The following is a 56,797-nucleotide window of genomic DNA, read 5'->3' on the forward strand; positions in this document are numbered from 1 at the left end:
ATTCTCTTCTGATCTACGCCAATGGCGAAGAATATGAATTCATCAGAGAAGCTCTCGACAGGCTGGATCAGCCCGTGCCTCAGGTCTTGATCGAAGCGACCCTTGCAGAGGTCACCCTCACCAACGATTTCCGCTTTGGCGTTAATTTCCGCGCTTTTGGCGGAAATGACAGCGTCACGAACAGCGGCACATCGAGTGGTACGCCAGCAGCAATCTTCCCAGGCTATTCGGTGTCCTTGATCGGTTCGTCTGCTCAGGCTGTTCTCAATACCCTGCAGTCGCGCACAAACGTCCGGGTTTTGTCTGCTCCCAAGCTCATGGTCCTCAACAACCAGACGGCAACCCTGCAGGTCGGCGACCAGGTACCAATCGTAACGCAGCAGGCCCAGAGCGTCGCTTCTCCGGGCGCGCCAATCGTCAACACGATCGAATTGCGCGATACCGGGGTCATCCTGAAAGTTACGCCACGCGTCAACGACAGCGGCACTATTACCCTCGATATCGCGCAGGAGGTGAGCGACGTTGCTGCGACCACGACGTCGGGTATTAACTCGCCCACGATCCAACAGCGCCGGATCGCTAGCACAGTATCCACGCGAACGGGGCAGATGGTTGCTCTTGGCGGTCTTATCAGGGATCGCACCACCGCCAGCAAATCGGGCTTGCCCTTCTTTAGCCAATTGCCCGTTGTTGGCGGTCTGTTCGGCACCCAAAGGGATGAGGGATCAAGAACAGAGCTGATCATTCTTCTTACCCCCACCCTCATCCGTTCTCCTGATGAAGTTCGCAGCATTGTCGACACATTGATCAATGGCCTGGATGAAGTTCAGCCACTGATCGCTCAGGGGCAAAGTGGACAGGCCAGTGACGCTGCAGCGCCCAATTAAGACAGGAGAGCAGGGCTATATTCTGATCACTGCGATATGGCTGCTGCTGTTGGCGGGATCAATCGCCGCCCTGCTCGTGCTTCGGAGCCTTACGACTGCAGCCGATGCCGCGGATCGACAAGAGCGAGTCGAAAACCAGTTGATACTTGAGGCTGGATTTGAAACGGTATTTGCGGACCGCCTCGTCAATGGCATCTCCAGTCCTTGGTGGCTTTTGCCGGCCGAAGGTAGGGTGACACTCGACGGCGCCTCAGCTCATGTTCGACTGACCAGCGAAAGTGGGCGGATCGATATTAACGAAGCAGAACCGGCTTTGATCGCGGCCGCGCTCCAGGGGCTTGGTGTTAGTTCCGCATCACGCGATCGCTTCCTTACCCGCCTTCAATCCCTGCGAGCCCAAAAGCAATTAATCAGCTCGTTCGCCCATCTGCGCCAGATTGAAGCAGAAGCAATCGACCAGTCGATATGCCTGGAGGAGCATTTCACCTTCACGTCGGGACTCGTCGCACCGCGACGCGATCACATGTCTGCGGGATTGAGCCGAGCGCTCGGATATAGCTTAAGTAGCAGTCAAGCTCCTGCCGAAGCGGGTGCGGCTCTACGCGTTCAGGTCCGGTCACCTGTGGGACAAACTTTGATCGCAGTGGCTCGGTTTTCTTCTGATCAACAAAACCCGCTAGCAATGAGCAGTTGGTCGACTGATCACCAATGCATCAACAGATAAATAAAACTTAGTTCATTATCGAGGTTCAATTGAGCGTGTGCTTTATCGAGACGCGAAAGTTCGCTTCTCAGATGATCGAATCAGTCTGTGGCGATAAGTGGCTTGGGATAAGATTGTTAACTGCTATAGCCGTTTAAATTACCTGGAGGTGAGGCGATTTATGGATAAGGATCAGATGACTGAACTCGACAATGCGAAAGAAACGCTGATCACGCTGACCGCGGACATCGTCTCGGCGCACGTCAGCAACAACAGCGTTTCGGTCAACGATCTTCCGCAGCTGATCCAGAATGTTCATGCCGCTCTTGCAGGCCTTGGCAGTGCCGCCGCCGAGCCGGAAGTCAAGCAGGCCCCGGCCGTATCCGTGCGCGCTTCGGTGAAGCCCGATTATATCGTCTGCCTGGAAGACGGAAAGAAGCTAAAGATGCTGAAGCGTCACCTGATGACGCATTACAACATGACTTCGGACGAATATCGCCAGAAGTGGGGTCTTCCGGCCGATTACCCGATGGTTGCACCGAATTATGCCGAGCAGCGCCGTTCGCTCGCGAAGAAGATCGGCCTCGGCACATCGCGCCGGACCAAGAAGTAAAAATTGCGTGCTGTCGGAAGCCAGACTGTGATGCTGGGCTCAGCGATCGAAGCGAAGCGGCGTTCATCATTGTTAGAAAGTCGATAATCCGACAATCGGCTGAGCATCATCGTTGACCCAATGTTGCCGCTCGATCGTGCAGGGCTAGGGTCCGTACTCAATTAGAGAGCGGTGGTGACGGGATGGCATTTGTTGTCTGGCAAGGAGAGAGGAGGGAGCGATGCTCATGCATCGTGACCGACGAAGCGACGCTGCCAGGCGGCAAAGGACGGCCCGCCGCTGTGCGGTCGTGTGGAGATCGCTTTTGGGTGCGTCGATCGCCTTGATCGGGCCGTTCAGGCCCGCCCTTCGGCTCTCTCCTGGGTGCTGTCAGTTTAATGCTAACTTGTCTCTGATTTTGGGCGCGGGGGCAAGATTGTGAAGTCGATATCGTACAAGCGGCATCGCTTTCCGCCGGAGGTAATTACCTACGCGGTGTGGGCGTACTTCAGATTCACGATGAGCCTTCGCGATGTCGAGGATCTTCTCGCGGAACGTGGCATCGACGTCAGCTATGAAACCATCCGTTGCTGGTGTCTGAAATTCGGTCCGCAGATCGCAAAAAACCTGAAGAAGCAGCGCCCCGCCGCCGCACGCATCTGGCATCTCGATGAGATGGTGGTCTCAATAAACGGTAAGCGGATGTATCTGTGGCGAGCGGTCGATGCAGAGGGCGAGGTGCTCGACATGCTGATGCAAAGTCGAAGGAACGCCGGCGCCGCGACGAGGCTGATGAGGAAGCTGCTGAAAAACCAGCCGATGCCGCCTCAGGAAATCATTACTGACGGCCTTAAATCCTATGGTGCTGCCCTGCGAAAGTTAGGGATGGACCACCTGCACCGAGCGGGGAGGCTTCGAGAAAACAACCGAGCTGAGAACTCGCATCTGCCGATCCGACGAAGAGAGCGAAAGATGCAGCGCTTCAAATCCGCAGCCTCAGCCCAGAGATTCCTCTCCACCCACGCAGCCTTTTACAACACCTTCTACACCCAACGACACCTCACCTCCCGACGCACGCTGCGGACCCTCCGCGGCGAGGCTCAGGCTGCCTGGGCACGGGCAACAATTGCGGCTTGAGATGATCTGTTCAGGCCTAAATGCGTCTTGAAGAGATTAACCTGACAGCCCCGTGGTGGCTGCTCGAGCTCTTGCCAAAACATGTTCGGTGGCGGGAGTGGCCTAGGCGATCTTTTCTAGGGCGGTACCTGCCCGCCGGCGAGCCGCGCGTCATTCCGAACGATGCAGAAATCCACGGATCGGTGTGGGAACGGCGAAAGCTCTGTTCAGGCTACTCGCCGCCGAATTTGCCAGCCTCAACTGCGCGGTAGTCTAAGGAAGATTGGCAAACACCGCTACTTGAGGCCAAGATAGTTGCGAGGCACAGTCGGCACGACGAGAATAATACTATCAGTGCAGAATCTCTCCGCTTCAAATTTTCCGATTAAATTCAGTAATATCGCCTGATGATAAGGATATGTTGCTGGACACCTACTCAGTAACTGAGGCAGATCGTTTACAATCTCATATCCAAGACTGGTGGTGCGGCGTTATATAGATATTATAGGATTCAAGTCTCAGGGGGGCAATGATGACTATGTCACGTTTTCATTTGAGTTTGTTCAATTTTCTATCCTTTTATGCTGTATATTCTGCCGAGGCGCAGACGTTGCCTCCCCCCATTGAGAATCCGGTTCTCGACAATCATGGCGTAGAGCTGAAGAGCGGGCGCTATGGCGGGCTCAGCGTGTCTCTTATTTCCATAGGAAGCGATCAATCCTCCCTGTCTCGGGTTTATGCTCCTCAAAATGGCCGAGAGATGCTCACGCAGGCGATCACAAATCATCATTATTCTATTGACAATCACAGCAACGCTCCGAATGCACGTGATGACTATGAAGTAGTAACAATTCGACATCCAAAGGGCAGCAGCAGTTTTCGTCGCAAGCCAGGCACGTTAAGTTGGTCACCGGATTATGCTACCGGGGAGATTTTTGTTTCAGGTCAAAACCACTGGGATAATTGGGTCTTTACAGACAAGTATGGCACGAAAGTTCAAGACAATAGGATTACATATCCAGATGGCCGGGAAATTTTGGGGGCCGGAACATCCTCGAGAGGAAACCTTCCGGTAGTTGGTGATATTTTTGATGTTCGAAACAATTTTGGATTTCGGTTGCGCACGACCAATCAACGTCCAGAGTTTGTGATACAGGCCATTAATATGGCTTCGGACTATTGTGATACCGATCTTACAAAGCAATGTCAGGGGCTGCAAAGCGCACGGTCGGCTTTGGTGCAGAGGCCTTCGCGCTCGCAAGTTGTGCTGACAAATGCAGCTGGAGATTCGACCCAAGTAACGCTTGAGCCAATTGAAGCGTTCGACTCCGAGCCCACTTGTTTGAGGACAAATCCCAATGACCCGTGTCAATGGCACGGTATTAAATGGACTCATTATTATCTGAGCCAAGTGATTTTTTCGGGCTCAACAAGCCCCGATATAGCTATGTCGTATATGATCGCTGGCCTTGAGTCGGGGAGCGCGACCCACAATGAAATATTAGTAGACCATTTAAATGTGAATGGCATATCCGTTGACTACAATAGCGACCTTTGGCCAGCGGGGAATTGGGGTGGGCCGAACGGCTATTTTATCAGCGTATCCTCAATGGCAGGTGGCCAGCGACAACTTAGTGGCTATTCACGCAGTGTCACTGTCCCCGCCTGGCCGCCGTCGAATCTGAACCTCGAAAGTGTGAGGAACGGTTTGTCGCAAACAACGTCTTTTTTATACAATGCGATGGGAGATGTTTCAAAGGCTACCTATCCTGAAGGGAACGCCATTGAGTATAAATTTGGTGATCGATATAATGTAACTGAGGTTATACGACATCCGAAGCCTGGATCTGGTGGAGCAGCGATGACAACACGGTATGAATACATGCCATCGTGTAGTACCGCGACACAGAATTATTGCAATTTGCCTACTTCGGTCATTGACCCGAGGGGTAATCGCACAGACTATACGTATAATTCGCGTGGTCAGATCCTCACTTCGACAGGCGCCGCGCCGACGCCGGGTTCTACCCGACAGGTCACTACATATACATATACAATGCGTACGGCGTTCATTCTCGACAGCAATGGGGCTGCTGTCGCGGCTGGATCTCCGATCTCGATGCTTACGCGCAAATCGGAATGTCTTATAACCGAAAACTGTGCCGGGACGGCTGACGAAGTCGTGACAGAATATGACTACGGTCCGACCTCCGGGCCCAATAATCTGCTTCTCCGGGGTGTGACTGTGACGGCGGCGAATTCCGCTGGCCAAATGGAGGTTAATCGGACCTGTTACGGCTACAATTATTTCGGTGAGAAAATATCCGAGACGCGTCCCAAGGCTGGCTTGACGGTTTGTCCATGAGGGGGGCGGCGATGAAGAGCACAACGATATGCAGGCTGCTTTCGGCTATGGCTGCTGTAGTTCTGATTTCGGGACCAGCTTATGCTCAAAGCGCCGCGTCGTCTCACACGACCGGATACCGCTATGACGATCTTAGTCGCGTAACAGGCGTAATCAGCCCGGATCCGGATGGATCCGGTCCGCTTCGTTTTGCAGCGGTGCGTAGCAGCTATGATGGCCGCGGAAATCTCATCAAGGCCGAAAAAGGCGAGCTGGCTGGCTGGCAACCCGATAGCGTGAAGCCCAAAGACTGGAGCGGCTTCACTGTCATTCAAACGCAGGAGATCGTTTATGACGCGATGGGCCGGAAGGTACGCAAGACGCTGAGCTCCGGTGGTCCGCCGCACACGCTCACCCAATACAGCTACAATCTATTGGGCCGTTTGGAGTGCACTGCCATCCGGATGAACCCAGCCGTGTTTGGTTCGCTTCCAGCTTCGGCTTGTGCGCTGGGTCCGGAGGGGGGCGACGGTCCCGACCGGATTACCAGAAACGTCTACGATGCGGCGGGCCAACTCATTCAGGTTCGCAAGGCGGTGGGAACGCCGCTGGAGCAGGCTTATGCGACGTACAGCTATACGCCGAACGGCAAGCAGGAATATGTCATTGACGCCAATGGCAACAAGGCCAGGCTGACCTATGATGGCCATGACCGGCAGGTGGGCTGGTATTTCCCGTCGAAAGTCGCGCCGACCGCCTTTAACGGCGCCACGCAGGCAACGGCGCTCGCGACGTCGGGCGCGGTGTCGACAAGCGATTATGAACAATATGGCTATGACGCGAACGGTAATCGCACGTCGTTAAGGAAGCGAGACGGGCAGACGCTCACCTATACCTATGACGCGCTCAACCGGATGACGGTGAAGACGCCGAGCGCGGGCCAATCGACGCATTACGGTTATGACCATCGCGGCCTGCAGCTCCATGCTCGGTTCGGCTCGGCGAGCGGGCCCGGCGTCACCAATGTCTATGACGGCTTTGGGCGGCTGACGTTGAGCAGCAGCAATGTTGGCGGAGCGGTACGGACGCTCTCCCATCAATATGACGCGAACGGTAACCGGACGCGGGTGACGCATCCGGACGGCGCCTATTTCACCTATGAGTATGACGGTCTCGACCGGTTGGAGCGGGTGCGCGAAGGTGCAAGCGGCACGACGCTGGCGCATAACGTTTATGATCAAGCCGGCCGCCGTGCACAGATGATCCGCAGCGGCAACGAGACAACCACCTACGGCTATGACGGCGCCTCGCGCCTTTCATCACTGACCCACAATCTCGTCGCAACGACGCAGGATGTAGCCTACGGCTATACCTACAATCCGGCGAGCCAGATCGTCACGCAGACGCGGTCGAATGCGGCTTATGCCTTTGTTGATAATCACAATGTGAACCGCGCCTATGCGGCCAACGGCCTCAACCAATATTCCACCGCGGGACCGGCGAGCTTCACCTACGATCCTAATGGCAACATGACGTCGGACGGATCGGTGGTGTTTGGTTACGATATCGAGAACCGGCTCGTGTCGGCATCGGGTGCGAAGACCGCCTCCCTGAGTTACGATCCGCTGGGCCGCCTGTTCCAGACTTCAGGTGGCAGCGCCGGCGTCACCCAGTTCCTCTACGATGGCGATGCTCTGGTCGCCGAATATGACGGCTCGGGCAATGTGCTGCGCCGCTATGTCCATGGCGCGGGGGTGGACGAGCCGCTCATCTGGTATGAAGGCGCCGCGGCAAGCCCCTCGACGCTGCGCTACCTCCACGCCGATCACCAGGGGTCGATCGTCGCGGTGAGCGGCTATAATGGCACCCCGATCGCGACCAATGCTTACGACCCCTACGGCATTCCGGGATCAACCAATCAGGGCCGCTTCCAGTACACAGGCCAGATCATGATCCCGGAGATCGGCTTCTACCACTATAAGGCCCGCATCTACTCCCCCACCATGGGCCGCTTCCTGCAAACCGACCCCATCGGTTACGAAGACCAGATCAATCTCTACGCCTATGTCGCAAATGATCCGGTTAATAACATCGATCCAAGTGGTAAGCAGTGCACTAACCCGCACAATGAGGAATGTTCCAAAACAGCTACTGTGGCGACGGCAGCCACAGCTGTCGCCGCGAGGGAAGGTCTCAAATCTGAGAGCGCACGTACCCAGTATAAAAGCTCAGTAGCGAACCTTGCTTCGAATGACAGCGTTGGTCGGTCTAGTGCCAAGGCAAAAGCCAGAGCTGCCACCCCACCTATTACCAGAGGGATAGTAGAAGGAGTGCGGCCTGGATTGGGGCCGAAGCCGGGATCAGGTGAGACTGCTAACCGAACTAATACACGGGCAGACAAATTAGCTGGTCATTTGGGTAACGCTGGCCGCGTATCTGCAGTAGCTGGAGTGGCTGTTGGAGTGGCCCGCGTAGCGACTTCCGATAATCCGGGACGGGAAGCAGCCCGGGTCGGTGGAGGCATAGCTGGGGCCATCGCCGGAGCAGAAGGAGGCGCTGCTATCGGGGCGTTCGTAGGCCCTTGGGGGGCAGTAATAGGGGGTGTGGCTGGCGGAGTAATCGGTGGATTGGCTGGAGAAGAGGTGGTGGACCAATTAATAGACTGGTAGAAATTATATGAGAGTTATCAGAGCAAAAAATGTTAAAATAAATGGAAATATTATATTAATATCTACTCTATTTTGTAGATTTTATATTTCAAGACGGGAGATAGAAAGTGTTGAAGTTAAAGGGATATCCTCCCTATTCGATGAGATTGGAATTTTAATAAAAAGTAAAAAGATTTTCTTGGTGACAGAAAGAGCTTCTGGTTTCTTTGATCTAGCCGAATTTCTTCGCTTTGAGGATATATTTGGCTATTTTTGGTATAGGGATGCAGAGGATGGGAAAGCCTTATCCTGTGCTGTCAGACCAAATGCACCTTACGGTGATGAGTAGCGGAGCGGGTGGTACCGTCAGGTTAAGTTTTGATGGGCGTGTTTGTGGGGTGCTGTCAGAGGGTGCTGTCAGGTTAACTTCCGCAAGACGCATTTACGCCTGATCAGCTTGCCTTAGGGTGCTGTCAGAGCAAATGCACCTCTTGGTAACGGGGAGGGGCTAGGGGCGTTTTCATGCCCCGCCCTCGCAAGCCAGCCAGCCCGTTTCGCTACTTCAATTCGTCACCCGAGGTGATCCGCCTTGTCGTGATGATGTACGTGCGTTTTCCCTTATCGCTGCGGAATGTCGAGGATCGGTGCTGTCAGTTTAATGCTAACTTGTCTCTGATTTTGGGCGCGGGGCAAGTTCGTGAAGTCGATATCCTACAAGCGGCACCGCTTTCCGGTGGAGGTCATCACCTACGCTGTGTGGGCCTACTTCAGATTCACGATGAGCTTGCGCGATGTTGAAGATCTGCTCGCGGAGCGGGGCATCGACGTCAGCTATGAAACCATCCGCTGCTGGTGCCTGAAGTTCGGTCCGCAGATCGCGAAAAACCTGAAGAAGCAGCGTCCCGCCGCCGCCCGCATCTGGCATCTCGATGAGATGGTGGTCTCGATCAACGGCAAACGGATGTACCTGTGGCGAGCGGTCGATGCTGAGGGTGAGGTGCTCGACATGCTCATGCAGAGCAGGAGGAATGCCAGTGCCGCGATTAGGCTGATGAGGGAACTGCTGAAAAGCCAGCCGATGCCGCCTCAGGAGATCATTACTGACGGCCTTAAATCCTATGCCGCTGCCCTGCGGAAGCTAGGGATGGACCACCTGCATCGTGCGGGGCGACTTCGAGAAAACAACCGAGCTGAGAACTCGCATCTGCCGATCCGACGACGAGAACGAAAGATGCAGAGGTTCAAGTCACCCGCTTCAGCCCAGAAATTCCTTTCCACTCACGCAGCTGTTTACAACACCTTCTACACACAACGACACCTCACCTCCCGACGCACGCTGCGGATCCTCCGCGGCGAGGCTCAGGCTGCGTGGGCGACAGCCGCAATGGCCGCCTGAGGCGAGCTGATCAGGCGTAAATGCGTCTTGCGGAAGTTAACCTGACAGTGCCGCTGCGTGGGCAGCGGCAGCGATGGCGACCTGAAATTCGCTTGATCGGCCACAAATACGTCCGGCAGAAGTTAACCTGACAGCTCCGAACGGGCTTGCTGGCTTGCGTGGGCGAGGCATGGAAACGCCCTTAGCCGCTGCCCGTTACCAAGAGGTGCATTTGCTCTGACAGCACCCTCTGACAGCACCCCTTCCAGCAACGGCACTCAACGGCTAGCGGATGAACACGTAAAAGTCGCCACATCGCGAGTATCCAACTTTTCTACCCTCAATTTTTAGAAGAAGATAGTTCGGATCGTGATGCCCGCTATAGACTCTGCCCGCAATCGTTGCCTTGATGCTGCCAATGTTTTTCAAATAACGTATATCGTTTTTAGAGAGGGATAGGGTAACGCACTTGCCTGCTCCTAAAGCAAGCTCGCCCATCTCAACATTGTCGCTTTTTATCACCTTGACTTGCCCCGTTACGGTGCATGTTTCAGCCGCTTTGCACTCATCATAGGTCATCGCCGACTGGGTCGAAGGCGAGGAATGGACAAAGCTAGGCGTAGTAGCCGCACACGAAGCTAGCGCCGGGATAGCTATGAATAACGCAAGCATCCTCATTATCTACAGAACCTCTGCTGCGGAGTTTTGCTCCTATCCGATGAGTTACCAGATTCCCAATTTTGCATATTACCGACCAGCTCTCCTCGTTCAGAAGCTGACAGTGCCCCTCCAGAAAGGACTCTGGTTCTATATGTGCCGTTCCCGGCACGATCGATCGCATAGGCTCTGCTGGGGGTTATTACATATCCCGTGTTGCTTGTATTCCCGAAGTTGTTGTCTCCGGGACCAGGCACACCAGAGTGAGACGATGGGTGAGAATGAGCCGCGCTTGCTCCACTCGGAATGGGATCAGCTATGCCCACGGTGACCGAACCTCCACCTTGGCATTTAATATCACGCTGGCGAAGTTCACGACGCTCGAATGACGAGGTCGTAACAACGAAGAACTTTTCTTGTGAGCCACTGGTATTACGTTTCTCCCTTTGCCCAGTAACAACGATGTCGTCCTTCTTGTCCGTTTCGGGAGGATTGTCCTCAGGCTGACTGGGGTTATCCGCAGACTCGGGAGTTTCTATGCAGTTTGGCTCATTGACGGAACAGTTTCTAAGCCCGCTGGGATCGCGCCGGTTGACCGGATCGTTCCCTACGTAAGCGTAAAGATTGAGCTGATCGTCATATCCGATGGGATCAGTTTGCATGAACCGGCCGAGAGTCGGCGAGTAGATGCGGGCCTTGTAATAATACATGCCCAGCTCGGGGAGGACGATCTGGCCGGTATATTGGAACCGGCCGGTGTTGAGCGATCCCGGGATGCCGTAAGGGTCGTAGGTATTCACCCGGACCTGGCTTGAGGGGAACGTGCTTGCATAAGCCGTGATCGAACCTTGGTGATCGGCAAAGGCGTATCGCGCGCTTTGTACGTTGGCAGCGCCGCCCTCATACCAGCTCAGAAGCTCATCCACGCCCGGGCCATGGACGTAGCGGCGAATGAGCGTGGTTCCGCTATATTCTCCAATGAGAGCATCGCCGTCATAGAGGAACTGCGTCGTTCCTGCGCTGCCGCCCGAGGTTTGCGACAAACGGCCCAAGGGGTCGTAAGAGAGCGTGGCGGTTTTAGCGCCGGTAGCGGATATGAGCCTGTTCTCCACATCATAGGTGAAGGTCGAGGCTCCATCGGACGTTAAGTTTCCATTGGCATCATAGGTGAATGCCGCAGGCCCGGCACTGGTATATTGATTGAGGCCGTTCACCACATATGTGCGGTTGACGTTGTAATTCTCGGTAAAGGCGTAGAAATCGTTATCCCGCGTACGCATGGTAACCTGGCTTGCAGGATTGTAGGTGAACGTGCTCGTGACCGCGTAGGAGGCTACCGCAGGCGTGTTCGCCAGGGAAGAAAGTCGGGACGCTCCATCATAGCCATAGACGATGGATCCGGCCGTATCTTTGCTTTGCCCAGATCTGCGGCCTGCAGCATCATATGTAAAATAGGTCGGTAAGGCGCTGCCGGAGCTAACCCGTGTTACTCGATCGAGCCCGTCGTAGCGGTAGGTCGTGCTGGTGTTGATCCCCGGCAGGGCAACAGAAGTGCGGTTGCCGTTCGCATCATAGCCGTATGTAATCGTCCGCGTAATGCCGTTCGTCCGATCGTACGTGTAGCTGGGATTTCCGAAGCCGTTATAGACATTGGTAATCCCAAGGCCTGTAGCAACGAACAGGGCTGTGGTTTGCAAGCCGCGAGGGTGCTGTCAGTCTAATCGTAACTCGTCTCTGGCTGGCGCGGCTATAGCTTTGTGATCTAAATCTCAGGCCATGACATTTTGCCACTCGGCCAAGGCAGCCGAGCGGCGAGCTTTGTAAGTTTGACGGTCGACGAGATGGCGTTCCTGGCTGAAGTGATTGTGTACGTTGGCATGGACTGACGCGAACTTCTGCAGTGATTTCATCTTTCGAAATCGCAGCATCGCCCGCTCCCGTCGTCGAAATGGCAGGTGTGAGTTTTCCGCTCGGTTGTTGAGCCATCGTCCAATTTCGCGGCGTTCGAGATTGCCCAGTTCCGCCATTGCGGATGGGTATGAACGCAAGCCATCGGTGACGATCTTCTCCGGCTTGCCGTGGCGTCGCAGCGCCTTCTTCATGAAGCGCAAAGCTGCGGATTTGTCTCGTTTACGAGTGACGTAGCTCTCGAGCACCTCGCCTTCGTGATCGACAGCGCGCCAGAGATAAACCATCTCGCCGTTCAGCTTCACGTACATCTCATCGAGATGCCACTTCCAGTGCCGGAAGCCTCGCATCCGACTCACCCGCTGCCGGCGTATGTCGGCTGCAAAGAGCGGGCCGAACCTGTTCCACCAGTGCCGCACCGTCTCATGACAAATGTCGATCCCGCGCTCGAACAGCAGATCCTCGACATTCCGCAGCGACAGCGGAAATCGCACATACATCATGACCACAAGGCGGATCACCTCAGGCGATGAGTTGAAGTAGCGGAATGGGCTGGCTGGTTTGCGAGGGCGAGACATGGAAGCGCCCTTAGCCGCTACTTCTTACCGCGAGGTGCATTTGGTCTGACAGCACCATCGACAATTACGTTAGCACTGTTGATGCTCAGCGGGTCGAGGATGCCATATTGTTGAATGCTCTCCGCGAGCTTCTGACGCTTCCACCCAGGGTGGCTACGAATTAGCCTGGCCGCCGCGTGCAGCGTATCAACACGAACTTCTTCCCAGCGGCCAATGGCTGATGCGCGATTAGAGCTAGCAGGATTAGTAACCTTGGGCACTCGAGACTCCATCTTCATGGTCTCGAAGCCAATAGAAGCGACGAGACCGGTTTACGGTTCAGCCTCGTCTTCTTCGCCCATCAATAACCATCGTCTTGAACTTCGTCAAGCGATTGCACACGGAATATCCATCCGCTCCAATACTTTACTTTTCTTGGAATAGGTCAGGTTACTGATCCTTCACGTCAACTTCCCTGCAGCTCCACCCCACCTTCGCTGCTCAACCAGTTTGGTTTCCCTGTTATGCGAGCCAGGGAAAGGCACTCGAAAACACTAGAAATGCGTGGCCCGAAGCAGCTGGAGAACGCCTTGGATCCGACAAAAAAGGTGATTTCGCTGTGGAACACGGAATATCAGGGAAAATTTCGATATGACCGTTAAACCCGTACTAGGCTGGCGGGTGTCGGAGAATTTGCCCGGAAATCCAGATTGCGAAGCGGCTATGTGGTTCTCTGCGGTACCGCATGCGCCTAAATTTGGCGCAGAAACGCGGGGTTTTCTCGCCAAACAGCCAAAGCTTCTCTGATAATGTGGACTAAGTGGCGGAGCGGGAGGGATTCGAACCCTCGATACGGTTTTGCCGTATACTCACTTTCCAGGCGAGCGCCTTCGACCACTCGGCCACCGCTCCGCATGCTCTGGAAGGAAGCCCTCTAGTCGCCGGAAGGCGGAAGGGCAAGCTGGCGTGCGAGGGCATCGATCACTTTTGCAAGTGCGACGTCCTTTTCCGTCACGCCGCCGACGCTGTGGGTGGTGAGGCGGATGTCGACCCTGTTCCAGCTGTTCGACCAGTCTGGATGGTGATTGGCCTTTTCCGCTTCCGGCGCGATGCGGGTCATGAAGGCGAAAGCCTGCGCAAAATCAGCGCATCGGAATACCCGTCGGATGGCCTTGCCGGATGACTGTTCGGTCCACCCATCCAGATCGCACAACGCATGGGCGCGTTCGTCATCGGTTAGCAGCGGCATTGCGTCTCTCCTCGTCGAGCCTCTATGTCGTGTGCCGATGAGCGAGCGTCAAACTTTCGCGCCCGATGCGGCGGCAATCGAACAACTGGCGGACGCGGCGATCGCGCGGCTGCCCGAAGCGTTCCGGTCGCATCTTGCCGACGTCGTGCTGCGCATCGAGGATTTCGCCGACGATGACGTGCTGCGCGACATGGAGATCGAGGATCCCTTCGAGCTTACCGGTCTGTACAGCGGGCGGCCGATGGGCGAGCAATCCGCCTTCATTTCCGGCGACCTGCCGCCGATGATCCACCTCTTTCGCCGCCCCTTGCTCGACGAATGGGTGGAGACGGGCGTCAGCCTTGAAGCGCTCATCACCCACGTCATCGTTCACGAGGTCGGCCACCATTTCGGCCTGTCTGACGCCGACATGCACGCCATCGAGCATGAGGCGGAATGAGCGAAATCAAGCTCCCGATCCTCGCCATGTGGGAAGTCGCGTGCATACGCGGCGGGCGTCGATTGTTCGAGAATGTGAACCTGCGGCTCTATGAGGGCGATGCGACGGTGGTGCGCGGGCCCAATGGCGCTGGCAAGTCGAGCCTGCTTCGCCTCGCCGCCGGCTTGCTCATGCCCGCGCGCGGGCAGATCGACCGGCGAACCGGCGCGGCGCTCGCGGACGACAATCATGCGCTCGACCCTAAGGCTACGCTTCGATCCGCGCTCGATTTCTGGGCGCGCATGGACGGCGGCGATGCGAACGCTGCGATGAGCGCGATGGGCATCGATCATCTTGCCGCCGTGCCGGTCCGCATATTGTCGACGGGTCAGCGCAAGCGGGCCGCGCTCACACGCGTGATCGCCAGCGGAGCGCCTTTGTGGTTACTCGACGAACCGGCCAATGGCCTTGATGCCGAAGGAATTGAGCGCTTGGGTGCGGCAATGGCGGCGCATCGCGCGCGTGGCGGGGCCATTCTGGTGGCGACGCACCAGGATTTGCCCTTGCCCGGCGCCTTTCCGTGGACGATCGGGCAATGACGGCGCTGATCCTGCGCGAGCTGCGCCTGGCCTATGCGAGCGGAGGCGCCTGGCTGCCGCCCGTCTTCTTCCTGCTGGTCGCGACCTTATTCCCCTTTGCTGTCGGTCCGGACGGACCCCTCCTCGCGCGCGCCGGGGGTGGGGCGCTGTGGATGGCAGCGCTGATCGCGGCGTTGCTGCCCGTTGAGCGTTTGCTCGGACCGGACCGGGCGGCAGGCATATTCGATCAGTTCGCGATCCGTGGCCTTGGCGATGAAACGATCGCGCTCGCCAAGCTGATCGGCCATTGGCTGAGTTTTGGCCCTCCGCTCATGATCGCCGCCATACCGGCCGCCGCGCTCCTGAAGCTGCCCGGTGACGTGCTGTGGAGGATGGAATTGGGGTTGCTGCTCGGTACGCCCGCGCTTGCGGCCCTCACGCTTGCCGTCAGCGCCCTGACCCTCGGGCTGCGCGGCACCGGCGCGCTTGCCGGTTTGCTCACCCTTCCGCTTGCCATACCGGTGTTGATCTTCAGCGCAGGGTTCGTCACTGGCGAGGCGGGCGGCGCACTGAAGCTGCTCGCCGCCGTCGCCCTGTTCTACGTTGCGGCCGCCCCCTTCGTGACGGGAGCAGCAATGCGCGCGGCGCGCGATTAATCCCGCGACCAGCGGGCGAAGATGGCGGTGGGGAGGAGGAGGCCGCGGGCTTCTTCGCGAACGGCCATGTCGCCGCATTCTATCCTGCCGCCAAGGTCGCCGAGCGCTTGGTTGAGCAATTCCCCGATCGCCAGCGCCGACATGCGGACGGCATAGACGGTGAGGACGAGGAAGCGGCTGTTTTCGTCGAGCAGCTTGCGGCAATCGGCGATCAGGCCCGGAAGCCCCTCTTCCAGCCGCCAGATTTCGCCGTCGGGTCCACGGCCATATTTTGGCGGGTCGAGGATAATGCCGTCATAACGGCGGCCGCGCCGGACTTCGCGGGCGGTGAATTTGGCGGCATCGTCGACCATCCAGCGGATGGGCCGGTCTGCCATGCCGGAGCGATGGGCATTGTCCTTGCCTGCTTCCACCGACTTTTTCGACGCATCGACATGGGTAAGGCGCGCGCCGGTTGCCGACATCGCAAGGGTGCCGACGCCGGTATAGCCGAAGAGATTGAGCGCCTCGCTACCCTCGCCCAGCCGTTCGCGCATCCATGCCCATTGCGGGGCCATGTCCGGAAAAAAGGCAAGGTGGCGGAACGGCGTGCACTGGCTGGTGAAGCGCACATCTTCCCAGGCCATGTCCCAACCTTCTTTCGGCACCGCGCGTTCGAACTGCCAGCGCCCACCGCCTTCCTCATCCGAGCCGGGAACGAATTCGCCGTCCGCGTCCCAAGAGTCGAGTGCGGGCGCCCACATGGCCTGCGGCTCGGGCCGAATGAAGCTATACGGGCCATAGCGTTCAAGCTTGCGGCCGTGCCCTGAATCCATGAGGCCGTAATGGCTCCACGGTTCGCAAATCAGAGCGTCGAGTTTCACGCGGCCCTCACCGCGGGAAAGCCGATCGTGGCGCGGGCACGCGGGCCGGACAGCATCCGGGCGCCAGCCGCGCGCACCTGATCGACCGTGACGGCTTCGAGATCGGCGACGATTTCCGCCGGATCGACGAGACGGCCGTGAAGGGCGAGCATACGCGCGACGTAGCTCGCCTGCCCCCAACTTGATTCAAGCGACATAAGGAGTCCGGCTTTGGCCTGAGTGCGGACGCGGTTCACTTCACGCTCCGTCACCGTATCTGCCGCCTGACCCAGCACATCCTCGATCAGTTGCGCAGCGGCGGCGGACTGGTTGCGGGCGGTGGCGGCGTAGACCGAGAAGAGCCCCGCATCGCGCCAAGACTGCAGCATCGTGTAGACGCTGTACGCAAGCCCCCGCTCTTCGCGCAGCTGCTGGAACAAGCGGGACGACATGCCGCCGCCGACCACATCGGAGAAGAAACGCGCCGCATAATAGTCCGCGGCCAGTTGCGCGGGGCCGCCATAGCCCAAGGCGATATGGGCCTGATCGGACGCGGTGCGGCCCACGCGATCACCGCCGGTGAAAGTGGCAGGCTGGGGCTGCACCAGCGCGCCCGCCGGAAGGGCGCCGAAATAATGATGGGCAAGCTCCACGAAGCGGTCGTGATCGACCTTGCCCGCCGCGACGAGCGAGAGACTCCCCGCGCGATAATGACCCGTTCGCCAGCGATGGAGATCGTCCACAGTGATCGCCGCGATGCTGTCTTCCTCGCCGAGCACGGATCGACCGAGCGGCTGATCGGCAAAGGCGGCGGACTGGAGATCGTCGAAGATGATATCGTTCGGCGTGTCGCGCGCTTCACCCAGTTCCTGGAGCACGACATCCTTTTCGCGCGCCAATTCCACCTCCGCAAAATGCGGGCGCAGGATCATGTCGGAAATGAGCTCCAGGCCCAGCGGCACATGCTCGGCCATGACCGACGCGGTGAAGATCGTCGAATCGCGGTCGGTCATCGCGTTCAGATCACCGCCCACATCCTCAATCGCTTCGCTGATCTCGCGCGCGGAGCGATCGCCCGCGCCCTTGAACACCATATGCTCGAAGAGGTGGGCAAGGCCGTTCACCCGCTCGTCCTCGTGTCTGGAACCGGTATCGGCATAAAGGCCGACAGCGGCGGTTTCGACGCCGGGCATCGCACGGGTGGCGACGCGAAGGCCGTTGGGAAGGAGGGTGAGCTGCATCATCAGAGGCGCGGATTTAGGGCTTGTGGCGACAGGGGGCAACCTCAAGCCGCTCAGCGGCCAGTCGCGGGCGGCACTGGCGGCGCGGTAAGGCCCTTCTGCCGGTGGCGCAGGGCGAGCCCATAGATCACGCCCGCAATGCCGGCGAACAGGAACCACTGGATTGCGTAGGACAGATGGTTGTTCGGCATTTCACCCGGATCGGGCGCGGCGCTCGGCACGAGGCCAGGCGCGGCTTCGATGGACACAAGGCGGATGCGGTGGACACTGTCGGGTGCGATCACGCCGCTGACCCTGCCCCCCGTCCAATCGGGCGCGGCGGCGTCGCGGGACCAGCCCATGTCGACCTGCATGCCCGGACCTTCTGCGCCAGTGCGGCAGGCCGCGATGTGGCTCCACCCGGTTTGTGCGTTGGCATTGTGTCCGGCAACGGCGCGCCAGCCCGTCACCTCGGTGCAAAAGCCTTCCGCGCGGCGATAAAGGAGGTCGTCGTCGGCAGGCGGGACGCTGGGCCAGGCGACGGGCGGCAATCCCGATGCCGCCTCATAACGGGCAATGAGTCCTTCCTTCCAATCGGCACGCTGCAATTGCCAGATGCCGAGCCCGATCATCGTCGCAATCGCGGCACCGACGATGACGGTCGGGAGGAGAGGAAGACGCTTCATTCGTCCGCAATGCGTCCTTCCCGCGCCTTGTTCCGATATTCGAGCGCCAGAAGCAGCCCCTTGGCGAAGCGCAGCGAGAAGATCACCGCAATGATCGTGATCGGAAACCAGAGAATGACGTGAATCCAGAGCGGCAGACCGACGCCAAGCTCGATGCCAAGCGCCAGTGCGGTAATCAGCGCGCCGACGATCAGGGTGAGAAAGGCCGCCGGGCCGTCGCCGACGTTGAAGGCCGCGAAATCGAGCCCGCACGCCCGGCAAGCGGGTGCGAAAGCGGCGAGCCCCTGAAACATCGTCTTGGCCCCACAGCGCGGGCAAAGCCCTTTGGCTGCGGCGGCGTAAGGAGAGGTCTCGTCAGTCATCGATCCTCCCTGCGCCGGAGCATAGCCCGTTCGAGTCAGGCCGGAGCGAAAATGGTGGCTTCCGAGAACCGGAGCGCAGCCTACTTCAGTAGGTGAGCACCGGAAGCGGAGGAAGGCGCCATTTGCAGCCCGGCCTCACCCGAAACTCAGTGGTATTCGGCGCCCCAGCCGCCCCAGACGTAAATCGCCAGGAACAGGAAGAGCCATACGACGTCGACGAAATGCCAATACCAAGCGGCGGCTTCGAAGCCGAAATGCTGCTTCGGCGTGAAATCGCCCTGATAGGTGCGCATCAGGCAGACGATCAGGAAGATCGTGCCGACGAGCACGTGGAAGCCGTGGAAGCCGGTCGCCATGTAGAAGGCCGACGTATAGATATTGTCCGCAAAGCCGAACGGCGCGTGGGCATATTCATAGGCCTGAATGGCGCTGAAGATGATGCCGAGGCCGATGGTCAGCCACAGGCCTTTTTTAAGGCCGTCGCGGTCGCCGTGGATCAGCGCGTGGTGCGCCCAGGTGATCGTGGTGCCCGAGCAGAGCAGGATGAGCGTGTTCAAAAGCGGGAAGCCGAACGGATCGATCAGTTCCATCCCTTCGGGCGGCCAGACGCCGCCGATCGCTTCGGCCGTCGACGGGAACAGGGCCGCGTCGAAATAAGCCCAGAACCAGGCGACGAAGAACATCACTTCCGATGCGATGAACAGGATCATGCCGTAGCGCAGGTGCAGCTGGACGACCGGCGTATGATGGCCCTGATGCGATTCGCGGATCACCTCCACCCACCAGCTTGCCATGCCGAAGATGACGGCGATCAGTCCGGCAAAGAAGGTGTAGGCGCCGAACTGATGATCGTGCATCCACATGACCGCCCCACCGAACAAGATGAACGAGGATAGCGAGCAGAAGAGCGGCCAGATGCTCGGCGGCAGAATGTGGAAATCGTGATTCTTGGCTCCAGCCATGTGACGTTCCTCTAAATCCTGTTGCGGCCGGGCTGAAGCCGGACGCGTTTGGGGCTTCTCTAGCTTTGCGGTTTCGTGTCGTCCACGGGGTAAAATGTATAGCTCAACGTGATTTCGCTGATTTTCGACGCGTCGGGATCGTCCATGATCTTCGGATCGACGAAATAGACGACCGGCATCCGCATTTCCTGCCCGGGCTGCAGCGTCTGTTCGGTGAAGCAGAAACACTGGACCTTGCTGAAATATTGCCCGGCCTGAAGCGGCGTCACGTTGAACGTGGCCGTCCCCGTTACCGGCTTGTCGGACAGATTCTTCGCCACGAAGAACGCCATTTTGCGCGCGCCGATCGCGGCCTTGTCGGTCGCCTTTTCGGCATGGAATTGCCAAGGAAGGGCGGACGAGGTGTTGCTGTCGAAGCGGATTGACAGCACTCTGCCCAAGGCCTGCTTAGGCACCTCGCTTTCGGACACCTTCATCGTCGTGCCGCCAAAGCCGGTCACTTGGCAGAAGACCCGGTAGAGCGGCACGGCGGCGAAAGCGAGGCCCACCATCATGATAACCGCGAGAGCGGCCATCGCGGCGGTGCGGCCGTTCTTCTGGGCGAGCGTCGTCATCAGGCCAGCGCCATTTTCGCGATGCTGATCCCGTAAAGGAGAAGGACGAACGCGCCGAGCGCGAGCGCCATGACGAGCGCGCGGCTTTTCTGCCGCTTGCGGATTTCAGGATCGATCGGATCGTTAGGGGTCATATCATCCACCTGTCGAGAACCAGTGCGCCGAATATGGCGAAGAGATAGATTACGGAAAACGCGAACAGCTTCTTTTCGGGCCTCATCGCCGCCGCTTCGGTCGCGTCGTTGCGATAAACGCGAATGGCGAGGAAGAGGAAGACGAGGCTGAGCGCGACCGCGGCGATGCCATAGATCGGCCCGGAGAGGCCAAGTGGCCAGGGCAGGACCGCCGCAATGCCCATCGGGATCGTGTAGAGCAGGATCTGATTGCGCGTCGTCTTCGGTCCCGCGACCACGGGCAGCATCGGCACGCCGGCGGCCGCATAATCCGTCCGCACAAAGAGCGAGAGCGCCCAGAAATGCGGTGGCGTCCACAGGAAGATGAGCAGGAAAAGGAGGACGGGCAGCACGGCAACGTTTCCGGTTGCCGCTGCCCAGCCGATCAAGGGCGGGAACGAGCCCGCGCCGCCGCCAATCACGATATTCTGCGGCGTGCGGCGCTTCAGCCAAACCGTGTAAATGATCACATAATAAAGGATCGACGCGGCGAGGATCGCGGCGGCGAGCCAGTTGAGCGCGAGGCCCATCAACAGCACGGAAAAAGCGCCAAGTCCGACGCCGAAGTGAAGCGCGGATTGTTTGTCCATGCGCCCCGCCGGCAAAGGCCGCGCGGCGGTGCGCTTCATCAGCGCGTCGAGATCGGCTTCATACCATTGATTGAGGGCAGCCGCCGCGCCCGCGCCGAGCGCGATACACAATATGGCGGTGAAGCCGAGCACCGGATGAATGGTCACCGGCGCCGCGAGCAAGCCGCACAGCCCGGTGAACACGACGAGCGTCATGACGCGCGGCTTGGTCAATGCCACGAAATCGCGCCAGTCGGCAGGGAGGGCTTCGGCTTTAATCGTCACGCTCGCCATATACATCCAAGGGCCTGATCGGCGAAGGGCACCCACCGGCCCCGTGCCGGTGAATGCCCCCTTTTTCGCCGTATCGGCTGTTTCGTTCGCTCTACCTTAGTCGATCTTCGGCAGGGTTTCGAACTGGTGGTAGGGCGGCGGGCTCGACAGCGTCCATTCAAGCGTCGTCGCGCCTTCGCCCCACGGATTGCCGTCCGCCTTTTTGCCCGCGATCAGCGACCAGATGACGTTGACGAAGAAGATCGCCATGCCGATCGCCATGATCATGTAGCCTTGGGTCGCCAGCGCGTTCCACTTTTCAAAGGCGTCCGGATAGTCCGGATAGCGGCGCGGCATGCCGTCGAGGCCGAGGAAGTGCATCGGGAAGAACAGAATGTTCACGCCCGCGAAAAACACCCAGAAATGCAGCTGGCCGAGCACTTCATTATACATGCGACCCGACATTTTCGGGAACCAGTAATAGAAGCCCGCGAACAGGCCAAACACGGCGCCGAGCGAGAGCACATAGTGGAAGTGCGCGACCACATAATAAGTGTCGTGCATGTAGTTATCGACACCGCCGTTCGCGAGCACGACGCCCGTAACGCCGCCGACGGTGAACATGAAGATGAAGCCCAGCGCCCAGACCATCGGTGTCTTGAAGGTGAGCGAGCCACCCCACATTGTCGCGATCCAGGAGAAGATCTTGATGCCGGTCGGCACCGCGATCACCATGGTTGCGGCGGTGAAGTACATCTTCGTGTTCACGTCCATGCCGATCGTGAACATGTGGTGCGCCCACACGATGAAACCGACGACGCCGATCGCGACCATGGCATAAGCCATGCCGAGATAGCCGAAGACCGGCTTGCGGCTGAACGTCGCGATGATCTGGCTGACGATGCCGAAGCCCGGCAGGATCATGATGTACACTTCGGGGTGGCCGAAGAACCAGAAGAGGTGCTGGTAAAGGATCGGATCGCCGCCCTTCGACGCGTCGAAGAAGGCCGTACCGAAATTGCGGTCGGTGAGCAGCATCGTGATCGCGCCGGCGAGAACCGGGAGTGCGAGCAGCAGCAGGAAAGCGGTGACCAGCACCGACCATACGAACAGCGGCATCTTGTGCAGGGTCATGCCCGGCGCGCGCATGTTGAAGATGGTGGTGATGAAGTTGATCGCGCCAAGGATCGACGAAGCGCCCGCAATGTGCAGGGCGAAGATCGCCATGTCCACGGCCGGCCCGGGCGACCCGGAGGTCGAGAGCGGCGCATAGACGGTCCAGCCGGTGCCTGCGCCAAGGCCGGTGCCGCCGGGCACGAAGGCCGACCCCAAAAGCAAAAGGAAGGCGGGGATGATCAGCCAGAAGGATACGTTGTTCATGCGCGGGAAGGCCATGTCCGGCGCGCCGATCATGATCGGAACGAACCAGTTGCCAAACCCGCCGATCATCGCGGGCATCACCATGAAGAAGACCATGATGAGGCCGTGGGCGCTGATAAGAGCGTTCCACAGGTGCAGGCCTTCGTCGAAGGTCGCTTCCTTGCCCGCAACGAGCGAGGCCCATCCTTGAAGATACTGGATGCCGGGTTCGGCGAGCTCGGCGCGCATCAGACCCGAAATACCGCCGCCGATGATCCCCGCGACGATCGCGAAGATCAGGTAGAGCGTGCCGATATCCTTGTGGTTGGTCGACATGAACCAGCGGGCGAAAAAGCCCGGCTTGTGGTCCGCATCGTGATGCGCGTCATGGCCACGATCGGCCTGAAACATGCTGGCGTTGGCGGTGGTATCGGTCATGTCTTAGTTTCCGCGCTTGGATTCGGCTTCACCCTGCCGCGAGACGGGCGGGGTGGTGGTGGCTTCGACGACATTGGTCGGCGCCGGAGTCGTGGCATCCGCGTCGCCTGCGCCAACGGTCGGCACGGCGGCAGCGGGATTGGCGATCGGGCTGTTCTGCGTCGCATCCGGCGATGATGGCGCCGAAGCACCCGGCATCGTGCCGCCCTTCGACGCGACCCAGGCCGCGAACTGCTCAGGCTTAACGACTTCGACGACGATCGGCATGTAGGCGTGACGCGCGCCGCACAGTTCGGAACACTGGCCGTAATAGACGCCCGGACGATCAACCTTGAACCAGGTTTCGTTGAGGCGACCCGGAACGGCGTCGATCTTGTTCCAGAAAGCGGGCATCGCAAAGGAGTGGATGACGTCCGCCGAGGTGACGATCAGCTTCACGGTCGCGCCCGCGGGCACCACCATGCGCTCGTCGACCGCGAGCAGGCGGGGTTCGCCGCGCTTCGCCGCTTCTTCGTCCGAGAGCATGTTCGACACGAGTTCGAACTCGCCATTGTCCGGATAGGAATAGGTCCAATACCATTGGTTGCCGGTCACCTTGACCGTGAGGTCGGCGGCGGGCGGCGAATATTGGCGGGCCAGCAGCTTGATCGACGGCACCGCGATGACGACGAGGATGAGAACCGGAACGAGCGTCCAGATCACTTCGATCATCGTATTGTGCGTCGTGCGCGACGGCACCGGATTGGCGCTGCGGCGGAAGCGGATGATGACGTAGATCATCAACGCCAGAACGAAGAGACAGATGACGACGATCACCGGCATCAGAATCACATTGTGAAACCAGGACGCTTCTTCGCCGATCGGGGTGAACTGATCCTGGAGGCCCATGCGGCCGTCCGGCTGACCCACTCCCGGCTCCGGCGCGGTTGGCGTCGGCGCGGCAGCAGCCTGCGTGGTCGCGGCGACGGTTGCGTCGGACGGCGCCTTGCCACCGCTGGCAAGCGGCGGCTGGGACGCATCGGCGGGCTGCGCGGGAAGCGCCGTGGCCGCGGCCGGCGCGGCTTCGTTGGTCTGCGCCATGGCAGCGGACGGCGCGAGGCCGAACGCGGCGGCAATGGCGATCACTTTCAGCAAAGTCTTCATCTGAACCCCTTGGAACCGCTTCTCATCGAGACGCGGGCGACTTCGGCCTAATGGCATTGCGGGCGCCTTATAGCAGCGATGCCGCGCGCCTCAAGCGGGCAGGAACTTTTTCCCTTATGCTTGATGGTGAAGCGGCGACCGCCTATCTGGCTGACAGCAGATAAGGGAGCGGGCAATAACGATGAGCGAAGACGAAATTCTGGCGGAATTCCGCGCCGCCGACGCCCTGCTCGAAGGCCATTTCATCCTTTCGTCCGGCCTCCATAGTTCCCGCTATCTGCAATGCGCCCGCGTCCTGATGGACCCCGCACGCGGCGCCCGCCTCGCATCCGCTTTGTCGAGACTGATCCCGCTCGAGATTCGCAGCCGGATCGAGGCCGTCGTGTCGCCCGCAATGGGTGGCATCATCGCGGGACATGAACTGGCGCGCGCGCTTGGCCTTGAGGCGATGTTCGTCGAACGCCCCTCCGGTACATTCGAATTGCGCCGCGGCTTCCGCCTAGCGCCGGGCCAGAAGGTGCTGCTCGTGGAAGATGTGGTCACAACCGGCCTTTCTTCCCGCGAGGCGATCAAGGCCATTGCGGAAGCGGGCGGCGAAGTAATTGCCGCGGCCTCGCTCGTCGACCGCTCGAACGGCACCGCCGATCTCGGCGTCCCCTTTTTCCCGCTCCTCCGGCTCGACGTGCCCCCATATGAAGCAGACGCGCTTCCGCCCGAACTCGCCGCCATTCCCGCCGAAAAACCGGGCAGCCGCAAGGCGTGAGTGGCTTCCTGCGCCTTGGCGTCAATATCGATCACGTTGCGACAATCCGCAACGCGCGCGGCGGCGAGCATCCCGATCCGGTGCGCGCGGCCTTCGATGCGGCGGCGGCGGGGGCGGACGGCATCACGGCACACCTGCGCGAAGACCGGCGCCATATCACTGACGATGATATTGCGCGGCTGAAGGATCAGCTCGCCATACCGCTCAACCTTGAAATGGCGGCCACGGAAGAAATGCTGGCGATTGCCATTCGCCACTTGCCTCACGCCGCCTGCATCGTACCCGAAAAAAGGGAAGAGCGGACGACCGAGGGCGGCCTCGACGCTGCCGGGCAGTTCGACGTTCTTGCCCCCTTCGTCGCGCGACTCACGGAGGCGGGCATCCGCGTCAGCCTGTTCATCGAGCCCGATGCCAAGCAGATCGACGCCGCGATTCGCCTCAAGGCGCCAGTGGTCGAATTCCACACGGGCCGCTACGCCCATCTGAGCGGCGAATCCCAAGCGGTCGAACTCCGCCGCCTCGCCGATGCCGCCGCCCTTGCCTGGAAGAATGGGATCGAACCCCATGCGGGCCATGGCCTTACCTACGACAATGTCGTGCCGGTGGCCGCCATCCCGCAGCTCGCCGAGCTTAATATCGGGCACTTCCTGATCGGCGAGGCGATCTTCACCGGCCTTCATTCCAGTATCCGCCAGATGCGCGCCCTGATGGATGAGGCACGGGGTTGAGTTCTCTATCCACAATCCGTTCGTGTCGAGCGAAGTCGAGACACGCTCATCGGTGCGGACGCTTCTCGACTACGCTCGAAGCGAACGGGAGAGCGCGGAGGTGATCATCGGCATCGGCTCCGACCTCTGCAATATCGAACGGATCCAGCATTCGCTCGATCGGTTCGGCGACAGGTTCACCAACCGCGTCTTCACCGATGTCGAGCGCGCCAAGGCCGAACGCCGCCCGTTCACGCGCGCCGGCACTTATGCCAAGCGCTTCGCGGCCAAGGAGGCCTTTTCAAAGGCTGTCGGCACCGGCTTTAAGAGCGGCGTGTTCATGAAGGATATAGGCGTGGTCAATAAGGCTTCGGGGGCGCCGACGCTCAAGTTGACGGGCGGCGCGCGGGAAAGGCTTGACGCCATGACCCCCGAAGGCCACGCGGCGGAAGTGCATTTGACGATGACCGACGATCATCCCTTCGCCCAGGCGTTCGTGATTATCGAGGCGGTCCCATTGGGTTTGAGGAGCGAAGGGTGAACGAGACGAGCCAGCCCGCCGAAGCGACGGACGGCAAGGCAGCGAAGAAAACGAGCTGGTGGGATGAGGCGAAGGGCATCTTCTGGCTCGCGCTCGCCGTGCTCGGCTTTCACAGCTTCGTCGCCAAGCCTTTCTACATTCCCTCCGAATCGATGATGCCCCTCCTCCTGAAGGGTGACCGGCTGGTGGTCAGCAAATACCCCTATGGCTGGTCCTGGGTGTCGCCGTCCTTCCACGTTTTTCCGGAGACAAAAGGCCGCATCTTCGGATCGTTGCCCGAACGCGGCGACGTGGTGATCGTAACGCCGCCGGGCGCCAAGGCCGATTATATCAAACGCGTTATCGGTCTTCCCGGCGACACACTGGAAATGATCCAGGGCCAACTCTTCATCAACGGCGAGCCGGTGAAGCGGGAGAAGCGCCCCGACACGATGATCCCGGTCGACGAAAATGTCCCTTGCCTGCCCGATCGCTTCGCCGACGCGCGCGCGCCGGGGCCGAACGGCCAGCTTTACTGCCGCCTGCCGGTGGTGCGCGAAACGCTGCCGGGCGGCGCGACTTTCGACACGATCGACCGCGGCTATACCGAGGCCGACGATTTCGCGGCGCTGACCGTGCCCGAAAACCATCTCTTCCTGATGGGCGACAATCGCGACAACAGCTCCGACAGCCGTTTCTCGACGAAGATGGGCGGCCTTGGCGGGCCAGTGCCGTGGGAGAATATCGGCGGACGCGCGGAATTCGTGACCTTCTCGCTGGATGGCACGTCGCAAATCTGGAACCCGATCAGCTGGTTCACCGCCTTGCGGGGCGGCCGCGCCGGAGATAGCCTGCATCCCGATCGGCCATAAGGGGGAATGGAATGAGCGAAGCGCAGGGCATGCATGTCGAGAAACCCGGCCCTGCCGAACTTCGCGATCCGCTGATCCGCGACGAGCTGAAGAAAGCCGGGGTCTGGTTCAGCGTCGCGCTCGCCATCGCGCTCGTCATCTTCCTTGCCCAGCCCTTGCTGCTCATCGTCGCGGGCCTGGTCTTCGCCTCGATGCTCGACGGCGGCGCGCGCCTGCTCGGCCGGGTACTCCCGATCGGGCGCGGCTGGCGGCTGCTCATCATCGTTCTGGCATCCCTCGCCTTCCTCTTCGGCACCTTTGCGGTCGCGGGCATCCAGATCGCGCAGCAGGCTGAAACTTTCCGCACCGTGGTCGAGGCGCAATTGCAGCGCGGGCTCGATTGGCTCAGCTCCTTCGGCCTGTTCGAGGGCGGCATCCAGGTCGCGGATTTCAGCCAGCAGATCATGGGCTCGCTGGGACGGCTGACGACCGCCGTGTCGAGTGCATTGGGCGCGATCACCAGCCTGTTCATGATCTTCATCATCGGCATCTTCGTCGCGGTCGAGCCGCGCATCTACGAGCGCGGCATCGGCTGGATGCTCCCCATGCGCCGCCGCGAGCAATTTTATCGCACCACCGGCCACATGGCTTTCACGCTCCGCCGTCTGATGGCCGGGCGCCTGCTCGGCATGGCGGTGGAAGGCGTCGGCACCTGGCTGCTACTGCTGGTGGGCGGGGTGCCGATGGCCGCCATCCTCGGCATTATCACCGGCATCCTCGCCTTCCTGCCCAATATCGGCGCGATCATTTCCGGCGTGCTGATCGTGCTCGTCGGTTTCTCGGTCAGCTTCGAAGCTGGCCTGTGGGCGATCGGCGTCTATGTCGTGGTGCAGGTTGTCGATGGCTATCTGATCGTACCCTACGTGGCGCGCAAGACGGTGGACCTCGCCCCCGCCCTCGTTCTCGGCGCGCAGCTCCTGTTCGGCGCGTTGCTGGGCATCATGGGCCTGGCGCTCGCCGACCCGATCGTCGCGATGATCAAAGCCGCGCTCGAACAGAAGTCGAAGGAAGATAACGGGCTTGCCACGGGAACGGCCGAACCCTGACCGGATTGGCCGGAATTTCCGGGCATTTCCCTACAGCATTGTACCTGTGATAAGCCGCTCGCGGCTCTTTCTTCCTGTTGAAATCCTGCCTGCGACAACGGGTGCTGGAAAGAGCGCGGAAACTGTCAAAACTGACAGTATGAGCGTGCGAAGCCCTCAAAATTGTCAGCTTCTTCCGCCTCACCCGCTAGTCCTGAGCTTGGGAGATCAGATCGTCACCCCGGCGAAAGCCGGGGTCTCGTAACGAGAACGCGCTTTATCTGTCCTGAGATACCGGCTTTCGCCGGTATGACGACGGCGCTTACTACTTCGCCTGGCCCTGCTGCGCTTCCATCTGCGCCTGCAATTGCTGCATCATCTGGAGCTGCTGAAGCTGTTCAGGTGGAACCGGCTGGAAATCGCGGAGCGTCAGGTCGAAAACGAGGACGCTGTTCGCGGGAATGACGACCTTGCCGGTTTGAGGGTCGCGGCGCTCATCCGGGCCATAAGCCAGTTCGGGCGAAAGCCAGACGCGCATCTTGGTGCCGCGCTGCATAAGCTGCACCGCTTCGGCAAAGCCGGGGACGACGCCCATGACCGGGAAAGTCGCTGGACCCTGGCCCGCCGTGCTTTCGAACATCGTGCCGTCCGACAGACGGCCTTCATAATCGACAGCGACCACGTCCGCCTGCGTCGGACGGGGCCCGGCGCCCTGTGCCAGCACTTTATACTGAAGCCCGGAAGCGGTGGTGACGACACCGTCTTCCTTGGCATTGGCGGCGAGGAAGCTCGCGGGATCGGCCGCGCGCATCCCCTCAGTCCCCGCATATGCGAGGCCGGCACCGGCGGCGCAAAGGATCGCAATGCCCGTCCAAAGCCTGGCGACGGAGCCCTTCTTCAAGGGACGAATCGGAACGGCCGTGACGGACATGGTGATGATCCTGGAGAGGGTTGAAACGGGCGGGCACCGAGCCCGCCGAATCACTTAAGCGTGAGAAGCGCCGCTTAGCGGACGCCGTCGCGCTCCATCCGCTTGCGCTCGAGCTTGCGGGCGCGGCGCACGGCGGCGGCGCGTTCACGGGCGCGCTTTTCCGACGGCTTTTCATAGTGGCGGCGCAGCTTCATCTCGCGGTAAACGCCTTCGCGCTGGAGCTTCTTCTTCAGGGCGCGAAGCGCTTGATCAACATTGTTGTCGCGAACGATGATTTGCATATGTGCCGTCACTCTTTCCGATCAAAAGGCCAGAAGCGAAACCGTTCAAAAGGTCCGCCCCAAGCCAAACCAAATTCAATAGAGAATCGTTCGTCGCCACCTGTCAGGGCAGCGCCGTCGCGGGGGCCGATACCAGCGAAGCCCCATACTTTCAAGCCGGAAAGCCTTTGAGCGGGGCAGCGAGTGCCTTATGCAGGGCCGCACATGACCCGCTTCACCGTCAATGGCCAGCCCGTCCACTATCGCATGGATCCGGACACGCCCCTCTTGTGGGCCCTGCGCGACGCATCCAATCTCACCGGCACCAAATATGGTTGCGGCACGGGCGAATGCGGTGCCTGCACCGTGCTGGTCGACGGACAGGCCATGCCATCCTGCCGAATCAGTATCGCTCAGGCGGAGGGCAGCTTCGTCACGACGATCGAAGGGCTGTCGCGCGACCGGTCCCATCCGGTACAACAGGCCTTTGCCGCGCAATGGGCCGTGCAATGCGGCTATTGCACCCCAGGCTTCATCATGGCCGTGACCGCGCTCGTCGACGCCAACCCTAATCCGAGCGATGCGGAGATTGACGCGGCGATCACCAACCTCTGCCCGTGCGGCACCTATCCGCGGGTGCGGCAAGCCGTCCGCCGCGCCGCGCAGATCCGGGCCGGACGGGAGGAATCGGATGCCGCACCTCCGCCCGGCGTCGCGCCCGGTGAGGCCGCGCGGACCGTGCCTGCCTTGCGTGTCCCGCCGCAGGACAGCAGCCGCTAAATCCTTTCAATCCGCTTGCGGGCCGGTTCAGCAACGGCTCATCCGTCAAGGCGCACAACTCGTCCATGCCGAGGCGACTATGTCTTTGGCCTGTAAGGAGTAATAGGATGCGAAAGGCATTGATGGCAGTTTTGATGGCGGCGACCGCAGTGTCGACTGTCGCGCCCGCCGCCGCCGAGGCGCAGCAACGAATCGGCCACAGAAAGCCGCAAGCCGAGCGGCAGGAGCAGCGCCAGGAACAACGCGCGGCGCGTCAGCAGGAGCGAGCCAGCCAGCCTCAGCAGCCGCGCCGGATCGGCGGGCAACGGATCGGCACTACGCCGACGGCAAGGGCCGAACAGGCGCCTGTCCGGATCGGACGCGACAATCCCGCCCGGGTCGAGGGCAATCGCGACCGGAACTGGGGCCGCGACCGTGACCGGAACGGGGATCGGGATGGCCGCCATGACGCACGCAACGGCAATCGCCGCGACGGCGTGCGGATCGGCAGCGGCAATGACCGGCGCGGCAATGATCGCTGGGAGCGCCGTTCCGACCGGCGGGACGTGCGCGATTGGTCGCGGTCCTGGCGGAACGATCGCCGCTACGACTGGCAGCGTTATCGCTACAGCAACCGCAACGCCTACCGGGTCGGCCGCTATTATGCGCCCTACCGGCATAATTACAGCCGCTTCTCGATCGGTTTCTTCCTTGGCCAGCCTTTCTACGGCTCGCGCTACTGGATCAACGATCCCTGGCAATATCGCCTGCCGCCCGCTTATGCGGGGACGCGCTGGGTCCGCTATTATGACGACGTCCTTCTCGTCGACATGTATTCGGGCGAAGTGATCGACGTGATCTACGACTTCTTCTGGTAAGGAAGACCAGCGGGAGCGGGACGAAAAGCTCGGGCATCCGCGGATGTCCGGGCTTTTTCCTTGTCAACGGCCCTGGCTGCGGCAAATGTGCGGGACGAACTTCATCAGCCAAGTGAAAAGGCGTCCATGTACAAGGCGGAAATCGGCCGGATCGTTCGCGAGCGGCTCTCGAATACTCCCAATGTCGTCAAAGTCCCCTCGCCGCAGCTCGACCTGTTCGTGGCGCGCAATTTTCTGACGCAGGACGAATGCGACAAGCTCATCGAAATTATCGATTCCAACCGCCAGCCATCGGGGGTTTTGGGGCCGGACATGGATCCTGACTACCGGACGAGCGAGAGCTGCAACGTCAATCCCTTCGATCCCTTCATCAAGCAGATCGAGGACAAGATCGCGAACCTGATGCCCATCGACCGCAGCCACGGCGAAACGATCCAGGGCCAGCGTTACTCGGTCGGCCAGCAGTTCAAGCCGCATCACGATTTCTTCTACACCGACCAGCCTTATTGGCCGGAGCAAGAGCGGACCGGCGGCCAGCGCACCTGGACGGTAATGATGTTCTTGAACGAACCTGAAGAGGGCGGCCACACCGCCTTTCCGGAAGCGGGCGTCAAGATCACGCCCAAGACCGGCAACCTCCTCGCCTGGAATAATCTGACCTTGGCAGGCTATCCCAATAGCTATTCGCTCCACACCGGAACGCCGGTGCTTGGGGGCGTTAAATATGTGATCACCAAATGGTATCGCGAGCGCCCGTGGGGCTATTCCAATGCCGACCCCATGGCCTTTGCCGCGAAACGCTGATCCGCTTGCCCCTCATTTCCTGCCAAGGGACGTTACGCCCATGAAAAAGACCCTCCTTGCTCTCCTCGCCGCATCCTCGATGCTCGTACCGGCCATCCCGGCGGCGGCTCAGAATGCCACGCCCGCCGCTGCCGCCATCCAGAGCGAGGGCGAGAAGCTCCGCGCGCTCTTCCACGCGAGCGATGAGGCGAACCTCAAGCGCAATCCGCTCAGCGCCCTTTTCCGGGGCGACATGCGCTATGCCGACCAGTTCGGCGACTATCTGAGCGACGCCTATCTGAAGGGCGAGGCCGATGCCGCGCGCGCCGACATTGCCGCGCTCGACGCGATCGACCGCGCGAAACTCAACGCCACCGATCAGGTCGCCTATGATGTGTTCAAGGCCGATACCGATCGGACGATCCGCAGTTTCGATCCGCAGCTCGTGGCGCTCAACATCGTCCGGCCGATTGATCATTTCACCGGCATCCACGTCCAATATCCGACGCTCGCGTCCGGCCAGAGCGTGGCGCCGTTCAAGACGGTCGCCGACTATGAGAACAACCTTAAGCGTCACAAGGGCTACATCGCCTATCTCGACGCCGCTATCACCCGCTTCAAGCAAGGGCAGAAGAGCGGCGTCGTCCAGTCGAAGCTCACCATCGAGAATGTGATCGGCCAGCTCGACACGCAGATCGCGCAAGGCGTGGAGGGGTCGACCTTCTACGGCCCGGTGAAGAGCTTCCCGGAAGGCATCAGCGCGGCCGACCAAGCCCGCCTCAAGGCCGAATATGCGGCGACCATCCGAGACGGGATCATTCCGGCCTATACCCGCCTGCGCGATTATCTGAGGAACGACTATCTCCCCGTCGCGCATGACGGCCTCGGCCTTTCCCACATGAAGGGCGGCGATATCGTCTATCGCAGCCAGATCGAACAGCTCACCACCCTGCCGCTCGACCCGGCAGAGGTGCACCAGCTTGGCCTGCGCGAAGTCGCGCGGATCAAGAGCGAGATGGAAGCGATCAAGACGAAAGTCGGCTTCAAGGGCACGCTGAAGGAATTTTTCGACTTCATCCGGACCGATAAGCAATTCCAGCCGGCTTCGGCCGAGGCGCTGGTCGAAGGTTATCAGGCGATCGGCAAAAAGGTGGATGAGCGGATCCGCACTCTCTTCGCCGTCCTCCCCAAGACCCCGCTCGAAATCCGCCCCGTCGAACCCTATCGCGAGAAGAATGCGTCAGGCGGCTCTTATACGCAGGGCGCGCCGGACGGCAGCCGTCCGGGCATCTTCTATTTCAACACCTACGACCTCCCGTCGCGATCGACGCCAGGCATGGAGACGCTCTACCTCCACGAAGGCGCGCCGGGGCACCATTTCCAGATCAGCCTCGCCCAGGAAAATGAGGCGCTCCCCGCCTTCATGCGCTTTGGGGGCAATACCGCCTTCGTCGAAGGCTGGGCGCTTTATGCCGAGACGCTGTGGAAGGAGCTCGGCATGGAAACCGATCCCTATCAGCGCTTTGGCGGCCTCAACGACGAGATGCTGCGCGCGATGCGCCTTGTCGTCGACACCGGCATCCACGCCAAGGGCTGGACCCGCGATCAGAGCATTCAGTACATGCTCGACAATAGCGCGCAGGGGCGCACCGACGCGACGAGCGAAGTCGAACGTTACGCCGCATGGCCGGGCCAGGCGCTCGCCTACAAGATCGGCCAGTTGAAGTTCAGCGAACTTCGGGCGCGGGCCGAAAAGGCGTTGGGCGACCGCTTCGACATTCGCGAATTCCACGAGCAGGTTTTGAGCACGGGGGCGCTGCCGATGACGGTGCTCGAAGCCAAGATCGATCGCTGGATCGCATCGAAGAAGGGTTGAGGCAGAAAGCATGACGATTCTCGTTACCGGCGTCGCGGGTTTCATCGGTTATCAAGTTGCCCGCACGCTCCTAGACCGGGGCGAGACCGTCGTCGGTATCGACAATTTGACGCCTTATTACCCCGTCACGCTGAAGCAGGCGCGTTTGGATGCGCTAGCGCCTTGGTCTGGCGAGGCGTTTCAATTTCTCAACCTCGACTTTGCCGATCCGGCGGCTCTCGAAGCGTTGAAACCTCATGAAATCGACCGCATCGTCCATCTAGGCGCCCAGCCGGGCGTGCGCTATTCGATCGAGCATCCGATGGCCTATGCCCATTCGAACCTGACCGGGCATCTCGCGATGCTGGAACTCGCCAGGTCGCAGCGGGTGAAGCATATGGTCTATGCCTCCTCCTCTTCCGTCTACGGCAATGCCAAGAGCCTGCCATTCCGGGTCGAGGACAGGGTCGACCATCCCATCTCGCTCTACGCCGCGACGAAGAAGGCGGACGAGCTGATCAGCGAGACCTACAGCCACCTCTACCGCCTGTCCCAGACGGGCCTGCGCTTCTTCACCGTCTACGGGCCTTGGGGCCGGCCGGACATGGCGGTGTGGCTGTTCACCTCGAAGATCCTGGCGGGTGAGCCGATCGAGGTGTTTGGCGAGGGCGATATGCGCCGCGACTTCACCTATATCGACGACATCGTTGCAGGCGTGGTTGCCGCACTCGACAACCCACCGCCGGACGACGGCACGGAAAAAGCGGGCGGCAGCGTGGCCCCTCACCGGCTTTACAATATCGGCAATAATCGAAGCGAAGAACTCTCCCGCCTGATCGAGGTGATCGAGGCAGCGTGCGGGCGCGAAGCGATCCGGATGATGAAGCCCATGCAGCCGGGCGACGTTCGCGACACCTATGCCGATATCAGCGCCATCCAGCGCGATCTCGGCTACCGGCCGACCACGCCGATCGACCGGGGCATCCCCGCCTTCGTCGAATGGTATCGCCGCCACCAGGGTTTGTAAGGTCCACCCCCCATCCGTGGCCGCGCGGCGCCGGAAGCACCTGCGCGGCCGATGCGGCATCCGAAGACGCCAGGCACCAGTCCGAAAGGGGATGGACCGCCCGCCTTAACGCCTTATGGCGGCGAGGGTTGCGCCTTCTTTCCTACGCGTGCGCGGTTCGCTGCATGATGTCGAACAGCCGCAACACTTCCGCGTCGTCGGTGTTCGCTTCGAGCGCGTCGTCAAGAGCGGAAGCGGCTTCGCCGAGCGCCTGAAAGCCGTACAATCCCGCCGCCCCCGCGAATCGATGGGCAATGCGCTGCGCCGCGGCGCGATCCATGGGGCGGGTATCAAGCGCGACGCGAAGGGCCCCCATGTCGTCGGCGCTCCTTTCGGCAAAGGCGGCGCGAAGCTGGGCGAGGCGATCGTCGAGGCTCATGAACCGGGCATAGCACGGGTTGGACACTCGGCCACATTGCCTTCGTGTTCCTTCGGGTTCATGGGGGCGCCATGCTTTCTCAACGGACGCGGTATACAATAAGGGCGCTGCTCCACCTTGCCGATCGCTATGGCGACGGGCCGGTGCGCCTCAGCGAGATTGCCGCGGCCCAGAATATCCCGCCCAAGTTTCTGACCGTCATGCTTTCGGAAATGACCCGTGCGGGCCTGATCGCCAGCCGCAGGGGACGCGAGGGCGGCTATTGGCTCGCCCGCGCGCCGCAAGAGATCAGCTATGGCGAACTCGTCCGCCTGACTCGCGGATCGCTGGGCCTACTCCCCTGCGCCAGTCGTCTCGCTTACGAGCAATGCGAGCATTGCATCAGTGAGGACAAGTGCCGCCTGCATCGCGTCATGCTGATGGTCCGCGACGAAACCGCACGCATCCTCGACAGCCTCACCCTTGCCGATCAAGTTCCGGAAACCGTGCTGGAGGCGCAGGAATGACGAAACATATCGCGATCATCGGCGCCGGCTATTCCGGAACGCTTCAGGCTATCCAGCTCCTTGCGCTCACCGATGCTCGGGTGACGCTGATCGAGCGCGCCCAGCCCGCGCGGGGCGTCGCTTATTCGACATCCAGCGCGGATCATCTGTTGAACGTGCGCGCGAGCGGAATGAGCGCCTATCCCGACCGGCCCGCCCATTTCGCCGACTGGCTGGCATCGGAAGGGCTTGGCGGCCCGACGACCTTCGCGCAGCGCCGCATCTATGGCGCCTATCTGGAAGCCCAACTCGCCGAAGCGCGGGCGCTTTATGGCGAACGCCTTACAATCGTTGCCGACGAAGCGGTGGACGTCGTCGCCGGCCCCGAGGGCGAGGGGGTCACGCTGGCGAGCGGCAACAGTCTGATCGCGGATCTTGTCATCCTCTGCATCGGCAACCTCGCTCCTGATGTTCCGGGCATCATCGCGCGGACCACGCTTCCGGACGATGTCTATGTCGCCGATCCCTGGGCGGGCCCGATCCTCGACGATCTTTCGGATGACGACACCGTGCTCCTCATCGGCACCGGCCTTACTGCCGTCGATGCCGCCCTTATGCTGGACGCAGGCGGCTTCCGAGGTCGCACGCTCGCCTTATCCCGGCGCGGCCTTCTGCCCCGCGCCCACAAAGCACCCATACCGCCGCCCGGTGCCCTACACCTGGAAAGCCGCTGCACCGCGCTGCTGCGAGCTGTTCGGGGCATCGCAAAAGAGTCGGGTTGGCGCGCCGCCGTGGATTCGCTGCGTCCCCACACCCAACGCTTATGGGCGGAGGCGAGCCTTGCGGAGCGGCGCCGTTTCCTCCGCCATTTGCGCCCCTGGTGGGATGTGCATCGACACCGCATCGCGCCCGAAATCGCCGACCGCCTCGAACAAATGATGGAAGAGGGCAGGCTGGACATCGCCGCAGGCAGGATCACGGCGATTGCCACCACTGCCGTGGGTGCGCTGGTTGAATGGCGCCCGCGCGGGGCCGATCAGGTGAACCGCCTCACCGTCCGCCGCATCGTCAATTGCACCGGACCTCAAAGCGACATCGCCCGCGCCGACAATCCGCTCATCCGCAGTCTGGTGGAAGCTGGACGCATCCGCCCGGACGCCTGCCGGATCGGGATCGATGTCGATGACGCCTGCCGGACGGTGGATCGGAACGGCAGCGCCAATGTGAACTTGCTGGCTGTCGGTCCCCTCACAAAAGGCGCCTTGTGGGAAATCGTCGCCGTCCCCGACCTGCGCCTCCAGACCAAGGCGACCGCCGAACGGATCGGTAACGGATAAGCCCTTCCCCGCTAGTCCTGAGCCTGTCGAAGGGCGGTTCCAGCTGGAACGGGCTTCGACAGGCTCAGCCCTAGCGGGGTTTGGGAAACAGAATCAGGCGGCCCAGCCTCAGTCGATATGCGGCGCGTAAGCGGGATCACTAGCCGGAAAGCTTTCGTCGGATGCTTCGTCGACCTTGTCCCATTTGCGCGGCGGGTCGCGCATTTCTTCGGGCCCCGCGTGACGGACGGCGCCCGACGTGCCGACCGCGCCGGGTACGCTATCGCCCTTCAGCGCGGGGGCCGGGAAGTTCTCGTCCCACCCGCCCCGGAAGCGGCGGAAGGCGACCAGGCCCACTACTCCAGCCGCCGCCGCACCAATCGCGCCGACACTGGCCCAAAGCGCATTATTCCGTGTCATTCTGACCATCTTGTCCTCGTTCGTGGGTGCGAGCCTTTCGGCTCGTCCGCTTTTGATTCTGGACGTGGAACATTCGGGCGCGCGCACCGGTTCCCGCCCTCGATAGCAAGACACCGCCCGCCGCTCCCGAGTGGGCGCATTGGAATGCGAGGAAATCTTTGTCCGAAGCCGAAACCCTCTCCCCGGCCCTGCCGACAGTGCTCGAAAAAAAGGTCCGAATGCTCCTTGAGAAGGCGTGCGAGGCCGATCTTACTCTTGCCACCGCCGAAAGCTGCACCGGCGGCCTCCTCGCCTCGCTGCTTACCGACGTGCCGGGCGTAGCTCATGCCTTCGAGCGCGGGTTCGTCACCTATACGGACGAGGCCAAGGCCGAGATGCTCGGCGTGCCGCTCGACGTCATCAAAGACAAGGGCGCCGTCTCGAAGGAAGTCGCCATCGCCATGGCCGAAGGGGCGATGCGCCATTCCTCCGCGGACATAGCCTTGTCGATCACCGGCTACGCCGACGCCGGCGACGAACCTGGCCTCGTCCATTTCGCCTGTGCGAGGCGCAACGCGCCGACCCATCACCGGGAGGAGCATTTTGGAGCGGGCGGAAGAGGTGCTACCCGCATCGAATCGCTGCGCGTTGCAGTGGAGATGATGCTGGAGAGGCTTTGATGGGGGAAAACAAGCGGCCCTTCGCGGCCATTCACACGCATGGCTTCGTGCGCGTCGCCGCCGCCACCCCGATCGCTTCGGTGGGGGACATCGCCTTCAATGTCGAGCAGACGATCGCGCTTGCCCGTGACGGGCACGACCGGGACTGCGACCTCCTCGTCTTTCCGGAACTTAACGTCTCTTCCTACGCGGTGGACGACCTCCACCTGCAGGAAGCCTTTCTCGATCGCGTGGAACAGGGAGTCGGCGAGATTGCGGCGGCCAGCGCCGACCTCTCGCCCGTCCTTCTCGTCGGTGCACCAATCCGCCGCAATGGCCGCCTTTATAATTGCGCGCTCGCCATTGCCCGCGGGCGAATCCTCGGCGTGGTGCCGAAGAGCTTCCTCCCCAATTACCGCGAATATTATGAGAAGCGCTGGTTCGCGCCGGGCGTCGGGCTGACCGACCTTAACGTCGCTGTGGCGGGCCAGAACGTGCCCTTCGGCGTCGACCTGCTGTTCGAAGCCTCTGACCTTCCCGACTTCATTTTCCACGCTGAAATTTGCGAGGATTATTGGGCGCCGCAACCGCCCTCGACAGAGGGTGCGCTTGCTGGCGCCCTGATCCTCTGCAACCTCTCGGCGTCCAACATCACTATCGGTAAGGCGACCGAGCGCGCCCTTCTCTGCGCCTCGCAATCGTCGCGCTGCTGCGCGGCCTATGTCTATTCCGCTTCAGGCCCCGGCGAGAGCACGACCGACCTCGCCTGGGACGGCCAGGGCGGCGTCTACGAAACCGGTGAATTGCTCGCTGAGTCGAGCCGGTTCGAAATGGAGCCGGAACTCGCCATCGCCGATGTCGATGTGCAGCGTCTCCGCCTCGAGCGGATGCGCATGCCGACCTTTAATGACAATGCGATCGCGGCGGGTCATCCGGAATATCGCTTCCGCCGGATTGCCTTCGAGCACGAGCCAAGCTTCGCGGACATCGGCTTCGAACGGCATCTCCGCCGTTTTCCCTATGTGCCGAACCGCCCGGAACAGCTCGACCAAGATTGCTACGAAGCCTTCAACATCCAGGTGCAGGGCCTCGCCCAGCGCTTCCGGTCGACGGGCGGCAAGCATCTTGTCATCGGTGTGTCGGGCGGTCTCGATTCCACCCACGCCCTGATCGTTGCGGCCAAAACCTGCGACTATCTCGGCCTGCCGCGCTCGACTATCCTCGGCTTCACCATGCCCGGCTTCGCGACGGGCGACACCACCAAGGACAATGCCTGGGCGCTGATGGACGCACTCGGCATCGTGGGTGAGGAAATCGACATCCGCCCCGCTGCGATGCAGATGCTGAAGGATATGGGCCATCCTTATGCGAAGGGCGAGCCGGTTTACGACGTCACCTTCGAGAATGTGCAGGCGGGCCTCCGCACCGACTATCTCTTCCGCCTCGCCAATCAGCGCGGCGGTTTCGTGATCGGCACAGGCGACATGTCCGAACTCGCGCTCGGCTGGTGCACCTACGGCGTCGGCGACCATATGAGCCACTACGGCGTCAATGCCGGGGTTCCCAAGACGCTGATCCAGTATCTGATCCGTTGGTGCATAAAGACCACCCAGTTCGACGCCGACACGAACCGGGTGCTGGACGCAATCCTCGCCACCAAGATCTCGCCCGAACTGGTCCCGGCCGACGAGGCGGGCGAGATGCAGAGCACGGAAGACCGCATCGGCCCCTATGAGCTTCACGATTTCTTCCTCTTCCACATCCTCCGCAGCGGCCAGACGCCGGGCAAGGTCGCCTTCATCGCCTGGCAGGCGTGGAAAGATGCGGGCGCCGGATTATGGCCGTCCGGCTTCCCAGAGGCGCTAAAGCGCGCTTACGACCTCGAAACCATCTATAAATGGCTGGAAATATTCCTCACCCGCTTCTTTCAGACCAGCCAGTTCAAGCGCTCGGCACTCCCCAATGCGCCCAAGGTCTCCATGGGCGGAAGCCTTAGCCCTAGAGGCGACTGGCGCGCACCCTCGGATGGAGCAGCCAAGGTTTGGCTCGACGCGTTGCGAGACGCCAAAGTCTAGCTCAGTTGGAAGCTTATAAGTCCTGAGTTGAGACCGACTTCAGGTCGTTATTCAGGTGCAATATAGGCGTCATGATCACCGATTGATGTGATGCCGATATTCCACACCGCCTCATCATTTCAGCGCCGATCACTCATTTTGCGCCAAAATGCGTGCTTTTCGGTTGCGGCACGATCCGGCCTCCATTATTCAGGCCCACGGAATCGTACATTCCAAGTTGGGAGCATAATATGAGCTTTGCAAAGATTGCCCTGAAGGCGGCTGTCGCTGCCTCCATGATCGCCGTTCCGGCGGTCGCCACCGCCAGCACGGCCGCCAGCGCCCTGTCGCTGTCGAACGCCCGCGTCGGCGCCGAAGTCGAAGGTGAAAACCTCGGCGGCGGCATCATCATCCCGCTGCTCGCAGTCGTCGCCCTCGGCCTCGGCATCTGGGCCGCTGTTGATGATGATGAAGCTGAAAGCGCCTAAGCGTCAGATCAAATCAGGAAAAAGGCGGCCAATGGCCGCCTTTTTTTGTTCTTATGCAGACCATATTAATTGGGAAGCCTAACTTCCTTGGCTCCGTAGGTTTCACGCTGATTCTGGGATAGCTTGACTAGTGTACGAAACAAACTCTGGCACGATTGTAGAGAGCATCTGAAGCACTTGATCGTCCTCTCCGCGATTTGCTTCGAAGAGTATTTTTTCAAGTAAGGGCTTTAGTTCCTCCCAGGAAAGAAAGTGCTCATTTGCTTGCATAATTCGAGGATGTTTCGTCGGTCGTGGATCATTCCCGATTAACAATTCCTCGTAAAGCTTTTCTCCTGGCCGCAACCCCACTTCCACAATTTCAATGTCCCCTTCGACATTAGAAGCATCCCGGATAGTCAGACCAGCCAACCGAACCATGGTTCTTGCAAGCTCAGCAATTTGGACCGGCTTCCCCATATCAAGCACATAAACCTCACCCCCGTTTGCCATCGCACCAGCTTGAATGACCAACTGTGCTGCCTCGGGGATCGTCATGAAATAGCGGTTAATATCTATGTGCGTGAGCGTTATTGGGCCTCCTTCCCGGATCTGACGCTCGAACCGCGGGACTACTGAGCCGCTTGATCCGAGGACATTCCCGAAGCGGACCATAGCGAATTTTGTGCGGCTTCCTTTGCCTGCCAAGGCCTGCAAGACGAGTTCGCAGATGCGCTTGCTAGCACCCATAACGTTTGTCGGCCGAACTGCCTTGTCAGTGCTGATCAAAATGAAGTTGGAAACACCCGCACGTTCCGCTTCACGCGCCGTTACAATGGTCGCCAACAGATTATTTCGGACTCCCTCCGACGCATTTGCCTCGACCAACGGGACGTGTTTGTATGCGGCCGCGTGAAAAACCGTCGACGGCTTGCATCGCTTGAAAATTGCAGCCATTCGCACTTCGTCACAAGCGCTTGCGATATATGGTACGATTTCCAAAGATCGGCCGATTTCGCTTTCCGCGACGAGCTCGCGCAGTTCTTGCTCGATCGAATAGAGGGAGAATTCCGACATCTCAACAAGGACCAGGCGTCTCGGTCTCAAATGAATGATCTGACGGCACAGCTCGCTGCCGATTGACCCACCAGCACCAGTAACCAGCACCGTTTTTTCAAGGATTGTCCTACCAAGAAGAACCTGGTTCGGCGGAACGGGATCGCGACCCAGCAAATCTTCGACCTTGAGCTCGCGTAGATCGCTTATTGAAACTTGCCCATCAACGATCGCTCGCATGTTAGGGAGGGTCTGGACGTGAACGGGGAAGCCCGCCAGTTCCTGAACTATCTTTTGGCGCTTACCCCTGCTGGCGCTGGGCATCGCCAACAATACATCGGTCGCTCCATGTCGATCCACCGCCTGTTGCAGCCTGTCAGCTGAGTAGATCGGCACGCCATTCATAACTTGGCCGTCCAATCGCACATCGTCATCTACGTAAGCGCACAGGGACATACCAGGCTCATGCCGAATGGAAGCGGCCAATTGCTGGCCTGACGATCCCGCACCATAGATGAGAACACGCTTCTGATTACCAGCATAGAGCCGTTGCCCCCGGACTTCGATCAGCAGGTAGCGCGCCGTGATCCGGCAAAGGCAAAGCAATACAAAAAAAACGAGCGGCTGAAGAAGCGGAATCGTCCTTGGTAATCCCGGAAGAGGGAAAATAGTGAACAGAAGGGTTAGAGGGAGAGCAAGCATCATACATGCCTTCCCAAGGCCGATCATCGCACCGGCCCCCGCGGCTCGAAAGATGGCCCTATATACACCTTGGGAATAGCCAATCGGCAGCCATAGCAGGAGCGCCGCTATGCTATAGATCTGGACAGGCCTACTTGAGAGCATCCACTCGCCGAGCCGGAGCGAAAAAGCGATCCAAGTCGCGATGATACAGAGTACGGCATCGAAACAGCCGACTAATATGCGCTTCTGATACCGGCTGAGTCCGGTCAGACGATTTAGCACAATTGTGATGACATCGGTCTTCAATTTCGAACCCACCTGCTCCCACGGGCAAGGCCTACGCTACCCATATGCCATTTCTAGGAAGCACCCCGATTACTCAAACTAGCTAAGAAAACCAACCGTGCCATTCCTCTTCCTTGGTATTTGTGGCATCGGCGAGACACATTCGCATATCACCCTGCCTCCCCAACCTGCCGGAATGTCAATAATCCTAAAGGCAAAGGAGCACTTTGCCCTATAACCCAGAGAATATCTACTTTTACCTGATGCGCCGCCATAGGTTGTGCGACGTGCGCGGAGGGTATTACAAACATGAAAGCTTCAATTCCATGGGCTCTAACTCATTGGTCCTTGTCCTTGCCTTCGCGGCATTTTTAAGCGCCGCTGCCCTCACGGGCAAAATCCGCACTTACGCTCTAAGCGCCGGAATAGTGGATGAGGTCAACGCCCGTGCGTCGCACAGTATACCGACGCCCCGGGGCGGCGGGGCTGCGATCGTGATCGTAGCAACTGTTGGTTTTCTTACCTCGACGCTGTGGCTAGGCTTCCCAATCCGCCTTGCTTGCGGATTGATCGGCGGCGGGATCGCAGTAGCCGTGATTGGTTGGCTGGATGATCACGGTCACGTGGCACCAAAGATCAGGTTGGCAACTCACATCGGAGCAGCCTCATGGGCTGCCATATGGATCGGGCCACTTCCGCTTGATTTCTTGCCGTTCTGGAACAGCGCTCTGGAATTTTGGGAGTGGCCTGTGACAGTCCTGTTCATTGCGTGGATGGTGAATCTCTACAATTTCATGGATGGCATTGACGGTATTGCAGGTAGCGAGGCTGTCAGCGTGGGCTTGGGAGGCACCATTTTCCTCGGCATTGCCGGCGCCGCCGTTGGCATGCTGGCCCCTTCGCTACTGCTCATTGCTGCCGCTTTGGGTTTTTTGATCTGGAACTGGCCTCCGGCGAAGATCTTTATGGGCGACGCGGGCAGCGGTTTCTTAGGGTTTACGCTGGCCACTTTGTCCGTGATAGCCGGTAACGTCGCGCCCGAGCTGGCTGCAGCATGGATAATATTGCTCGGGATTTTCGTCGTCGACACTGGCGTCACGCTTGCCCGCCGCATGTTGCGCGGAGAGCGGTTGCATGAAGCTCACCGCACCCATGCCTATCAGCGTCTGGCTCGCCATTATGGGGCGCATCTGCCAATCACCTCAGCCACAATTGCGATAACTTGGCTTTGGCTGTTCCCTATCGCGTTTCTGGTCGCGATAACTTGGCTTTCCCCGATTTCAGGCGTCTTCATCGCTTACTTTCCCCTAGTCGCTATTGCGCTATTCGCCGGGGCGGGAAACCTCGACAAATGACAGGACAAACTATGCGGAGGGTTAGGCAAGGAAGCCGCTTACGCCGATCGTAACCGTCTTTCCGTTCGGCAAGGCTGTCAAGGGATAGGCGGCCCCAGTCACCGCGTTGAAAAACTCAGCGACAAGCCGGCTCCTTTCGACGCCGTTCACCATGGTCGGCGCGATGTGCAGCCAAGCGGTCAACGCTACACCTGAGCTATTATGCAGGATCGTGCCTTGGATGGCTTGATCAGCCGCGACCTGCACCTGTGTGTCGAAAATGAATTGGGAAGGCTTTGGGTTCCCAACCTTCCCGCCGCCCGCAAACGGGGTAAGGTCGTCGCCCCCAACGGGGCTGACCACTGGCCTAGGGGAAGCTCCTTCTATCTTTGAAACAAAGGCAGACGCAATGCCACAATCAGTAAGCGAGCCGATCTGATGATGAAGCCTTCCGCCTTGATTGATTATGCGGAGCCCGAAAGCTTGCCATTCTTGATGCCTGATCGCCAGCCTTCCGGAGGAAATATCCAGCGCATGGATATGACTTGAACCCGAAAACAAGTCGGGATCCGTGCCGCCGCGGTAATGCGCGCCCACTTTTAAGATACCGTTGGCGATGTGATATTTTGAGCCTAGCAATTGCACATTTTCAATCGACCACTCGTCATAGACCTTGGTATCGACCTCAATAAGGTGGCCAAAGCTACGCCCCGTAGAACTGGAAATGAGGACGTCAGCTGCATGGCAATCGCCCTTGAATCGCATCGGCAATCCGGCAGAAGCTGTAGCTTCCACATGTAGACCCCGGACGAAGCAACCACTTAAATCCACTCCAACATTCTCCGCTTGCATACAGACAATGTTACTCAGCTGATTTCCGTTTCCGATGACTTTTAAGCCGTAGCGGCAATCTTGGACGGTAACGTCCCGCACAATTCCGACATTTGCGTCGAGGGACAATGCCTGACCCTGCGGAGCGCCTCTCATCCACAATCCCTGAAGGATGCCCTCTGTGCCGAATTGAACACGGCTGCTCCCGAACTCGCAAATGTGTGTAAGGCCTTGTTCTTGACCATACCAAGCAATTCCGGACAGCATAAGCTTCTGGGCGCCCCCACCTCTGTCGCTCCACCACCTCCCTTTGGTTCCTGCCTTGCAGATGAAGGCAGACGTATGCCGGCCTGTGCCGATTATCGTTGTGACCGGATGTGTGGTGATATTGCCGCAAAGAAAATTATTCGCAGTCATCATGATGGCCCGGCTAGGAAGCGCCCCATCTCCATGGGCCCAATCGAGAGCGGCTTGAATGGCGGTAGTATCATCGGTGCCTTTGCCCGTATGCATCTCGAAATCGCCGGCAGCGCCAAAATCTTCGAAGGTCCTCAGTTCGCTAGGCGCTTTTTCGACTGCACCAGCCTTCGGCAATTCCAGCATGAACTCAGTGTCGGCGCTCGCACTCGATACGGCCGTCAGCGGGGCCAATCCCAAGAGAGATCGTCGTGTTAACCCACCGGGATCCCGCCTATTTTGCTGCCAGCCTGTCAAAATCTCTACCTCTTCACCGGTCGCGGCTTTGATACGTACATTTCCGCAGCGCCCCTTCCGCTGCTTGTTGGCTCTGCTTAGTTGCTTAGTTGAAGATTATTGCTGATAGCGGACTTCCCACAAGGGGACATAATATCTCTCGGAGAGCCGGGCCGATGTAGTCGGAAGATACTCGGCTCCGAGTTCGCGGATCAAGAGGTTGGGCATGACGAAGATCCTAATTACAGGATCAAAAGGCTATATTGGAACGTCGGTCGCCAAGTGGCTCTCGCGGCACGAAAATGCGTATGACGTCGATATGATTAGCGTCAGAGACGGCGCGTGGCGGGATCTCAAACTAGGAGAATATGACGCCGTCCTTCATGCGGCAGCCGTGGTTCATACGCGGAAGGAAAAGCGGGAAGAGTTCTACGCGATCAATCGTGATTTAACGATTGAGCTAGCAAAAAAAGCGAAACTGGAAGGCGTTAAGCACTACATATTCCTTAGCACGATGGCCGTTTATGGCATTGAAGAAGGACACATTAGCTTAGGCCAGATCCCAGCGCCAAAGACTCCTTATGCCACGTCAAAGTATCAGGCTGAGATAGAATTGAGAAGTATTGAAGGAGATAATTTCGCGGTATCGATAATTAGGCCCCCCATGATTTACGGACCATCGTGCCCGGGGAATTACAAGAAGCTATCGAGTATCGTTCGGTGCACGAATATTTTCCCGGATATACCTAATGAAAGAAGCATGCTTTACATTGATAATCTGTGTGAGTTCTTGAGGATCGTTATATCAGAAAAAATGGGCGGAACTCTGTTTCCACAGAACAGTCAATACGTTAGCACATCTGAGCTTGTTTCCCTTATAGCCCGGGCCTCTGGCAGAAGTATTCACTTGTCCCGGCCATTGGGGCGCCTACTCTCCCCCATCGTGAAGATGCCGGGGCCTCTAAGGAAGGCATTTGGATCCCTCACTTATGATTGGTCCATGTCTTCCTCGCCAATGATAGACGGGGCTTTAAGTCCGCCCACCTACGAGACAATTCCCTTCCCAGATTCAGTGACTGCAACCGAAATTTGGAAGTTTCAGAATGCCTGAGTCGAAAGATGTAATCTTCCTCTGTCAGTACTTTCACCCTGAATATATCTCGTCTGCGACTCTGCCTTTCGACACTGCGGTCGCGCTGCGAAATGCGGGCTATTCCGTGGGCGCCCTTGTGGGCTATCCAAAAGAATATTCGACGCACCAAACCGTTCCAATGCGTGAGATCTTTCAAGGTATCGACATAAAGCGCATAAAATATTTGCAGCTAAATCGGACAAATTCCCTTGGTCGATTGATTAACTATCTGTCATTTACCTTATCTTGCGCGTTGCAACTTCGCCATATCTGCAAGTATACTACAGTTTTAGTTTACTCAAATCCACCCATACTGCCTCTGATCGCCGTAATTGGTCGGAACCTATTTGGTCTAAAAATTGTCTTTATAAGCTATGACGTTTATCCCGATATCGCATACAAGACCGGGAAGCTTTCTCCGCACAGCCTCATGGCCAAGGTTATGACCCTGGTCAATAATCTGGTGTTTCGCCGAGTAAGCAGAGTTGTCGCTTTGTCCGAGGACATGAAGAGCTATCTTGTCGCCAATCGCGATATTAAGCCAGAGCAAGTCGAGGTGATCCCAAACTGGTATGAGGGAGGTCACATGCCTACAGGTTCGCGAGCCCAATCTAACGCGCTTTTCGCCCCAATCTTAGGCACGGGGAAGCTGATTGTATCCTACTTTGGAAATTTAGGCATCTGCCAGGATCTTTCGACTATCTTAGCAGCGATTCGGACACTCGCACATAATCCCGAAATCCATTTCATTTTTGCCGGGCATGGCAACAAGATGCACCTCATGCGAGAAATTGTAGAACAGGAGAGGTTGGATAACGTCACGATATTCGACTTTTTGCATGGGGCAGACTATCAAGACGCACTCGACATTAGCGATTGCTTCCTCGTTAGCCTAGAGCAAGGCCTAGCTGGCTTGGCCGTGCCTAGTAAGACTTACGGCTACATGATGGCCGGAAAGCCCATAATTGCCGTCATGGACCAGTGCACCGACATCGCGAGGGATCTCACCGAAAACAATGCGGGCATATCGATCAAGGTCGGGGATCATGCTGCCCTTGTAGCAGCCATTACCGCCCTTCGGGACAGCCCGGAAAATCGTCGGCGCATGGGAGCGAATAGCAGACAACTGTTCCTTGCAAAGTATACGAAAGAAATAGCCACGGCAAAATATGTCGCAATGATGGCTGAACTCATCGATTGAGCGATGTTGACGCTTCTACCGACGAGAAATTGCCCAACCCCGACCGCATGTATTGGAGATAGTCGAGGGCAGCGACTGATCCCTCCATGGGAGCCCATTCAGCAAACTCCCCTGCTAAAGCCGGATCGAATGGACCGGCCTTAACCTCGAGCAACACAGCGTCATCAGTCAGCGCAACAACGGAATGCCAAGTTGCAGGCCCAATCTCAACTGCAATGGCGGTCGCCCTTATGCCTTCTACTTTTCCAATTATAGCCGTCTGAACGATATTACCGTTGTCGTCGAACATCAGGATGCCCAGCGCCCCGCATGCGGCAACAAGTGTTTCGCTTCGGGGATCAAGAGAATGGCGATGGGGCCTCACGTAGCTCTGAGGGAGTATAGCGTTCAACGTGCGCTGGCATGGGTCCGCCCACGTATCGTGCAGGTTGAGGTGCTGCCGCCCCCGAGGAGATCCGCGCGCTTGCCGAGTGAGCGACGCGAGAAGGTCGCAGTCAACAAACCTACTCATATCAATGTACTCGCCGCAGCCTAGAAACGCTTCCAAACGACACGATTCACATAGTCTACATAGCTGTGAAGAATACGCACTATTTTATCGGACACGTTCGGCATAGTGTAGTCGGCGGGCAATCGTACCAGTCTATCCCTGCCGCGCGGTTGGCTCTCTAAAATGGCCAGTCCTTGCAGCACTCGGTCAGGATTTAGGCCGACCATCATAGCGGCAGCCTCCTCCATCCCCTCGGGGCGCTCATGAGCTTCCCTTATGTTGAGCGCGGGGAAATTAAGGATCGATGCCTCCTCGCTGATCGTCCCGCTGTCGGACAGGACTGCTTTTGCCGAGATTTGAAGCTGATTGTAATCGAAGAATCCGAGCGGTTTGAGGAGCCGAACATGCGACGCGAAACGCGCTCCACTTTCCGCGATCCGCTTTTGCGTACGCGGATGCGTGGAAACGATTACGGGCTTCCCATATCGTTCTGCTACCATGTTCAGAATCTCGACAAGGCGGGCAAAACTTGGCTCCGGATCGACATTTTCCTCACGGTGCGCGCTCACAAGGAAAAAGCCCTGGGCCGCCAAACCTAAACGGGCCAGCACGTCTGACCGCTCAATTCTCTCGCGATAATGTTCGAGCACTTCGAACATCGGGCTTCCGGTTTTAATAATAAGATCAGGCGGCAGCCCTTCCCGTAAAAGATACTCCCGCGCGATATCGCTGTAGGTCAAGTTGACGTCGGCTGTGTGATCGACGATGCGGCGGTTAATCTCCTCCGGCACACGTTGATCAAAACAACGATTGCCCGCTTCCATATGGAAAGTTGGAATCTTGCGCCGTTTGGCGGGTATTACCGCCGTGCAGCTATTCGTATCGCCCAAGACAAGAAGTGCATCAGGACGGATCTTCTCCAAGATTTTATCCACGGCGACGATCACATTGCCAATCGTCTCGGCGCCGGTTTTGCCAGCAGCTTGAAGGAAGTGATCAGGCTTCCTGATGCCCAATTCTTCGAAAAATACTTCGTTCAGTTCATAGTCGTAATTTTGACCAGTGTGGATTAGCACGTGGTCGCAATACTCATCCAACCTGGAGAGCACGCGCGAAAGGCGAATGATTTCAGGCCGCGTGCCGACGACGGTGACAACTCTCAGCTTAGACAAAGTCGCTCACCTGTAAAATTTGAGGCTCGATCGGACGCCCTATCCGGGCTTCGTGCTCGGATGGCGCTGCTCAAACGGGGCCTCCCTTGTACAATATGCAGAACATTCCAAAAGCTTCCTTAGCCTATACGGCACTTGATATTGTGTCTGGCCGTTCGCGGTCGAATATTTCATTGGCCCATAACATGACGGCCATCTCTTCCGCCCCAACGTTGGTAATGTCGTGGCTCCAACCTGGCACCGTTTCCACGATGGTTGGCGCCTCTCCGGACGTAAACAATTCATACCGATCGCCAGTCAGAATATTTCGAAACCTGAAAAGCGCATTTCCCCTAATGACCAAGAATTTTTCGGTCTTACTGTGGTGATAATGGCCGCCGCGCGTCACTCCGGGGTGAGCTGTGAAATAAGAAAACTGGCCCGCATCGGGAGTTTTGAGCATTTCCACGAAGACCCCGCGCGGGTCTTCATACTTAGGCACTCCGTAACCGAATGAGTCCGGGGGGAGGTAACTGATGTATGTGGCGTAGAGCGCCCGAGTAAGACCGATGCCGACTCGTTCTGAAACGAGGGTATGTCGGCTCTCGCGAAAAGCTTGTATTTGCTCGGCGAGGGCACCCACTGTCGTTTCATATATCGGCTCAACCTTCCCCCACTCCAATCCCTGCCTACTCCTTGTGAGCGCGGAAACGAACTCGGAAACTACATCGTCGACATGAACAAGGCGAAGCGGCGCTTCCGGCGTATCGATCCGAATTGGCAGGTCACGCGCGATATTATGGCAGAAGGTCGCCACCGCCGAATTGTAATTGGGGCGGCACCATTTCCCAAATACGTTGGGCAAACGGTAAATGATGGCCGGATTAGTATTGCTCAGAGCCTCCACGGCGAGCTCGCCAGCGCGCTTGCTCCGTCCATATGGATTATCCAAGTCCGCCTGGATCGACGAAGCGAAAATTAATAAGGGCTTGCGGGAGCTCGTTTGGGCTATCTCGCAGAGACGTTGTGTTAGATCTGCGTTGACGCCTTCGAATGCTCTTACGTCTTCGGGACGATTTTCCCCGGCGAGATGGATGATCGCATCTGCGGATAATACCAGTTCTTTCAAATCCTGAACTGTATTGTTTCGACTAAACTCAAGAGGTTCAAATCCTTCAAGCTCCGCCAAGCGCACGAGAAGGTTTTTACCAATAAAGCCTTTAGAACCGGTAACGAGAATCCGCATGTCAATCTTCCGCTTGAGCGCGCTCTCCGCGAAGCACTGCTTGCATGAACGGCAGCTTTGCCAACAAGGCCCTCATCCCCTCAAAATCGAGCCTAGCAGTGTTGTGGGAGTTGTAATCTTCCGCATGCGAAATTCGGGTTTCGCCGACCTCTACGAACTTCCCGTAATGCAGGTCTCGCAAGTCAGGGGGGATCCTATAATAGTCCCCTAGATCCTCCGCAGCTGCCATCTCCTCGCGGCTTAAGAGGGCTTCGTAGAGCTTTTCTCCATGCCGGGTGCCAATCTCGCGAATTTCATAATTGGGGTGCCCGGCAAGATTGCATACCGCCTTTGCCACCGTTTCGATCGTCGCAGCCGGGGCCTTCTGCACGAAAATGTCCCCGGGTGTGCCGTTCTGGAAGGCGTAGAGGACGAGCTCAACCGCATCTTCCAAGCTCATCATGAAGCGGGTCATGTTTGGATCAGTAATGGTGATCGGCCGACCATTCTCAATTTGATCTACAAAAAGGGGAATGACGGAGCCACGAGAGGCCATCACATTTCCATAGCGAGTAACACATATAACAGTCCGGCCACTGCTGCGCGATTTTGCGATCGCCACCTTTTCCATCATGGCCTTGGATATCCCCATGGCATTGATTGGGTAGACTGCCTTGTCGGTACTGAGGCAAATGACGCGTTCAATACCGCTGTTAATTGCCGCTTCGAGGACATTTTCGGTTCCAAGAATGTTGGTATTCACTGCCTCAAGCGGATGAAATTCGCATGAGGGCACTTGCTTCAAAGCTGCGGCGTGAAAGATATAGTCGGCACCGCGCACAGCGTTTAGGACTGATCGATAGTCTCGCACATCACCGATATAGAATTTCAGCTTCTCGCTATTATACTTTTTCCGGACATCATCCTGCTTCTTCTCATCACGACTGAAGATTCTGATTTCTTTTATATCGGAACCCAGAAAGCGTTGAAGCACAGCATTGCCAAATGACCCTGTGCCCCCGGTGATAAGAAGAATGCGGTCTTTAAACATGACAAACCCTGCGATTATCTTGTGGTTCGGGCGAGCGCGATGAGCTGCTGCCACGTTTCCTGAGCTGTCCGATCCCACTCATACCGCCGGCTTCGTTCAGCACTTGCCGCGGCAACCCGCGCGGCAAGTTGTTGGTCGGATAGAACCTCCTCAAGCTTTGTGGCAAGGTCCGCGGGTTCCAACGGGGAAAAATAAAGGATATCCGGACCGCCAAACTCCGGCATCGGGTCGAGGTCGGATGAAAGAATTGGACGCCCCGCGCCCAACGCCTCCAAGAGAATGTTTGGGCAATTTTCACATGTCGAGGCAAAGATGATGGCTTCGGCGTTAGCATATATAGCTGGAAGATCGCCATAGGCCACCGCGCCGGTTGCGATGACTTGGGCTTCAAGACCGAGTTCATGCACCAGGGACAACACCCGGCCTGCTTCAGGCGAGTGAGTTTCACCCACTAAAAACAGCTGAATGCCGTCACGCAAGGCGGGGGACAGCATTGAGTATGCTTGCACCACCTCGTACTGATTTTTGTAAACGTCGAAGCGCGAAACGTAGAGTATATACTTCTTATCACCCAGAAACGCAGGCCTAGGAAGGCGAGAGGACGATGTTCGAAAAGCCGTCGCAATTCCATGAGGAATGGTGACCGCGCGACGCATGCCCACTTTCGATGAAACCAGCCTCTTCCCAAAATCTGAGATGAAAATTGTGAGATCGGCGGATCGCATGCTGCGCAATAGAATATGACTGAGGAGCCAATTTCTCATGCGCTGCAACCCAATAGGGAGCTTGTTCCGAGCCCGTGCATCAAAAGGCAGCATATTACGAAACATGGTTGCCGTTTTGCAGGTCGATGGCGGGCGCGTGACCACCACGCCCCCCGGGCAAAAAAGCACATCCGCTCCTTCCCGACGAAGATAGATTGGGAGAATGAACAGCTCCCAAAATGTCCGCAACAAAGGATTGGTCGTCGGCCAGCGCGGCGTTATGCGCTGTATTCGGGGGTCCGCGGCTATTTCCAAGTCCGACGGTGCAAAAACGTGAACTGAAAAATTACGATCTTGCGGCAGGCGCGAGAGGAGATTGGCAACATAGGTTCGCCCACCGCCCATTCGGGCCGAGAGTGCGTTCATTACAATCTTCATATCATCTACGACTCAAGACTTCTCGTAGCAACCACAACGGAATAATTTGAAAGAGCAGCATGCTAAGAATAATATTTGTAAATTCCCCGGTCATTAACGCCATAAATGACCAAGCGACATACACATATATCACGAACCCCGTGACCGTCACGTCCGAAGTATCGTGGTTTAAACGTGTCATAGTGCGGATATAATAGTGAATTAAGTAGATCATCATCGTGAAATATGTAACGCAAAAGCCAATTATGCCGCCAATCCATCCGAAATTTATAATCCACTCCCCAATATAGGTTGGAGTGAGATTTGAAAGCCCACCCCAAGCATCATTAGTATAGCTTTTAGTAAAGAAAGTCCCTCCAGTGTCTGGCTTGTCTGGCCAAATACTTCTAGGAATTGGGTTTGTTATCAACGACAAAAATGTCGTGCCATGTGCCAATGGCAGATATTCCGTTTTGCTGATTATCTCTAGAGGCTCAACACCATAGTAGAAGGACGCAAAACTTAAGGTCCGATCGGATGTATTCGTCGTGAGAGTCCCTCCGCTGTCTAGTCGGACCGTCTCTCGCACCACGCCAAGTGACATAGCGGCGAGCAAAAGGCCGCCAGCGATCAGAACCGCTTGTCGCGGCTTAATAGGAGTTCTTAGATAATGAAAAACAATAATCTGCAGCGCGAAAATGTTCAATAGGCTGCTTCGAGAGCCCGACATGATGCCAATACCCAGCACTACGAAGAAGTGCAGCGCGTAGATGGCCCACCATTGAAAGCCTTTACGCTGGGAAAGCCCTAGCGCAAAGTACAGCAAATTGATCGGCCCCATCAGGGCTATGAGTGCCCGCGCCGCGCCCAACCCCGCCCAGTCCGAAACACGCGAGGACAAGCTCGCCACGTAGCCCGCAATTCCTCCAAAATGATCAATCATGTAGAACTGGGCAGCCAGCGACGGAGTGGAGGCTATCCAGAGCAGCAGAGTGGCATCTTTGATGCCTCCCTGAGCCTCCTGCCCCCCTGTATCGTTCAACTTAGGCCGAAACCGGTGAACGCGATCAGCCTCGAAGAAAACAGCGAGCGCACCAACAGATAGCACCACCGTTAAGAGCGTAGCCGTACGAGTATCGATGTCTGAGAATAGTGCGCCGACATGGAAGGCGAGAAAGAAGACGAGAAACAGCTTGCTAGGCGCGAAGACATCCTTGTTCGACACAGCCGAGAACATCGCGGACATCGCGAAAAGAACCACAACAACGAATATCATTTTTCGCCAACTCTGCAGCGGGCCATACTGATCAATTCCAGCCGCATGCCCTTAAATCGCCCTGGCTCGAGCCCCATCATAGCGACCAGAGCCACCAACGCACCGCCGGCCACCCCCATGCAAATGTACAACGTCATATCTTCAGCCAAATCAGCACCCGGCTCCCTCAGATAGGCATATGCGAAGTCGCAGGCAAATGCGAATGCCACCGTCGTCAACGAAGTGACGAGAAGGAGCCGTCGACTGAAGCCAGTGCCGTAGCACCTTTCACTGATGAAATACGATACCCAAGCGCTCGCCAGAGCACCAAACAGGGCGCCAATCCCGCTCGCCAACGTTCCAAGATCGGTGGCAGAAAGGGCGAGAGCGCCCACATTGACTAGTGCACCAGCCAAATACACATGCGTCAAACGCGACGTTACTCTAGCCCCATGTATACCAATAGACAATATTGATCCAGCTCCGGCCCAGAACTGACTCATGACAAAGAAGGCAACCAAAGAAATTGCTCCCGAATATTCACGCGGCGCCAATATGTATACGATTATCGGGGAAACCGACACAGTAACGCATGCAATAGCTAGCATTATTAGCACATACCATTGAAAGGCAGCGTTAAAGAACTCGGGATTAGATTTATGCTCACTGATCTTAGAAAAGGAATATGGCTCCCACGCCATCCGAAAACTGAAAACGATGACCATGTATAAAGCAGCAACCTTTATGGCTACAGCAGCAACGGCTACATCGGCCAGCGTCAAAAACAGTGCCAATATTATCCTATTACCGTTTGTCTGAAACCAGTTCAAAATTACGGCGGGCATTGCTGGCACACCATAAGAAAGCATGCGCGCTATAAGACGCCGAGAGGGCAATCGCCCCGGCTTTGGCAGGGTTCGAGGCGAGATGATAACCACGCACACCATCTTTGCCGCCAAAATTGCCGCCAGAGCGCCCGAGATCCCCCAATCGAGATGCACCACCAAAAAGATGCTAAAGATGGCAGTTAAAGAAAGGTCCAGGAGAGAAAGAAGGGCGAATATAACGGGCGAGCCTGAAAAGCGCAAAACGACAAGCTGAACACCGAGTATCTGGGAAAAGAAAGCCATAATTGCCAATAATGGCAAATACCTGTCAATCTCAAACGGCACAAACGGCGTCCATTGAATAAGAAAGATGGCTAATAACGTTAGGAACGCACCACAAATTGATATTGATGCCGCCCCCCAAGTTAGTCGGCGCGTTGAGCCAGTCGCTTTGGCGTCGAAGTAATCGCGAGCGAGGGCCGATTCACTTTGCAATCCGCCAAGAAGAGTGACAAGAGTATAGAGCCCCAGAAGCACCTCGAGTTGCCCATATTCCTTCATAGTGAACGCGCGAGTATAGAGCGGAACTAGAAAGATCACCGCTAGTCGGCTGATGGCGCTGCCCAGCCCGTAAATCACGACCTGCTTTGCAAAGTTCATGTCAAGTTGAGCGGGGCTTCGTGCCCACTAGCGGCATGGCGCCAGTCCAGCCTTAACACCCGGAGCCCGTGAGTCTCATGAATTACGGCAACCTGTCTGAGCGTCGGGGGGAGGGAAATAAAGACGCTGTCATACCGGCTGCGATCGAGAACGCACACGTTGATCCGGTACGTTTGGATGATGCGCTCCAGCGCTTCGCGCTTCAAGAAAGGAAAGGCGCTGAATGCTTCAGATATCCGCATGCCACAATATCGTCTTCCGACCGCTATGCAGTAGGAGAAGTCCCAATCATTGGCCATTAGCATCTTGGTAAGTTGCTCGTTGTTACTGCAGCATCTGATCGGCTCGACAAACGCCTCTTTAATAGCGCGCTCCGCCGCAGCCAAGTCGATCGCCTTGGAGCCAACTTGACGGACCAGGAAAGCCGAGGCCTTCAATTGAACGACACACATAATCAAAAAAAGAAATGTGATCGCCGCCGTCCCAGCTAACCCGATGTGAATGATAAGAAATGGGGCGGCCGCCAGCACAGCCCACCCGGTTACCGCCTCTACATACCTTTCAGGTTCACCAAGGAACCGTGTTTTGCGGAACGAAGTCGCGAGCATCGCGACGACACCACACAGCACGACGTCCGCCGCGAATTTCGTAAGGGGTGCGTCCAACATGTGTTCAGTTACCCTTAGTCCAACCGCCAATATAACGAGCGGGTTGAGTAGAAGGACGATCAGGACTGGGTTTTCGTAGGCGTAACGGACTCCGGCGATTGGCTTTTTGATGCATTCCAGCCAGATGTCCTTAACCAAATCGCGCCAAACGCTATAACGGCGATTGAGAATGTAGGCTGGCGCCAGTTCGTTGGCAAAGTCCCGAAGGAACGCCAATGTTCCACGCAAGTAACCTATCGAATATCTTGGATGGACTGCGATAAAGAGCAGGAGACCCAATGCCGCGCCGGCGATGGGAGTATATCTTCCAGTTATTATCGCCAGAAGTAGGCTAATTATAACAAGAGCCTGAGCGCCAAACGTACTGAACGCCCATATAAGATATGACGAAAATCCCAATACAGCGTATAATGGCCAAATGTCATGCGCGTATTCAATCTGAAATGCTGAGAACAGCATTACCGAAAGAAGTAACAATCCGATTCCGCGAGTGCTCAACCCAAAATTCCTGGCACTTAATGCATGGAAGAACTGAGGGGTAAAGGCAAACAGTGCCACTATGATTGGAATAGTTAAACTGTTTAATA

57 protein-coding genes, 1 tRNA gene and 1 pseudogene (2 of these 59 only partly in view) are annotated in these 56,797 nt (G+C 58.3%); 30 read left to right on the plus strand and 29 right to left on the minus strand.

Annotated elements, in window-relative coordinates; all coding sequences use genetic code 11:
• The 9 genes and pseudogenes from gspD to C7I56_RS08985 all read left to right on the plus strand — a co-directional run.
• Nucleotides 1-887: the final stretch of a type II secretion system secretin GspD gene (gene gspD, locus C7I56_RS08950; RefSeq protein WP_106640287.1), read on the plus strand. It extends 1,105 nt beyond the left edge of the window; only the last 887 of its 1,992 coding nucleotides appear in the window; the start codon falls outside the window, past its left edge; its stop codon occupies nt 885-887.
• Nucleotides 865-1,611 (plus strand): hypothetical protein, encoded by a 747-nt coding sequence (locus C7I56_RS08955; RefSeq protein ID WP_106640288.1) that lies wholly within the window; start codon nt 865-867, stop codon nt 1,609-1,611. Before gspD ends, C7I56_RS08955 begins: the two co-directional genes overlap by 23 nt.
• A gap of 175 nt (nt 1,612-1,786) precedes the next feature.
• Nucleotides 1,787-2,203 (plus strand): Ros/MucR family transcriptional regulator, encoded by a 417-nt coding sequence (locus C7I56_RS08960; protein WP_106640669.1) that lies wholly within the window; start codon nt 1,787-1,789, stop codon nt 2,201-2,203.
• A gap of 417 nt (nt 2,204-2,620) precedes the next feature.
• Complete coding sequence (locus C7I56_RS08965; protein ID WP_106640289.1) at nt 2,621-3,319, plus strand: IS6 family transposase; 699 nt, start codon at nt 2,621-2,623, stop codon at nt 3,317-3,319.
• Between the two features lie 508 nt (nt 3,320-3,827).
• Nucleotides 3,828-5,663, plus strand: a complete 1,836-nt coding sequence (locus C7I56_RS12370) for a hypothetical protein (protein ID WP_158703075.1) — start codon at nt 3,828-3,830, stop codon at nt 5,661-5,663.
• Nucleotides 5,664-5,860: 197 nt separating this feature from the next.
• A complete protein-coding gene (locus C7I56_RS08975; RefSeq protein ID WP_158703076.1) occupies nt 5,861-8,311 on the plus strand; it encodes an RHS repeat domain-containing protein in 2,451 nt (816 codons plus the stop codon).
• 7 nt (nt 8,312-8,318) lie between these two features.
• Nucleotides 8,319-8,639 (plus strand): hypothetical protein, encoded by a 321-nt coding sequence (locus tag C7I56_RS12375; RefSeq protein ID WP_158703077.1) that lies wholly within the window; start codon nt 8,319-8,321, stop codon nt 8,637-8,639.
• Between the two features lie 173 nt (nt 8,640-8,812).
• A pseudogene (locus tag C7I56_RS12815) lies at nt 8,813-8,923 on the plus strand (IS6 family transposase); the annotation flags it as partial.
• Nucleotides 8,924-8,987: 64 nt separating this feature from the next.
• Nucleotides 8,988-9,686 carry an IS6 family transposase gene (locus C7I56_RS08985; RefSeq protein ID WP_106640292.1) on the plus strand — a complete coding sequence of 233 codons (699 nt, stop codon included), beginning with the start codon at nt 8,988-8,990 and terminating at the stop codon, nt 9,684-9,686.
• Nucleotides 9,687-9,950: 264 nt separating this feature from the next.
• On the opposite strand, the gene C7I56_RS08990 is transcribed toward C7I56_RS08985, so the two are convergent.
• The 5 genes from C7I56_RS08990 to C7I56_RS09010 form a co-directional block, all read right to left on the minus strand.
• Complete coding sequence (locus tag C7I56_RS08990) at nt 9,951-10,244, minus strand: hypothetical protein (protein WP_106640293.1); 294 nt, start codon at nt 10,242-10,244, stop codon at nt 9,951-9,953.
• A 98-nt stretch (nt 10,245-10,342) separates the two neighbouring features.
• Nucleotides 10,343-12,019, minus strand: coding sequence for an RHS repeat-associated core domain-containing protein (locus tag C7I56_RS08995; protein WP_106640294.1), 1,677 nt, complete (start codon nt 12,017-12,019; stop codon nt 10,343-10,345).
• 72 nt (nt 12,020-12,091) lie between these two features.
• Nucleotides 12,092-12,808 carry an IS6 family transposase gene (locus C7I56_RS09000; protein WP_106640295.1) on the minus strand — a complete coding sequence of 239 codons (717 nt, stop codon included), beginning with the start codon at nt 12,806-12,808 and terminating at the stop codon, nt 12,092-12,094.
• Between the two features lie 800 nt (nt 12,809-13,608).
• A tRNA-Ser gene (locus tag C7I56_RS09005) sits at nt 13,609-13,699 on the minus strand.
• A gap of 22 nt (nt 13,700-13,721) precedes the next feature.
• The gene (locus tag C7I56_RS09010) at nt 13,722-14,036 is read right to left on the minus strand and encodes a 4a-hydroxytetrahydrobiopterin dehydratase (protein WP_106640296.1); all 315 of its coding nucleotides are present in this window, start codon (nt 14,034-14,036) and stop codon (nt 13,722-13,724) included.
• Nucleotides 14,037-14,073: 37 nt separating this feature from the next.
• On the opposite strand from C7I56_RS09010, the gene C7I56_RS09015 reads away from it, so the two are divergent.
• From C7I56_RS09015 to C7I56_RS09025, 3 genes are read left to right on the plus strand one after another with little or no spacing between them, the layout of a single operon-like run.
• A complete protein-coding gene (locus tag C7I56_RS09015; RefSeq protein ID WP_106640297.1) occupies nt 14,074-14,475 on the plus strand; it encodes a metallopeptidase family protein in 402 nt (133 codons plus the stop codon).
• A complete protein-coding gene (gene ccmA / locus C7I56_RS09020; RefSeq protein ID WP_199792377.1) occupies nt 14,472-15,053 on the plus strand; it encodes a heme ABC exporter ATP-binding protein CcmA in 582 nt (193 codons plus the stop codon). The genes C7I56_RS09015 and ccmA overlap by 4 nt, the downstream gene beginning before the upstream one ends.
• A complete protein-coding gene (locus tag C7I56_RS09025) occupies nt 15,050-15,688 on the plus strand; it encodes a heme exporter protein CcmB (RefSeq protein ID WP_106640298.1) in 639 nt (212 codons plus the stop codon). The genes ccmA and C7I56_RS09025 overlap by 4 nt, the downstream gene beginning before the upstream one ends.
• Here the strand turns inward: C7I56_RS09025 and C7I56_RS09030 are convergent.
• The 10 genes from C7I56_RS09030 to coxB form a co-directional block, all read right to left on the minus strand.
• Entirely contained in the window at nt 15,685-16,551 is an 867-nt protein-coding gene (locus C7I56_RS09030; RefSeq protein ID WP_106640299.1) for a class I SAM-dependent methyltransferase, read from the minus strand. The two genes, C7I56_RS09025 and C7I56_RS09030, sit on opposite strands and share 4 nt — an antisense overlap.
• Nucleotides 16,548-17,774 (minus strand): M16 family metallopeptidase, encoded by a 1,227-nt coding sequence (locus tag C7I56_RS09035; RefSeq protein ID WP_245409655.1) that lies wholly within the window; start codon nt 17,772-17,774, stop codon nt 16,548-16,550. Before C7I56_RS09035 ends, C7I56_RS09030 begins: the two co-directional genes overlap by 4 nt.
• 50 nt (nt 17,775-17,824) lie before the next feature.
• The gene (locus C7I56_RS09040; RefSeq protein WP_106640300.1) at nt 17,825-18,436 is read right to left on the minus strand and encodes an SURF1 family protein; all 612 of its coding nucleotides are present in this window, start codon (nt 18,434-18,436) and stop codon (nt 17,825-17,827) included.
• Nucleotides 18,433-18,798: a DUF983 domain-containing protein gene (locus C7I56_RS09045; protein WP_106640301.1), complete on the minus strand. Its 366-nt coding sequence runs from the start codon at nt 18,796-18,798 to the stop codon at nt 18,433-18,435. Before C7I56_RS09045 ends, C7I56_RS09040 begins: the two co-directional genes overlap by 4 nt.
• A gap of 146 nt (nt 18,799-18,944) precedes the next feature.
• The gene (locus C7I56_RS09050) at nt 18,945-19,760 is read right to left on the minus strand and encodes a cytochrome c oxidase subunit 3 (RefSeq protein ID WP_106640302.1); all 816 of its coding nucleotides are present in this window, start codon (nt 19,758-19,760) and stop codon (nt 18,945-18,947) included.
• Between the two features lie 59 nt (nt 19,761-19,819).
• Nucleotides 19,820-20,374 (minus strand): cytochrome c oxidase assembly protein, encoded by a 555-nt coding sequence (locus C7I56_RS09055; RefSeq protein WP_106640303.1) that lies wholly within the window; start codon nt 20,372-20,374, stop codon nt 19,820-19,822.
• Complete coding sequence (locus tag C7I56_RS12740; RefSeq protein WP_280951965.1) at nt 20,374-20,508, minus strand: hypothetical protein; 135 nt, start codon at nt 20,506-20,508, stop codon at nt 20,374-20,376. Before C7I56_RS12740 ends, C7I56_RS09055 begins: the two co-directional genes overlap by 1 nt.
• A complete protein-coding gene (locus C7I56_RS09060; RefSeq protein ID WP_106640672.1) occupies nt 20,505-21,410 on the minus strand; it encodes a heme o synthase in 906 nt (301 codons plus the stop codon). The genes C7I56_RS12740 and C7I56_RS09060 overlap by 4 nt, the downstream gene beginning before the upstream one ends.
• A gap of 96 nt (nt 21,411-21,506) precedes the next feature.
• Nucleotides 21,507-23,186, minus strand: a complete 1,680-nt coding sequence (gene ctaD, locus C7I56_RS09065; RefSeq protein WP_106640304.1) for a cytochrome c oxidase subunit I — start codon at nt 23,184-23,186, stop codon at nt 21,507-21,509.
• Between the two features lie 3 nt (nt 23,187-23,189).
• Complete coding sequence (gene coxB, locus C7I56_RS09070) at nt 23,190-24,329, minus strand: cytochrome c oxidase subunit II (protein WP_106640305.1); 1,140 nt, start codon at nt 24,327-24,329, stop codon at nt 23,190-23,192.
• Nucleotides 24,330-24,510: 181 nt separating this feature from the next.
• On the opposite strand from coxB, the gene pyrE reads away from it, so the two are divergent.
• From pyrE to C7I56_RS09095, 5 genes are all read left to right on the plus strand, one after another.
• Nucleotides 24,511-25,092 (plus strand): orotate phosphoribosyltransferase, encoded by a 582-nt coding sequence (gene pyrE, locus C7I56_RS09075; protein ID WP_106640306.1) that lies wholly within the window; start codon nt 24,511-24,513, stop codon nt 25,090-25,092.
• Nucleotides 25,089-25,820: a pyridoxine 5'-phosphate synthase gene (locus C7I56_RS09080; protein WP_106640307.1), complete on the plus strand. Its 732-nt coding sequence runs from the start codon at nt 25,089-25,091 to the stop codon at nt 25,818-25,820. Before pyrE ends, C7I56_RS09080 begins: the two co-directional genes overlap by 4 nt.
• Nucleotides 25,821-25,920: 100 nt before the next feature.
• The gene (acpS, locus tag C7I56_RS09085) at nt 25,921-26,340 is read left to right on the plus strand and encodes a holo-ACP synthase (protein WP_106640673.1); all 420 of its coding nucleotides are present in this window, start codon (nt 25,921-25,923) and stop codon (nt 26,338-26,340) included.
• A complete protein-coding gene (gene lepB, locus C7I56_RS09090; RefSeq protein ID WP_106640308.1) occupies nt 26,337-27,191 on the plus strand; it encodes a signal peptidase I in 855 nt (284 codons plus the stop codon). Before acpS ends, lepB begins: the two co-directional genes overlap by 4 nt.
• 11 nt (nt 27,192-27,202) lie before the next feature.
• Entirely contained in the window at nt 27,203-28,276 is a 1,074-nt protein-coding gene (locus tag C7I56_RS09095) for an AI-2E family transporter (protein ID WP_106640309.1), read from the plus strand.
• Between the two features lie 304 nt (nt 28,277-28,580).
• Here C7I56_RS09095 and C7I56_RS09100 read toward each other — a convergent pair whose 3' ends face one another.
• Nucleotides 28,581-29,186 carry an FKBP-type peptidyl-prolyl cis-trans isomerase gene (locus tag C7I56_RS09100; RefSeq protein WP_106640310.1) on the minus strand — a complete coding sequence of 202 codons (606 nt, stop codon included), beginning with the start codon at nt 29,184-29,186 and terminating at the stop codon, nt 28,581-28,583.
• A gap of 74 nt (nt 29,187-29,260) precedes the next feature.
• A complete protein-coding gene (gene rpsU, locus C7I56_RS09105) occupies nt 29,261-29,467 on the minus strand; it encodes a 30S ribosomal protein S21 (protein ID WP_106640311.1) in 207 nt (68 codons plus the stop codon).
• Between the two features lie 204 nt (nt 29,468-29,671).
• On the opposite strand from rpsU, the gene C7I56_RS09110 reads away from it, so the two are divergent.
• The 5 genes from C7I56_RS09110 to C7I56_RS09130 all read left to right on the plus strand — a co-directional run bounded on the left by C7I56_RS09110 (nt 29,672) and on the right by C7I56_RS09130 (nt 34,748).
• Nucleotides 29,672-30,226 carry a (2Fe-2S)-binding protein gene (locus C7I56_RS09110; protein ID WP_106640312.1) on the plus strand — a complete coding sequence of 185 codons (555 nt, stop codon included), beginning with the start codon at nt 29,672-29,674 and terminating at the stop codon, nt 30,224-30,226.
• A gap of 107 nt (nt 30,227-30,333) precedes the next feature.
• Nucleotides 30,334-31,083, plus strand: a complete 750-nt coding sequence (locus C7I56_RS09115) for an RcnB family protein (protein ID WP_245409656.1) — start codon at nt 30,334-30,336, stop codon at nt 31,081-31,083.
• 87 nt (nt 31,084-31,170) lie between these two features.
• Entirely contained in the window at nt 31,171-31,887 is a 717-nt protein-coding gene (locus C7I56_RS09120) for a prolyl hydroxylase family protein (RefSeq protein ID WP_245409657.1), read from the plus strand.
• Between the two features lie 40 nt (nt 31,888-31,927).
• The gene (locus C7I56_RS09125) at nt 31,928-33,742 is read left to right on the plus strand and encodes a DUF885 domain-containing protein (RefSeq protein ID WP_106640314.1); all 1,815 of its coding nucleotides are present in this window, start codon (nt 31,928-31,930) and stop codon (nt 33,740-33,742) included.
• Nucleotides 33,743-33,752: 10 nt separating this feature from the next.
• Nucleotides 33,753-34,748, plus strand: coding sequence for an NAD-dependent epimerase/dehydratase family protein (locus tag C7I56_RS09130; protein WP_106640315.1), 996 nt, complete (start codon nt 33,753-33,755; stop codon nt 34,746-34,748).
• 142 nt (nt 34,749-34,890) lie between these two features.
• Here the strand turns inward: C7I56_RS09130 and C7I56_RS09135 are convergent, their stop codons facing one another.
• On the minus strand, nt 34,891-35,166 hold the full coding sequence (locus C7I56_RS09135; protein WP_106640316.1) for an Hpt domain-containing protein: 276 nt from the start codon (nt 35,164-35,166) through the stop codon (nt 34,891-34,893).
• A gap of 71 nt (nt 35,167-35,237) precedes the next feature.
• Here C7I56_RS09135 and C7I56_RS09140 point away from each other — a divergent pair, with 71 nt between their 5' ends.
• Nucleotides 35,238-35,672, plus strand: coding sequence for an RrF2 family transcriptional regulator (locus C7I56_RS09140; RefSeq protein WP_106640317.1), 435 nt, complete (start codon nt 35,238-35,240; stop codon nt 35,670-35,672).
• Nucleotides 35,669-36,988: an FAD/NAD(P)-binding protein gene (locus tag C7I56_RS09145; RefSeq protein ID WP_106640318.1), complete on the plus strand. Its 1,320-nt coding sequence runs from the start codon at nt 35,669-35,671 to the stop codon at nt 36,986-36,988. The genes C7I56_RS09140 and C7I56_RS09145 overlap by 4 nt, the downstream gene beginning before the upstream one ends.
• 108 nt (nt 36,989-37,096) lie before the next feature.
• Here the strand turns inward: C7I56_RS09145 and C7I56_RS09150 are convergent, their stop codons facing one another.
• Nucleotides 37,097-37,387 (minus strand): hypothetical protein, encoded by a 291-nt coding sequence (locus tag C7I56_RS09150; RefSeq protein WP_158703078.1) that lies wholly within the window; start codon nt 37,385-37,387, stop codon nt 37,097-37,099.
• A gap of 218 nt (nt 37,388-37,605) precedes the next feature.
• Here C7I56_RS09150 and C7I56_RS09155 point away from each other — a divergent pair, with 218 nt between their 5' ends.
• From C7I56_RS09155 to C7I56_RS09165, 3 genes are all read left to right on the plus strand, one after another.
• Complete coding sequence (locus C7I56_RS09155; RefSeq protein ID WP_106640675.1) at nt 37,606-38,046, plus strand: CinA family protein; 441 nt, start codon at nt 37,606-37,608, stop codon at nt 38,044-38,046.
• A complete protein-coding gene (locus tag C7I56_RS09160) occupies nt 38,046-40,100 on the plus strand; it encodes an NAD(+) synthase (RefSeq protein ID WP_106640320.1) in 2,055 nt (684 codons plus the stop codon). Before C7I56_RS09155 ends, C7I56_RS09160 begins: the two co-directional genes overlap by 1 nt.
• Before the next feature lie 230 nt (nt 40,101-40,330).
• A complete protein-coding gene (locus C7I56_RS09165; RefSeq protein WP_106640321.1) occupies nt 40,331-40,567 on the plus strand; it encodes a hypothetical protein in 237 nt (78 codons plus the stop codon).
• A gap of 102 nt (nt 40,568-40,669) precedes the next feature.
• Here the strand turns inward: C7I56_RS09165 and C7I56_RS09170 are convergent, their stop codons facing one another.
• Nucleotides 40,670-42,592: a polysaccharide biosynthesis protein gene (locus tag C7I56_RS09170; protein ID WP_245409658.1), complete on the minus strand. Its 1,923-nt coding sequence runs from the start codon at nt 42,590-42,592 to the stop codon at nt 40,670-40,672.
• A 206-nt stretch (nt 42,593-42,798) separates the two neighbouring features.
• Between C7I56_RS09170 and C7I56_RS09175 the strand changes: the two genes are divergently transcribed.
• Nucleotides 42,799-43,926 (plus strand): MraY family glycosyltransferase, encoded by a 1,128-nt coding sequence (locus C7I56_RS09175; RefSeq protein WP_210200144.1) that lies wholly within the window; start codon nt 42,799-42,801, stop codon nt 43,924-43,926.
• A gap of 21 nt (nt 43,927-43,947) precedes the next feature.
• Here C7I56_RS09175 and C7I56_RS09180 read toward each other — a convergent pair whose 3' ends face one another.
• Nucleotides 43,948-45,339 carry a hypothetical protein gene (locus C7I56_RS09180; RefSeq protein ID WP_158703079.1) on the minus strand — a complete coding sequence of 464 codons (1,392 nt, stop codon included), beginning with the start codon at nt 45,337-45,339 and terminating at the stop codon, nt 43,948-43,950.
• 316 nt (nt 45,340-45,655) lie between these two features.
• On the opposite strand from C7I56_RS09180, the gene C7I56_RS09185 reads away from it, so the two are divergent.
• Together C7I56_RS09185 and C7I56_RS09190 are read left to right on the plus strand one after the other, a co-directional pair.
• Nucleotides 45,656-46,540: an NAD-dependent epimerase/dehydratase family protein gene (locus C7I56_RS09185; protein ID WP_106640323.1), complete on the plus strand. Its 885-nt coding sequence runs from the start codon at nt 45,656-45,658 to the stop codon at nt 46,538-46,540.
• Nucleotides 46,533-47,762 carry a glycosyltransferase family 4 protein gene (locus C7I56_RS09190; protein ID WP_106640324.1) on the plus strand — a complete coding sequence of 410 codons (1,230 nt, stop codon included), beginning with the start codon at nt 46,533-46,535 and terminating at the stop codon, nt 47,760-47,762. The genes C7I56_RS09185 and C7I56_RS09190 overlap by 8 nt, the downstream gene beginning before the upstream one ends.
• On the opposite strand, the gene C7I56_RS09195 is transcribed toward C7I56_RS09190, so the two are convergent.
• From C7I56_RS09195 to C7I56_RS09230, 8 genes are all read right to left on the minus strand, one after another.
• Complete coding sequence (locus C7I56_RS09195) at nt 47,752-48,273, minus strand: WbuC family cupin fold metalloprotein (RefSeq protein ID WP_106640325.1); 522 nt, start codon at nt 48,271-48,273, stop codon at nt 47,752-47,754. The genes C7I56_RS09190 and C7I56_RS09195 overlap by 11 nt on opposite strands.
• A 20-nt stretch (nt 48,274-48,293) precedes the next feature.
• Entirely contained in the window at nt 48,294-49,424 is a 1,131-nt protein-coding gene (wecB, locus tag C7I56_RS09200; protein WP_106640326.1) for a non-hydrolyzing UDP-N-acetylglucosamine 2-epimerase, read from the minus strand.
• A 124-nt stretch (nt 49,425-49,548) separates the two neighbouring features.
• Nucleotides 49,549-50,649, minus strand: coding sequence for a UDP-2-acetamido-2,6-beta-L-arabino-hexul-4-ose reductase (gene wbjC / locus C7I56_RS09205; RefSeq protein WP_106640327.1), 1,101 nt, complete (start codon nt 50,647-50,649; stop codon nt 49,549-49,551).
• Nucleotide 50,650: 1 nt separating this feature from the next.
• Nucleotides 50,651-51,679, minus strand: coding sequence for a polysaccharide biosynthesis protein (locus tag C7I56_RS09210; RefSeq protein ID WP_106640328.1), 1,029 nt, complete (start codon nt 51,677-51,679; stop codon nt 50,651-50,653).
• A 14-nt stretch (nt 51,680-51,693) separates the two neighbouring features.
• Nucleotides 51,694-52,809: a glycosyltransferase family 4 protein gene (locus tag C7I56_RS09215; RefSeq protein ID WP_158703081.1), complete on the minus strand. Its 1,116-nt coding sequence runs from the start codon at nt 52,807-52,809 to the stop codon at nt 51,694-51,696.
• A 13-nt stretch (nt 52,810-52,822) separates the two neighbouring features.
• Nucleotides 52,823-54,076 carry an O-antigen polymerase gene (locus C7I56_RS09220; protein ID WP_106640330.1) on the minus strand — a complete coding sequence of 418 codons (1,254 nt, stop codon included), beginning with the start codon at nt 54,074-54,076 and terminating at the stop codon, nt 52,823-52,825.
• On the minus strand, nt 54,073-55,542 hold the full coding sequence (locus C7I56_RS09225) for a lipopolysaccharide biosynthesis protein (protein ID WP_106640331.1): 1,470 nt from the start codon (nt 55,540-55,542) through the stop codon (nt 54,073-54,075). The genes C7I56_RS09220 and C7I56_RS09225 overlap by 4 nt, the downstream gene beginning before the upstream one ends.
• A protein-coding gene (locus C7I56_RS09230) for a hypothetical protein (protein WP_106640332.1) crosses the window boundary here: on the minus strand, nt 55,539-56,797 show its 3' portion. Its footprint extends 346 nt past the window's final position; 1,259 of the gene's 1,605 nt are visible here — the last part of the coding sequence; its start codon lies off the right edge, out of view; the stop codon is at nt 55,539-55,541. Before C7I56_RS09230 ends, C7I56_RS09225 begins: the two co-directional genes overlap by 4 nt.

It is taken from the genome of Allosphingosinicella vermicomposti, assembly GCF_003012815.1.
Taxonomy (GTDB): Bacteria; Pseudomonadota; Alphaproteobacteria; order Sphingomonadales; family Sphingomonadaceae; genus Allosphingosinicella; species Allosphingosinicella vermicomposti.

Coding starts and splice junctions, on each gene's coding strand:
- C7I56_RS08960 (WP_106640669.1), top strand. CDS start 1,787: ATGACTGAACTCGACAATGCGAAAGAAACGCTGATCACGCTGACCGCG.
- C7I56_RS12370 (WP_158703075.1), top strand. CDS start 3,828: ATGATGACTATGTCACGTTTTCATTTGAGTTTGTTCAATTTTCTATCC.
- C7I56_RS12375 (WP_158703077.1), top strand. CDS start 8,319: ATGAGAGTTATCAGAGCAAAAAATGTTAAAATAAATGGAAATATTATA.
- C7I56_RS08990 (WP_106640293.1), bottom strand. CDS start 10,244: ATGACCTATGATGAGTGCAAAGCGGCTGAAACATGCACCGTAACGGGG.
- C7I56_RS09000 (WP_106640295.1), bottom strand. CDS start 12,808: ATGTCTCGCCCTCGCAAACCAGCCAGCCCATTCCGCTACTTCAACTCA.
- C7I56_RS09010 (WP_106640296.1), bottom strand. CDS start 14,036: ATGCCGCTGCTAACCGATGACGAACGCGCCCATGCGTTGTGCGATCTG.
- C7I56_RS09015 (WP_106640297.1), top strand. CDS start 14,074: ATGAGCGAGCGTCAAACTTTCGCGCCCGATGCGGCGGCAATCGAACAA.
- ccmA (WP_199792377.1), top strand. CDS start 14,472: ATGAGCGAAATCAAGCTCCCGATCCTCGCCATGTGGGAAGTCGCGTGC.
- C7I56_RS09025 (WP_106640298.1), top strand. CDS start 15,050: ATGACGGCGCTGATCCTGCGCGAGCTGCGCCTGGCCTATGCGAGCGGA.
- C7I56_RS09035 (WP_245409655.1), bottom strand. CDS start 17,774: ATGATGCAGCTCACCCTCCTTCCCAACGGCCTTCGCGTCGCCACCCGT.
- C7I56_RS09040 (WP_106640300.1), bottom strand. CDS start 18,436: ATGAAGCGTCTTCCTCTCCTCCCGACCGTCATCGTCGGTGCCGCGATT.
- C7I56_RS09045 (WP_106640301.1), bottom strand. CDS start 18,798: ATGACTGACGAGACCTCTCCTTACGCCGCCGCAGCCAAAGGGCTTTGC.
- C7I56_RS09050 (WP_106640302.1), bottom strand. CDS start 19,760: ATGGCTGGAGCCAAGAATCACGATTTCCACATTCTGCCGCCGAGCATC.
- C7I56_RS09055 (WP_106640303.1), bottom strand. CDS start 20,374: ATGACGACGCTCGCCCAGAAGAACGGCCGCACCGCCGCGATGGCCGCT.
- C7I56_RS12740 (WP_280951965.1), bottom strand. CDS start 20,508: ATGACCCCTAACGATCCGATCGATCCTGAAATCCGCAAGCGGCAGAAA.
- C7I56_RS09060 (WP_106640672.1), bottom strand. CDS start 21,410: ATGGCGAGCGTGACGATTAAAGCCGAAGCCCTCCCTGCCGACTGGCGC.
- ctaD (WP_106640304.1), bottom strand. CDS start 23,186: ATGACCGATACCACCGCCAACGCCAGCATGTTTCAGGCCGATCGTGGC.
- coxB (WP_106640305.1), bottom strand. CDS start 24,329: ATGAAGACTTTGCTGAAAGTGATCGCCATTGCCGCCGCGTTCGGCCTC.
- pyrE (WP_106640306.1), top strand. CDS start 24,511: ATGAGCGAAGACGAAATTCTGGCGGAATTCCGCGCCGCCGACGCCCTG.
- C7I56_RS09095 (WP_106640309.1), top strand. CDS start 27,203: ATGAGCGAAGCGCAGGGCATGCATGTCGAGAAACCCGGCCCTGCCGAA.
- C7I56_RS09100 (WP_106640310.1), bottom strand. CDS start 29,186: ATGTCCGTCACGGCCGTTCCGATTCGTCCCTTGAAGAAGGGCTCCGTC.
- rpsU (WP_106640311.1), bottom strand. CDS start 29,467: ATGCAAATCATCGTTCGCGACAACAATGTTGATCAAGCGCTTCGCGCC.
- C7I56_RS09110 (WP_106640312.1), top strand. CDS start 29,672: ATGACCCGCTTCACCGTCAATGGCCAGCCCGTCCACTATCGCATGGAT.
- C7I56_RS09115 (WP_245409656.1), top strand. CDS start 30,334: ATGCGAAAGGCATTGATGGCAGTTTTGATGGCGGCGACCGCAGTGTCG.
- C7I56_RS09125 (WP_106640314.1), top strand. CDS start 31,928: ATGAAAAAGACCCTCCTTGCTCTCCTCGCCGCATCCTCGATGCTCGTA.
- C7I56_RS09130 (WP_106640315.1), top strand. CDS start 33,753: ATGACGATTCTCGTTACCGGCGTCGCGGGTTTCATCGGTTATCAAGTT.
- C7I56_RS09135 (WP_106640316.1), bottom strand. CDS start 35,166: ATGAGCCTCGACGATCGCCTCGCCCAGCTTCGCGCCGCCTTTGCCGAA.
- C7I56_RS09140 (WP_106640317.1), top strand. CDS start 35,238: ATGCTTTCTCAACGGACGCGGTATACAATAAGGGCGCTGCTCCACCTT.
- C7I56_RS09145 (WP_106640318.1), top strand. CDS start 35,669: ATGACGAAACATATCGCGATCATCGGCGCCGGCTATTCCGGAACGCTT.
- C7I56_RS09150 (WP_158703078.1), bottom strand. CDS start 37,387: ATGACACGGAATAATGCGCTTTGGGCCAGTGTCGGCGCGATTGGTGCG.
- C7I56_RS09155 (WP_106640675.1), top strand. CDS start 37,606: ATGCTCCTTGAGAAGGCGTGCGAGGCCGATCTTACTCTTGCCACCGCC.
- C7I56_RS09160 (WP_106640320.1), top strand. CDS start 38,046: ATGGGGGAAAACAAGCGGCCCTTCGCGGCCATTCACACGCATGGCTTC.
- C7I56_RS09165 (WP_106640321.1), top strand. CDS start 40,331: ATGAGCTTTGCAAAGATTGCCCTGAAGGCGGCTGTCGCTGCCTCCATG.
- C7I56_RS09180 (WP_158703079.1), bottom strand. CDS start 45,339: ATGCTGGAATTGCCGAAGGCTGGTGCAGTCGAAAAAGCGCCTAGCGAA.
- C7I56_RS09185 (WP_106640323.1), top strand. CDS start 45,656: ATGACGAAGATCCTAATTACAGGATCAAAAGGCTATATTGGAACGTCG.
- C7I56_RS09190 (WP_106640324.1), top strand. CDS start 46,533: ATGCCTGAGTCGAAAGATGTAATCTTCCTCTGTCAGTACTTTCACCCT.
- C7I56_RS09195 (WP_106640325.1), bottom strand. CDS start 48,273: ATGAGTAGGTTTGTTGACTGCGACCTTCTCGCGTCGCTCACTCGGCAA.
- wbjC (WP_106640327.1), bottom strand. CDS start 50,649: ATGCGGATTCTCGTTACCGGTTCTAAAGGCTTTATTGGTAAAAACCTT.
- C7I56_RS09210 (WP_106640328.1), bottom strand. CDS start 51,679: ATGTTTAAAGACCGCATTCTTCTTATCACCGGGGGCACAGGGTCATTT.
- C7I56_RS09215 (WP_158703081.1), bottom strand. CDS start 52,809: ATGAACGCACTCTCGGCCCGAATGGGCGGTGGGCGAACCTATGTTGCC.
- C7I56_RS09220 (WP_106640330.1), bottom strand. CDS start 54,076: ATGATATTCGTTGTTGTGGTTCTTTTCGCGATGTCCGCGATGTTCTCG.
- C7I56_RS09225 (WP_106640331.1), bottom strand. CDS start 55,542: ATGAACTTTGCAAAGCAGGTCGTGATTTACGGGCTGGGCAGCGCCATC.